Source organism: Gilliamella sp. B2772 (assembly GCF_026536985.1).
GTDB classification, from domain to species: Bacteria; Pseudomonadota; Gammaproteobacteria; order Enterobacterales; family Orbaceae; genus Gilliamella; species Gilliamella apicola_E.
This window is the reverse complement of the sequence record NZ_JAFNNB010000002.1, coordinates 288357-346027: the sequence shown is the minus strand read 5'-3', so window position 1 is coordinate 346027 and position 57671 is coordinate 288357. Positions and strand designations below refer to the sequence as shown.

The window sequence follows — 57671 nt, the reverse complement described above, 5'->3', positions numbered from 1 at the left end:
TGAAACATTAGTTGCCACCTTACAAAAAGTCAAACAACTAAAAGGCCCACAATTACTGCATATTATCACCCAGAAAGGAAAAGGTTATGCTCCAGCCGAGCAAAACCCAACCTTATGGCACGGCGTTCCTAAATTTAATCCAAATGAAGGAATATTACCAAGCACAAATAAAATTACCCCAACTTATTCCAAAATCTTTGGTGACTGGCTATGTGAAATAGCAGAGCAAGACAAACGCCTAATGGCAATCACACCAGCCATGAGCGAAGGTTCTGGCATGACTGAATTTGCTAAACGATTTCCAGATCAGTTCTTTGATGTCGCCATTGCTGAACAACATGCAGTTACATTAGCTGCCGGCTTTGCTATTAGCGAATTAAAACCAGTGGTTGCTATCTACTCAACCTTTTTGCAACGAGCTTACGATCAAGTCATTCATGATATTGCCATCCAAAACTTACCGGTTTTATTTGCGATAGACCGCGCGGGCATTGTGGGGGCTGACGGTGAAACCCACCAAGGTGCATTCGATCTAAGCTTTTTACGCTGTATTCCAAACTTAGTCATCATGACCCCAAGTGACGAAAACGAATGCCGACAAATGCTCTACACAGGCTATTTACATGATGGACCAGCATTAGTACGCTACCCTCGAGGCGAAGGCACTGGCGCACATTTAGAGCCACTAAAAACAATACCACTAGGACAATCAAAATGCTGTCGAGAGGGCAAAGAGATCGCTTTACTCAATTTTGGCACACTATTACCTGAAGTTTTACAAGTAGCCGAACAAATAAATGCTACAGTGATAGATATGCGTTTTGTAAAACCACTTGATGAAAAAGTCCTTTTGCACATTAGCCAAAGCCATAATATACTGGTCACCATCGAAGAAAACAGCATCAAAGGTGGAGCAGGAAGCGCTGTTAATGAATTTTTGTTATCGAAAAAAATAAAATGTGATATTTTAAATATCGGATTGCCTGATATTTTTATCCCGCAAGGCTCACAGCAAGAAATGCGCGATGAAGTCGGATTAAACGCTAAACATATAATCGACAAAATTAATAAATTTATCAAACTATAGGTTAAATATGGAAAATCAAGCTGTCACCGTTCAGATTTTTGGGCGAACGTTAAAATTTAATTGTCCAGTCGATGAAGTTGACGCACTTACAAATGCAGCTAAAGATTTAGATGCGCGATTAACAAATTTACGAGAAAAATCCCCCCAAGTTGGAAGCGATCAACTTATCATGACTGCTGCATTGAATATCTCTTACGAACTAACGAAAGAAAAAGAAAAAAGCGATGAATTTGCCAATCGACTAAAAATGCTACAGCAATTACTTGATTCCGCATTAAATACTAACAATTAGTTAGATGAAATGTAAATAAACCACAAAGACTATTGTATGATTTTCTAAATTTTGTATCATAGTAAACATCTCTGAGATGTTCGCGATATGGGTTAGTCCCCTGAGCCGATAATCTTTAATTTAGAATGGTGTGATTTTTAATTGGTGTGTATGCCTAATTAACTTAGGAAACCTAAAAATTAAAACATGCTATTCACCTTGAACCTCGGGTTCAAGGGTTACGCCCCTAACGGCATCTTGGAGTCTTTATTCCTTCTCTCTTTCAAATAAAAACTTATGGACATTCGGCAAACTATACGTCAAAAAAGACGTGAATTATCTCAGGCACAACGCGACAGCGCACAGGCCATAATCTACCAACAAATAAAAAACCATCCTGCCGTCAGCCAAGCACAACATATTGCAATATTCTTATCATTTGATGGAGAAGTCGACACTAAACCGATTATTGAATATCTATGGCAACAAAATAAATCGGTCTATTTACCTGTCCCAGTTGCTGAGCATAAACTAATCTTCTTAAATTACACCCCAAATACACCACTAGTAAAAAATAGCTTTGGTATCTTAGAACCAGTAATCGATAAAACTAAAATCATAGATATTGAACAACTTGATATCATCTTTACGCCACTTGTGGCTTTTGATGACCGAGGATTTCGTATCGGTATGGGCGGTGGCTATTATGATCGCTTGCTTGAAAACTACCAACAACAGCAAATTTATCCTATTGGGCTAGCATTTGCCTGCCAAAAAGTTGATCATGTTGATAATCAGCATTGGGATGTTAAATTACCCGAAATCATTTATGCTTAATCGGGTTAAGGACCCATTTTTATATTCACTATCGCTCATTACTAGATTAAAAAATAATTAATTTGTTTTTCTACAATTAACAGTCAATTTAGTTATATAATAAATCGAGCAATATCTTTTTTTACACGCATCACCGTCTTTATCTTATTCCTTAGTAAATTAGTTTTTCAATAAAATCAATCACAACTCTTTAACTATAAAGTTACAATCTAATAAGGAGTATTGCAATGTCAGAAAAAAAAGAACTCACCACCAATAATGGTGCCCCTATTGCCGACAATCAAAACTCTCGCACTGCTGGCCCTCGTGGACCGGTATTGATTGACGACTATCAATTAATCGAAAAACTCGCTCAGTTTAACCGTGAAAATATTCCGGAAAGACGAGTCCATGCCAAAGGCTCTGGCGCACACGGAACATTTACCGTCACCAATGACATTACTCAATATAGCTATGCCAGCATTTTTGCCGAAGTTGGCAAACAAACTCCCGTTTTTGCTCGATTTTCAACTGTTGGCGGTGAACGTGGTTCATCTGACACGGCACGTGATCCACGTGGATTTTCAGTAAAATTTTACACAGATCAAGGTAACTGGGATATCGTCGGTAATAACACGCCAGTATTTTTTATTCGTGATGCACTCAAATTCCCAGACTTTATTCACACCCAAAAACGCGATCCTAAGACCAACTTAAAAGATCCGCAAATGATGTGGGACTTTTTCTCTTTATCGCCAGAATCACTTCATCAAGTAACAATTCTTTTTTCTGACCGGGGCATTCCAGACGGATTTCGACATATGCATGGTTTTGGTAGCCATACTTATAGTTTAATCAACAAAGATAATGTACGAACTTGGGTAAAATGGCATTTTAGAACGGAACAAGGCATTAAAAATATTCATCCTAAAAAAGCCGCAGAACTCGACGGTAGCAACCCTGATTCAGCGCAAGAAGATCTCTTTAATGCCATTGAACAAGGTAACTACCCTAAATGGCGACTTTATATACAAGTGATGAGTGAAGAACAAGCCAATAACCATCCAGAAAACCCGTTTGATGTCACTAAAGTTTGGTCGCAAAAACAGTTTCCGCTTATTGAAGTCGGTGTTATGGAGCTTTACCGTAATCCGGAAAACTATTTTGCTGAAGTCGAACAATCCGCATTTGAACCAAGTAATATTGTACCTGGTATTGGCTTATCACCGGATAAAATGTTACAAGGGCGAATTTTTGCGTATGCTGATGCGCACCGTTATCGTATCGGTACAAACTACCAACAATTACCAATCAATGCACCTAAATGCCCGGTACACAATTATCAACGTGACGGAGCTATGCGCTTTTATACGCCAGATAATGCACCAAACTATGAGCCAAATAGTGTTGATAGTGCACCTAAACAACAACCCCAGTATGCTGAGCCACCGATGCATGTCCCTGCCGGCACAATGGATAAATACGATCATCGTGTTGATGGTGATTACTATTCGCACCCACGTGCATTATTTAATTTAATGCGTCCAGATCAAAAACAACTGCTGATTGATAATATTGTCACTTCGATGAAAAACGTCGATCGTGATATTCAAATTAAACAGCTTAAACACTTCTATAAAGTCCATCCCGATTATGGTTCAGGTGTAGCAAAAGGGTTAGGTGTTGAAGTTGATCTAATCAAAAGCTAAAAAGTAAAATAATCGTGCCGACACCATTGTGTCGGCATTGACCTTTGACTTGATAGAGATAAATGTTAATAGCTTTACTGTCTCTCATCACATGTTTCAAAGACCTTGTCAAACTTATCGGGCTGATTAGTCATTACTAAAGAAATTGAATTGTATAAATGCCAAATTAAGGTATTTTCATCCTTAACTTCATAACTTATGCTATCAGAGTAGCTACATTTTGATTCTAAATCGATAAATTATTTGCCGCCTTTAAAGTAGCTCGATTTTATCTCACATGAAATCATTTCTTGCCCGGTATAATCATCCAGTTTACCTTTTTGATAATTTATAAAACGATTACCGCAATAACAAGACTCATAAATCACATTTTTATTATTTAACTCGGTCAACATCTCCCACTTGCCATAATTTTCATGATCCAAATGAGGCTTAGCATTTACTACAAACATAAAAACAATAAAAATAAATAGCAGTCTTTTCATTGTTTAGCTCATTCAACTTGACTGATTAGAAATGGCTTATCATAATCTTTGATTGCTAAATTGAAAGAATTTTTTGTATTTAAAATGTTATTGAGAAGATAAACGAAGATATAAAACTAACCTATTTCACTATTGATCCATAACTGCATATTCCTACAATCAAATCTGATTTATTTGCTTATCACCCTAAATATAATGCCGATTAACGTTAATCGGCATTTATGATCTAATAAAATTACTATTTAACGATTTGTTTCAATTTTTCCAATAAACCCGAATAATCAACTTGATTAAAATGGGTAACATCCACTTCGAGCAATTGCCCCAAAGCAAACTCGTCGTACTTTCTAGTTTGACAGATTTGATAAAATTGTGATTTAGTGACTAAATCGTCGGCCAAACTACGATCTTCAAGTTTATCTCCATAGTGATAGTGCTGCATAATATGACTCAAATGCCGTTCCGGTGAGCGGTCTCGTTGATAACGACGTTGCCATAACACCTCAAAATCAGCAATTAAGCGAATTGTGATCACTTGATAATGATACTTTTGCGCCAACTCACTCAACCGGTGTTTCTGCTTATCACTAAAGGGATACTCAGAAATAATAACGTGTTTACCAGCATCCATATACAGTTGTAAAACACCATAATAAAAATGCCAAACTTTGTGCTCAAGCGCCTGCTTTTCAGCTTTCGAATTGAAACCGACAGAGTCAGCATATAAAACTTTAGCCTCATCGGGTGTTATCACAAAACTGTCTGTAAATTGTTGTTGCAATTTATTAACCAGATAAGTCTTTCCTGTACAGGGGCAGCCAGCGAGTAAAATTAGATATTTACGCATATCAACTCGCCTCCTTTTAGTTTAGACATTTATTACTGTTAAGAAATAAACGCATTTTATGCTTCACTATTTCTTTCACTGCCTCATTAGCTGGAATAATATTATGACGTAATGATCGATTAATTTCAGTTTGGGCAAATTTATCTTTTGCAACTTGTGTCCAGTTAACTAATAACTCCGTGCCAACATTAAATTTACGAATACCGTTATTAATCAGTTCCGGATAGTCCTCCTCTTTGACCCCTGTTCCACCGTGAATGACCAAAGGAATATCAACCGTAGCATGAATTTCTTTCAATAACGGTATATTTACCTCTGTTTTTGACTTAAATTGTCCATGATTAGTACCTATAGCAATGGCTAAAGCATCAATTCCCGTTGCTTTTACAAATGCCAGTGCATCTTCCGGTTTGGTATAAACTTTATCGTTAACATCAACATGAATTCCCTCTTCGGTCCCCCCGATTGTTCCTAATTCTCCTTCAACTGATACACCATGAGCATGAGCATATTCAACCACTGCACGGGTTTTTAATATATTTTCTTTAAATGGTAGTGAAGAGCCATCAAACATAACCGAAGTGAATCCACTATCAATTGCTTGTTTTATATCATCAAAATTTTTAGCATGATCGAGGTGTAATACCGCATCCACTATCTCTTCATCTACAATAGCTTTTACTGCATTAACTAAAACTTTAAAGCCAATATACCTTGCAGTATCAACGCTTGTTTGGATGATAATTGGTGCGCCAACCTCTTTTGCAGCCTGTAACATCGCAGGTAACATTTCTAAATTATGCGTATTAAACGCACCAACAGTGAAATTTAATTTTTGGGCTAATAAAGTTACATCTTTAAGTGTGGTGTACATAATTATTTCCTTTAATCTCGTTGAATAGTCATCTGTTTAGCAATATTACGCATAGCATCCATTTTGTTCATCCAAATATCGATATCAGCCAATGAGCCATGCTGAGCAGCTTGAGCTCGCTTAGAGTTATACAAATTCATTAATGTTTTATAACCGTCGCCAATTGATTTCTTATGCTGTTGGCTCTTTTCTAAATACTCAATAGCCAAATCAATATGATTTAATTGATGATAAAGCAGGCCGATTTGTTCACATGATGAGGCTAACATCAGTAAGTTTTCGGTCTTTTCGATCTGCTGTAATAATTGGTTAATTTTTTGCTCAATCTGTTCCATTTGCTGTGCTGTCAGACTGCTTTTAACCTCTGAGTCGGGGGCTAAATTTGTTTTAGGCGCCTTTTTTTTAAAAAAGTTAAACATGTCAAACTCCTCAACTAAAAGTGCTTCAACATTGGGCTTAATATCCACGCATAAAGCAGTGCCACTGTGACAGTATCAACATCAGTTGCTGTTGCATTGATAAACCCCATTTGATTAAAAATGGTAACAAGTAAAGCTGGCAACAGCGTAATGAATATCCCATGAGCAATACCGCCGATAAGCGCCCCACGGCGACCACCAACTGCATTACCAAAGATACCTGCCGTTCCACCAGCAAAAAAGTTGGTTAACATTCCCGGTAAAATCATCGCCAATCCAAATGCCGGTAAAGTCAACATTGCAATCACTGTACCTATAGATGTGGTAATAAAACCTAAGATAACTGCATTAGGGCTATATGGGAAAAATACTGGACAATCAAGCGCCGGAATTGCATTCGGAACAACTTTCATGGCAATTCCTCTAAATGCCGGCACAATTTCACCGAGTAATAACCTCACACCGGCAAGTAATACATAGATTCCGACGACAAAAATTATCGCTTGGGTAAAGGCGTAAATGACGTAATTTTGACTGCCGGATAAGGTTGAAGCATACGCTTCACCGGCGAAAAGAGCGGTAATAATATAAAGTGGGATCATAACCACCATGACGGATAAATAAGTATCTTGCAAAAATTCAAATGACTTAGGCAACTTCATATCTTCAATTGAGCGCTTGTTTTCACCTCGCTCCCCTACCAGATAAGCTACACCAGCCTCGAATAAATAACCGATTGTACAAAAGTGTCCTAATGCAATGTCATTTGATCCTGTCACTTTACGAATAATGGGTTGGGCAATGGCCGGCATAAATACAGCAAAAAGTGCACCAATAAAACCGCCAACCAAAATTAGTGTTACCCCAGACAATCCGGCAAAACTACCAAATACCGTTGTCATTGTTGCCATCCATAAAATGGCCTGCCCTGTTAGAAAAATATATTTCCAACGGGTAAAACGAGCAATAAGGATGTTAAAAATAAAGATCATCAAAAATGTTAGTGCAATATCACGGCCTAATCCTAACTGATTCATTGCTTGCCCGTTAATCGCTTCAATAGAAGGAATAATGCCTTGCATATCAAATCCAGCGGTAAAAATATGACCGAAATAGGTTAAACTTCCCACAATAATACTTGACCCGGCATTGAGCACTTGAAAACCCAATAAGGTTTTCAGTGAGCCTGAAATAATTTGTCCAACAGATTTACGTTGTAAAATCAACCCAAACATAGCAATTAAGCTAATGGTTATCGAAGCTTGAGTTAAAATATTGTCGATAATAAAGTTAATCACATTCATGGTATTCTCCTTCTAATGGATTTAAAGCAATCCCTTTTGTTGCAATATTGGACTTAACTTCTCATCAATTTCCGCTTTAGATACTATATTTTTAAGATAGACCACTGCGGTTTGTTCACTGATATTGAATTTAGCAAACTGAGGGCGGAAATTTTCGGCTGTAATGATGATATCGGCTTTAGTTGAGGCTGCTGATGAAATATCGGTATGATCTAGTTTAGCGTCAATACCTTTAGCTTTTAAAACATCTTCGGTTGCCATTTGTGCAGCAAAACTACTGCCTAACCCTGCACCACAAACAAATATAATGGTTAAATTACTCATGTTCTATTCTCCTTCAGATTTAGGTATTTAATCCGATTTTGCTTAATTAAATAAAATTGACTTAAATTGCGCTACACTATGACAGTTGGTTAAACGCTCCAGTTTTTGTTCATCATTAATTAATTCAATCAAACTGCGCATAATGTTGAGATGAGAAAACGAATCGATAGCGGCTAAACAAAATATAATTTTCACTGGCCCCATTTCATCATTACCAAAATCTACTGGGCGGCTCATCGTCACTACGCTCAAACCTAATTGATTTACTCCGTCTTCAGGTCGAGCATGCGCTAAAGCTAAATTTTTACCAATCACAATATAAGGACCATATTGTTCAACCGATGTGATCATGGCATCGACGTAAGAAGGTAAAATAAACTGTTTTTTTAATAATGGTTCAGCAGCAATTTGGATAGCCTTTCGCCAATCATGGCAGTCTTGATGTAATAAAATGTCATCATCAGTAAGAATATCTTTCAACATAGGCTGGATTTTCCTTTTATTGATTTTAAGATTATTGAGAGCTAAACACTTTTCAAGTTGGTTATAGATAGGCTCGGACACAATACCGCCACTTTCTTTAATTAAATTAACAAGTGAATAGAACAGATCCGTTGCATCCGTTAGGTAATTGATACGTTGATTAGCACGATGTTTAGTTAAAAAATCTTTAATGATAGGATGATTTTTTTCTTTTAATATGGGTTCTAAAACTAATACTGGATGAGCAAAATGTTGCAAAGGAAAGGTAGAAAATATTAAATCAAAATCAAGTTGCTCCAACAAATTTAAATCGTTACGCCCTAAGATTGCTAATACATCTATACTAAAAAACTCTTTAAGTGTCTGTGCCAGCAGATTAGAAGTTGCTATACCATGACAACACAACACCACTGCTTTAAAATAGTAACTACGATCTTGGTTAATGGCACTGGCAAAGGTTGAAAAATGAATTGTCAAAAAAGCAATTTCATCATCGGAAATCTTATGGCTAAGTTTTGTTTCAAGTTCATGCATAAAAGTGGTAATCGCAGCATGAATTTCACCGTAATTTTGTTTAATACTATCGAGCAATGGATTAATAATATGAATATTATTACTCACTCTGGCAATCAGCCCGGCTAAGTGCTTACAAAGGTTTTCATATAACTGTTCTTGTTTAGTTGAAAACGGGATTAGCGTTTTTTCTTCTACATAATTAACTAATTTAATGGCTAATAACTGCGCATTAAGCCATTCGACATAATTATTGATATCCTTAGTGTTAAATGCCTCTAGCATGTAAATGATATATTGGCGTTCTTGCCAATTTACCTGTAACGCAAAGTACTGGCACACCAACTGAATAAAGTTCGCTATTTGTCCTTGTTCATTATTATTAAAGTCAGTCCTGACCATTGTCAGATGATGTTGATGCTGATTACGAACAAGCCAAATAGCGGTAAAAATCACAATTTGTTGGACATAAATTTCATCATGTATCTGACTGATAGTTTGATGCGCTAACTGCAATAAGTTATCAATCAGTGATTGAGGAATATAATTAAACAAATGTTGCTGTATTGAGCTTAATTCAGGTAAAGGCTTATCTAGTTCTAAATTGCCGGCAAATTGGTTAATAGCTTCATACATCATTAAGCGAATCGAGCGCTCTAATCCAACAAATTGCATCCCTTGCTTCGGTTGGCTAATTAATTCAATATCATATTTTTTTAATCGTACTTTGATTTTACGAATATCTTCATCTAATACACTTTTTGAAACGAAATAGACCGCTTCTTTATGGCTTAAAATAACAGGCGTTTTAGCAAAAGCAATCGACAATAACAAATCAAACTGTCGCTCATCTTTGCTTAAAACGGTAGAGGATGGCACACCCAATAACGCATCGTGAATCAGCTGTTTCTGCTCTTGATCAGCATTGATGATAAACCCTTTATTACGCACAGTAGTAATTAAAGTGAAATGTCTTTTAGATAAAAACTCATTAATTTCTTGAATTTCATTACGAATAGTTCGAGCACTAATTTGAAACTCTTCTGTAAGCATTTCAATGGTTAATGGATAGTCGATTGAAATGAATTTTTTACATAATTCAATGGTTCTACTTCGCATAAACTTCTCACCTATTTACTTCTTAATTTAAGTATAAGTGAGATGAATTTGCTTACCTAGTGGGTATTTTTGCAAAGATAAATTGCAAAATTGTTGGTAATAAATAGTGCTATTTAAGGAAGGAAGTAAATTAAGTTAACAAAATTGATTGAGTGAATCGATATTACAGCTTCAACTCAATCAATCGTTAAAGTTAGCGCTTTTTGCGACGGTCAATTGCAGCCATTAAAGGACGATGACACTTATAAATCATATCCGGTGGCAGCATAATTAATTCCGCTAATGGTACTGTCCAATCAGGGATTTGCGTATTTTCTGGGTGTTTAGGATCGATGGGAGTATCAACATTATAAAGCTCAGTGTTAGCAAATAACGCTTCTTTTTTAGCGACATCAACATCATCACTATCGCCTAGCATTTTGCAATTATCTAATAACTCATTCGCAAATTGTTCCGGCCAATCTTCGGCAAAATGCCTAAATTTAGCTAAACCTGAAATATGTCTTAACATATCACGAAACAGCAATAAATAAACCATCTGAACGTTCCGTCCGGACAAATTAGCCAACTGCTCATCTGATAAAGTATTATTGATAACTGCAGGACCCCATTTAAAAAACAGCGTGTCTCTATACACCTTAATTACACGTTTAAGAGGACGGTATTTCAATTTAACTAAATTATCAATCTCACGCGATAATTGCATTGTCGGATATCCGACACGATTACGACCATTCAAATCTCGCTCAGACAGCGACGGAGCATTTTTTTCTTTATTCCCTGATAAAAGCTTTTTCAAAAATCCTAACATACTATAACTCTAACTATTTATTTTTTTGTCTAACAAGCTCAAATAAGCAAACGCCGGTAGCAACAGACACATTAAGCGAAGAAACAATACCAGCCATCGGTATACTGACTAACTCATCACAATGCTCTTTGGTTAATCGACGCATCCCCTCACCTTCTGCCCCCATCACTAAGGCCAATGCTGTTGAATTTTTATAAAAGTCAGTTTGGTAAAGTGTGCTGGTTGCTTCACCGGCAGTGCCCACAATCCAAACTTGATATTCATCTTGTAACATACGCATAGTACGCGCCAGATTGGTGACTCTAACCACTGGCACGCTTTCAGCCGCGCCACATGCAACTTTCTGAGCGGTTGAATTAAGTGGTGCAGAACGATCTTTAGGAACAACAATAAAGCTCACACCAGCGGCATCGGCAGTACGAATACAAGCGCCTAAATTATGTGGATCAGTCACACCATCTAAAATTAAAATAATTGGATTGGAATTTTGCTCCATTAATAATGGAATATCATTTTCCTGATAACCACGGCTTGGTTTAACCATCGCCAAAATACCTTGATGAACGCCATTTTTCGTTTTTTCATCTAAATACTGCCTATTGGTCACTTTTACTGCTAAACCCAACTGCTCCAACTCACGAACAAGGGCATTAAGGCGCTTATCTTCTCGGCCTTTAACGATAAAAACTTCAATAATTCTTTCTGGTGCACGCGCTAACAAAGCTTCAATCGCGTGGATACCGTAAACTGTTTCACTCATCTATTTTTTACTCTTTTTTCTCTGATTGCTTGAGGTCGATGCTGATTTAGACGTTTTTTTAGCAGCTGTTTTTGGCTTACTGCGTTTTTTACTCTTTACGACAACCTTTGCGCCCGTTTTTTTACTATTAGCTTGGCTTTTATTTTTGCGCTTAACTGGCAGTTCAGCATCACTATCGACTTTCTTCGCCTTATCTTTGGCTGTCTTACCTTGGCGTTGTGACTTATTATTACTGCCAACCAATGAAAAATCAATTTTACGCTCGTCAGGGTTAACATTTACGACTATTACTTGAACTTTATCACCTAAACGATAAATAAAACGGGTATTTTCACCAATTAAACGATTACGTGATGCATCAAAAATATAATAATCATTTTCGAGTGATGAAACGTGCACTAAACCATCAATAAATAGATCATCTAATCGCACAAAAAAGCCGAAATTAACAACACTCGAAATAGTGCCATTGAATACCTCGCCGACATGATCTTGCATATAATCACATTTCAACCAATCAACGACATCACGAATCGCTTCGTCCGCTCGGCGCTCAGTCATTGAACAGTGTTCACCAAAATAGAGCATCTCGCTAGTCGTATAACGGTGTCCACCGGTTTTATCATGTTGTTTACTATGTTGCTGATCAGCAATAACCCATTTAATCGCACGATGCAATAACAGATCAGGATAACGACGAATTGGCGAAGTAAAGTGCGCATACTCCTCAAGTGCTAACCCAAAGTGCCCACGATTTTCAGGATCGTAAATTGCTTGCTTCATTGAGCGCAAAATGACCGTTTGCAACATCTCATGATCAGGTCTTGCTTCAACCTCAACCATCAACTTAGCGATATCTTTTGGACTGGTACCCTTGCCGAGAGACAAACCAAGTTCACTTAAAATACTGCGTAAATTATTTATGCGATCTTCATCCGGTTTATCATGCACACGAAATAGCGACGGAATCTCAGCATCAATCACCAATTTTGCTGCGGCAACATTGGCCAAAATCATACACTCCTCAATGATCTTATGCGCTTCATTTCGCTGAACTAACTCAATGCTCTCAATACGTTTATCAGCATTGAAGATGAATTTAGGCTCTTCCGACTCAAACCCGATTGCGCCACGGGCAATTCGAGCACTATTAAGCACCTTATAAAGACCATAAAGATTCTCAAGGTGAGGAACCAACTCACGATAATGCTCACGCAAATCCTTATCACCTTCCAAAATCTTAGCTACCTTGGTATAAGTTAAACGCGCGTGTGAATTCATCACCGCTTCATAAAATTGATAACCGGTCAAACGCCCTTTATTCGACACGGTCATTTCGCACACTAAACACAAGCGATCAACTTGTGGGTTGAGCGAACAAAGGCCATTGGATAAAACTTCCGGCAACATCGGAACCACGCGCGACGGAAAATAGACTGAAGTCCCACGCAAACAAGCTTCTTTATCAAGCGCCTTACCGGTTCGTACATAATAGCTCACATCAGCAATCGCTACCCACAAACGATAACCACCACCACGATTCTTTTGACAATAGACCGCATCATCAAAATCTCGTGCATCTTCACCATCAATGGTTACTAACGGCAAATCACGTAGATCCTTACGGCCTTTCTTAGCGCTTTCAGGCACTTGCTCACTAAACTTGTTAGCCGCGTTTTCAACCGCTTTTGGAAATTCATAAGGGATCTCATGATTACGTAATGAAATATCGATGGCTAAATTCGTGCCCATTATTTCGCCAAGCACTTCCTTAATCACTCCGACCGCTTTTTGGCGTCGTTCAGGCCTTTGCTGCAATTCAACCACAACAACTGAGCCCATTCTAACCGTACGATTTGGCTTGCCAGCGATTAAAATATCAAAATTCAAACGGCTATCATCCGGCACCACAAAACCAACACCTTGCTCAATAAAATAACGACCAACAATCAGATTAGTACGTGGCTCTAAAATCCGCACCACTCGCGCTTCAGTCTTACCACGGTATTGACTACCGATTGGCTGAGCCAAAATAACATCGCCTTGTAAAACCTTTTTCATCTGCTCGTGTGACAAAAAATAGTCTTCCGGCTTACCTTCAACCCGTAAAAAGCCATAACCATCACGATGTGCAATAACACTGCCCTTAACCATATCGAATTTTTCAGGTAAGGCATAACATTTACGACGCGTGTAAACCACCTGACCATCACGTTCCATCGCTCGCAATCGGCGATGTAAAGCCTCTTTTTGCTCGTCAGATTTGATTGATACGGCTTTAGCTATTTTTTCTAAACTTGCTGGTTTTGCTTCTTTGGTAAGATAATCCAAAATCAGTTCACGACTGGCGATCGGCGATTCATACTTTTTCGCCTCACGATCATAAAATGGATCTTTTATCATATAGAACGTCCTGTGATCGAATGTTGCGTTAAGGATAACATAGAGTTGTATAACTTAAAATGGAGATTGCTTTTTGGAACTTTAAAAAAAGGGTTACTTAATGTTTTAGGGGATGAAAAGTGGGGTATTCGGCTTTGTATCGTTACAAAAACCCCGTTCCTCAACTTTTTTTGCGATAAAATCGCCTCAAAAATAAACCCGCCGAGGCGGGTAATTCAAACGCCGCTTAGCCGCAAAATCACTTTTTATGGCTAAACGACGTTGACTCCTTGAGTCAGCTTACTTTTAATCACCTAATACTATTTTTTATCACTCCCCCCCCAGCCTAAGGATTAAGGACGAAGAAATAAAAACTAAGGATGGGAGCAAAGGCCGTAGCTGTAGTCGTAGTCGTTGTCGTAGGCCCAACCCACGATACCGTTGTATGTGTACACGATAAACTGGTTACTACCATTCCGGTCACTAGTCCAGAGCCGATTGTTGGTGAGGCCAATGGTTGTATAATCAAACATACGACCCCACTCAGTGAAAAAACCAGAACCTATATGACGCATATAATGATTATCCCGTGAGGAAGGGGTGGCGCCAGAGATAGCAGGAGATTCTGTACGAACCGCGTTGGTTAAATCCCTTACGCTAGGCATTCGATAACCAATACGATTACACCAAGATAATGTATTAGAATAAGTGTCAGATATAGTACCTCGGTTGACGAACCACTGCTTCAAAGTAAAACCATATTTAACAACAGGAGTACCATTAGTATCACGACCGACCAACTCGAAGGTCTGAGGCAAAGTAGGTTTAGAAATAGGACCAGGATTGTTTGACCAATGCTGGGATATGGTAGCATAAGGACCAGTTAAAGTAACGCGAACGCTTGTAGCAGTAGAATTTGACATTGTGACTGTGATACCACCCAGAGAAACAGGAGACCAAGACAATGGCTGACTACTACCACTAATATCTAAATCAAAGTACAATCCATTAAGACCTGTAGTAGGAAAGTTTTGACCGTAATAGAGAGGGTCTGTTTTTTGAGTGAGAAACCCCCTATCAGGGTCCCACATCGAAGCTGGGCCAGCAAAATCCCAAGATGGGTCATAAGGATCATCACCAAGCTTACCATACATTAAATTAGGTCTGACGAAACAAACCACAGGCGAAGCCTTTGGATTGACGTAATAAGTCTCACTACGGGCACTGAAATCACTACGATTAGGAACGCCATAACGAGTTGATAATGTACCGTTAGTACTGGATAACTTAATCCTATAAGGTGCGTTACAAATTGTTAACACGGAATTACGTGATACCGTTTGACCGTTTTTATCGACGATAGATAAACTTAAAGAACCTGTAGCAGTAACGTCTGAATCACCATCATCATCCCCCCAATAATTATTAGGAGGACCGATAAGAGTACTTAAATCGACTGAATTAGTATCAGTAGGAACGAACATACGAATATCAGCAAAACTCTGACCCTCAACCGGCAAGACGATTGGGGTTGTAGATGATAAATTGGTAGAAGGCGTGTAATTAGTTCCGTTAGATAGTGTAATCCCAAGCAGACCGTTAGCATCAACTGCACGAGTACGACCACCGTCGAAAGTCAGATAAGGTACACTACCCTGTATCGCATTCCTAGTTGTCTGTGATGTCAATGCATGACTGGAAAAAGAAAGGAAAATAGCCACGAAAAAAACAATCTGACGGGATAATTGGGAAAAAGATCGAAAACAGGATCTGAAAGAGGATCCGGAAAACGATCGGAAAAAGGATCGAGAAGAGGATCGCGGAAGCGACCGCGCGAAAATTCGCTGAATTTCACTTGATTGAGTAGAAAAATAAGCTTCAGTGAAAAATTTAAACTGGGTGCTGGACTTAGACGAATTTAAAACATAGGTTGACCAAGTTGCCTGTTGCCTGTTGCCTGTTGAAAATTATAGAACATATGCGACAATCCTGTCAAGTAATTTTTTGATTAATTTACAATTTTATTTCTGCTAAATTTTAGCCTAGTAGCTAAAACCGTGTAAAAAGTATAGTGATTGGAAAAACACGATGCAACACTTTTTTTCGCTCATTTACGTTAACTTTTGTAAATAAGATCTAAAAAGGATCTAAGTTACAACCGATTAATCATTGTTTTAATTAAATATATCGTAATTACAAATCTTTAAAATTAGAGCAATTGATCCTTAAAAATTTTATTTTTGGGCTCTGGATTAGAAATTCAGTGATTTGGATCATTTAATAATTTTTAGATGAGATTTAAAACCTCAAAAACCCCGTTCCTCAACTTTTTTTGATGAAAAAAGGATTTCTAAAAAGTGCCACAGTTTGAGCGCAATTATTTATTTGAGGCAATATTGCAAAGCAGAATTTTGAACCCCAAAAACCCCGCTCCTCAACTTTTTTTGCGATAAAAAACTCAAAAAAACCGCCCCAATTGAGGCGGATGGTTTAAGTTTCGACACCATAACTTATTAGAAAAATATAAGCTATTTTACTATCTCTCCCTCAAAAAATAAGAATTAAGGGTTGAGATCTGAAACACAAACCCCGTTGTAGAAGGTTGCAGGATCTACCCAATGAATAAGTCCGTGGTCGGCGTGTGCGTAAAAGTAATACGTGTAACCACCATCATGGGAGTACGAGTCATTAGTCCAATAATACAAATTAAAGTTAGTATTCGCGTAATATAACAGAAAGCCCCACTCGGTAATAAGACCTGCCCCAATGGTACGTTGGTAATGATTACCCGGTGATGGAGGTGTAGCGGTAATCAATTGGTCATTTGATGGATAAACCGCATTGGTTAAATCCCTTACATTAGGAAGGTGATAACCTATATTTGTACACCAAGATAATTGGTTGTCGTGATTTCCTATAACGTTTCCACGATTGACAAACCACTGCTTTAGTTCAAATCCATATTTAACGACAGCCTTACCACTACTGTCACGACCGACTAACTCGAATGTCTGGGGTAAAGATGGTTTAGCTACTTTTTCCGGATTACTAGAATTCCATTGTTCTAAGGTTGCAGCAGGGCCCGTTAATGTAACGCGGACACTAGTATTTGTTGAATTGGTCATCGTCGCAGTAATTCCACTATGAGAAACCGGATCCCACGTTAATGCCTGATCATTATTGCTAATATCTAAATCAAAGTACAAACCATTAGCGCCAGTAGTCGGGAAATTTAAACCATAAGATGATGGCGTCGCGGTTTGAGTTAGAAAGCCTTTACCATAATTCCAGATAGTTTCGGGACCTACATAGGGAGGTGCGGTATACGCTAGATTATTTGGTTTAGCAAAACAAATCGCAGGTGATTCTTTAGGTTTAAAATAATAGGTAACACTACCTGCTCCGAACTTAATGCTATTAGGAACGCCATAACGAGTGGTCAATGTGCCTTCAGTATTAGTTAATGTCGCTTTATAAGGCGCTTTACAAAACATAGGTACGGTATTTCGTGATACAGTTTGATTGTTTTTATCAACAATAGACAAGCTTATACTGCCAGTAGCAGTGACTTCACTATCTCCATCATCATCCCCCCAATAATTATAAGGTGCAGCAACAATGGTGTTTAAATCAACGGTATTACTATCAACTGGCACCAACATGCTAATATCAGCAAAACTTTCATCAATAGTTGGTAATTCGATAGGATTAGTTGCACTAGAATTATTATTTGATGGCGAGTATTGTTGACCATTAGAAAGATGGATCCCGAGCAAACCTTCGATATCCGTTACTCGTGTATTACCACCGTCGAACGTAAAATAAGGCACATCACCGTGAATAAAATTGGATGTTGTGGATGTTAACGCTGTACTAGTAAATGAAAACGCTAACAATATGCTAAGTACTAAAGGTAATAGGATCTGTCGGGATGATATTGATCTATGTGAGGATCGCGCAAAATTTTGCGTAATTTTATAGATCTTGGTGAAAAAATAGACTTTAGTGAAAAATGAAAAATAAGAGCTTAACTTTGACGAATTTAACTTATAGGTTGGCCATGTTGCCTGTTGCCTGTTGCCTGTTGAAAATTATAGTGCATATTACATAATCCTGTCAACTAAATTTATTATTTATTTACTATTTATGTTTTTACTTAAATTTGGAACGCTTATATAAAACGATGTAAAAGTATAGTGACTGAAAAAATACGATGCAACAATTTTTCACTTTAGATCGTTAATCTTTGTAAAGAAAAACATCTAAAAAAACAAAAATAACCGAGCAGATGCGGTTTAATTAAAAAACAGTTCATTTACAATTCTTTAAGTATCACATTTTTAAGATAAATCGTTTGGTGTTAGAAATTAGACGTTTTAGTAAATTTAAGATTTTCAGACAAAATTTTAGGGTTAAAAAACCCCGCTCCTCAACTTTTTTTGAGGAATCGGGGTTTTAAAGATGTAAAATAGTGATTTTAGGTTAAACCTTTTACAGTCCGTTTCCTTGTCTAAAAAATAACTTTTCCATGCCTTTCACGACATTTTTGGAGAGTTTTTCGGACAGTTTTTGTTTGCGTTGATAGTTTACGGCAATGATTTTATGCGTTTCTAGGTGCGATAAGATAAAATCATCACTGGTGCTAATTTCGTCAACCAGTCCCATTTCTTTGGCTTGAGTAGCAAACCAGTGTTCGCCTGTTGCAACCTGATCTATATCGATATTTGGTCGATATTCTTTTACAAAGTCTTTAAATAATAGATGCGTTTGTTCAAGTTCTTGTTTGAATTTTTGGCGACCTTCGTCCGTGTTTTCACCAAACATGGTTAGGGTTCGTTTGTATTCTCCTGCCGTTTGTAATTCAATATCGACATCATGTTTTTTTAGCAATCGGTTGAAGTTAGGAATTTGGGCAACAACACCAATTGAACCAACAATTGCAAATGGCGCTGCGACAATTTTGCTAGCAGTACAAGCCATCATATAACCGCCACTGGCTGCAACTTTGTCAACTACAGCAGTAAATGGAATGTTACGCGTTCTAAAGCGTAATAGTTGGGAGGCAGCAAGGCCATATCCATGCACTACTCCACCAGGGCTTTCAAGTTTTACGACCACTTGATCTTCAGGTTTGATGACAGCTAGGACTGCGGTAATTTCTTGACGCAGTTCTTCAACTTCATGTGCATCCATACTGCCGTTAAACGATAAGACAAATAATTTAGGCTTTGCATCTGATGATTTAGCATTATCATCTTTCTTTTTAGCCGCTTGTTTAGCTTGTTTCTTTTCAAGTTTTTTTTGTTTTTTGAGATCTTTTGTAAACTGTTTAGCTTCGATTTCATCCATGCTCGACGTTAACATGTCATCTTTGACTTGTTCATATTCTTCGCTAATATCTTTGACAGATAAACGTCCAGCAATTGTTGATGATTTTCGGCGTTGACTTAAAATAAAAATTAATACCGCTAAAATAGCAATAACCACCGTTGTTGTTTCAGCCAAGAAGAGAGAATACTGCGAAAACCAGTTCATTTAATCATTATCCTTTAGTTGAAAATTTTCGCTATTATAACAAGATAATTAGAGATTGTGCCGAAAATCAATAAAGATTAAATTGTTGCTTTATTCGGCATTTTAAATTCTTTATACTGACAGCCTAATTTATTGTTATACGAGAATGAAAATGCCACTACGCCCAATAACTGAAATCGCTAAACAATGTCAGATCCCTGAACAATACGTGCTTCCTTACGGTAAATATGTTGCCAAAATTGATTTATCAATCCTTAATGCGAAGGAAAATCGCGCTAATGGTAAATTAGTTTTAGTTACCGCTATTACACCAACACCATTAGGTGAGGGTAAAACCGTCAATACCATTGGTCTAAGTGAAGGCCTTAATTATTTAGGTAAATCAGCTATCGCTTGTATTCGTCAACCAAGCTTAGGACCTGTTTTTGGCGTAAAAGGCGGTGCAGCCGGTGGTGGGCAAGCAGAAGTTTTGCCGATGGAGACGCTAAATCTTCATCTTACTGGTGATATTCATGCAATAACTGCAGCACATGATTTAGCATCTGCCGCGTTGGATTCTCGTCTTTATCATGAAGATCGTCTTGGCGATGAGTTTACCGCACAAACCGGTTTACCTCGTTTAAATATTGATGTTAATCGCATTGTTTGGAAACGGGTTATTGATCACAATGATCGCGCTCTGCGTAATATCACTGTCGGTGTTGGTGGCGGTGTGAATGGTGTTGAACGCCGTGACGGATTTGAGATTACGGCAGCGTCTGAGCTAATGGCAATTTTGGCTTTGGCTTCTGATTTACATGATATGCGTGCGCGTATTGGTCGTATTATTTTGGCCTATAATACGCAAGGCGAGCCAATCACAGCTGAACAGCTCGAAGTTGCAGGCGCGATGACAGTACTTCTTAAAAATGCGATTAATCCTAACTTGATGCAAACCGTTGAGAATACGCCTGTACTAATCCATGCTGGACCATTTGCTAATATTGCTCATGGTAATTCATCAGTTATCGCTGATCGCATTGCAATGAATTTAGCCGATTATGTGATAACCGAAGCAGGTTTTGGTTCTGACATGGGTATGGAGAAATTCTTTAATATTAAATATCGTCAAGCTGGTATTAAGGCTTCTTGCGTGGTTTTAGTGGCAACGGTTCGTAGCTTAAAATCTAATAGTGGTAAATATAATATCAAACCAGGACAAGCTATCCCTAAAGAGATTTCAGAATCAAATGTGGAGTTACTTGAAATTGGTGCGGCCAATTTAGCTTGGCATATTAAGAATGCCAAGAGCTATGGTTTACAAGTAATTGTTGCGATCAATCGATTCCCACATGATAGTGAAGAAGAGTTGGCGTTTTTACAAAAATATGCCGTTGAACATGGTGCTTTTGCTTGCGAAGTGAGCGAAGTGTTCACTCAAGGTGGTAAAGGTGCTGAAAAACTTGCTAAACATGTTATTGAGGCATGTGATATGCCAAGTGAAATCAAATTACCTTATCCTGACAGTATGCCATTGATGGATAAAATCCAAACTATGGTTAAAAAGTACGGTGCCAATAAAGCGAACTTGTCAGAAACCGCGCTTAAGAACATTAAAGAGATTGAAGCGTTAAAACTTGATCACTTACCACTTTGTATTGCCAAGACGCCGATGTCGATTAGCGCTGATGCTAATTTAAAGAATGTACCAACTGACTTTGATGTTGATATCAGCCATTTAGCCATTTCAGCCGGTGCTGGTTTTATTCGAGTTTATGCTGGTAATGTGATGACAATGCCAGGGCTTGGCACTAACCCAGCTTATCGACACATTGATATTGACAAAGATGGTAATATTGTTGGTTTAAGTTAATTTAAATTTTATTATGCAATATAAAGCCTTTATTGATGAAGAAAATTGTATTGGTTGTGGTAAATGTATCCGTGTTTGCCCTACTGATGCTATTGTTGGTAGTAAACAGGTGTTACATACGGTATTACCGCAATTTTGCACTGCGTGTAGTAATTGTATTAATACCTGTCCAACTGATTGTATTACCTTAAGCACTCTTGGCGTTGAATTAAGTGAGCAAGAAGAGTTGCTGTTAACTGAGAAGAAACAACAACGCTTAAATCGTAATCAATTGGTTCCGCCGACTATTTTATTTCCTAAGTCGATGCCAGCAAGCAGTGCGACTACTCAGAAAGATCGTAAACAATCGATTGCCGATGCTATTGCTCGCGTTAGAGCTAAAAAAAACCTCGCTAATTAGCGAGGTTTTGTTGTTTGATTATTTAAATCATAATTCACATTATTCTTTATTACTTCTAAATGCACGCTTACGATCGTTTTCAGTTAGATGACGTTTACGTAGACGAACAGATAATGGTGTTACTTCAACTAATTCATCATCATCAATAAATTCTAACGCTTGTTCTAACGACATTTTTACTGGTGGTGATAAGGTAGTCGCTTCATCAGTACCTGATGCTCGCATGTTAGTTAATTTTTTACCCGTTAAGCAGTTAACGGTTAAATCATTTGAGCGAGTATGGATACCAATAATTTGCCCTTCATAAACTTCAGCACCATGACCAAGGAATAATTTACCACGATCTTGCAAGCTATAAAGCGCATAAGCCAAAGCTTTACCAGTACCGTTTGAAATCATTACCCCATTATTACGTTGGCCGATTTCACCCGGACGCACATCATCGTAATGGCTAAATGTTGAGTAAAGTAAACCAGTACCTGATGTCATGGTCATAAATTCAGTTCTAAATCCAATAAGACCACGGCTAGGAATCACATAATCTAGACGTACACGTCCTTTACCATCAGGTAACATATTGGTCAAATCACCTTTACGTAAACCTAAGGCTTCCATCACTGAACCTTGGTGTTGCTCTTCGATATCTAAAGTAACTTGTTCGAAAGGCTCTTGTTTTTTGCCATCGATTTCTCTGTAGATAACTTTAGGACGAGATACCCCAAGTTCATAACCTTCACGACGCATATTTTCAATAAGAACAGATAAGTGCAATTCACCACGACCAGAAACTTTAAATGCATCCGGATCTGGGGTTTCTTCAACACGAAGAGCCACGTTATGTACAAGTTCTTTATTTAGACGTTCAAGAATTTGACGAGAAGTTACATATTTACCTTCTTTACCTGCAAATGGTGAACTATTTACATTAAAGAACATGGTAACTGTTGGTTCATCAACGCTTAGTGCTGGCAGAGCTTCAACACAGCTGTTATCACAAATTGTGTCAGAAATACCAAGTTCACCTAATCCAGTGATAGCAATGATATCCCCTGCTTCTGCAACTTCAGCTTCATAACGTTGTAAGCCTAGGTGACCTAATACTTGTCCAACTTTGCCAGTACGTTTGTTACCTTCGCTATCGACAATAGTAACTTGTTGATTTGGTTTAACGCGACCGCGTTTAATACGACCAATCCCAATAACACCAACATAATTGTTGTAATCAAGTTGAGAAATTTGCATTTGGAATGGACCATCTAAATCAACTTTAGGTGGTTCTACATGTTCAACAATTGCTTCAAATAGTGGTGTCATGTCTTGTGCCATATCTTCATGATCAAGACCTGCAATCCCCATTAAAGCTGATGCATAAACGATTGGGAAATCAAGTTGTTCATCAGTTGCACCAAGGTTAACGAATAAGTCGAATACTTGATCCACAACCCAATCTGGGCGCGCACCCGGACGGTCAACTTTATTAATAACCACAATTGGTTTTAAACCATGAGCGAATGCTTTTTGAGTCACAAAACGTGTTTGTGGCATTGGTCCGTCCATTGCATCAACAAGCAGTAGTACAGAGTCAACCATTGACATTACACGCTCAACTTCACCACCAAAATCGGCATGGCCTGGAGTATCAACGATATTAATTCGGTAACCATTCCAATCGATAGCCGTATTTTTAGCTAAAATAGTAATACCACGCTCTTTTTCAAGCGCATTTGAGTCCATTATTCTTTCATTGTCATCACCACGCAAATTATCAAGCGTGCCTGATTGTTTTAATAGTTTATCAACCAAGGTTGTTTTACCATGGTCAACGTGAGCAATAATGGCTATATTTCTTAAATTTTCAATCACAATTAAAATCCCAGTTAGGAGACAGATTCTTTAGGCGCAATATTGTACACCTTTTTAGTAAAAAAGTTGATCTATATCACAAAGTTTCTTCAAAACAACTTTAAGACTTGATATTTAACGAAAATAGTGACTTATTTTATCAAGATAACTAAGACTAATTATCAATAAGTTCCACAAATTGCTCGGCAAATTCATCCACTTTTGTCCAATTTGTGTACTCTATTACTTCTTTTGTCACATCTGTATCACCCTTACCTAACCACATAATAAATCGAATCATATTACGATCAAACCAGTTATATTTAGGATAATAAAGCGCACCAGCAAATACCGCTTTGATAGTCGGTTGCCAGGCAATTTTGGCAAGGAATTTTTTAGTATATAGGTTTGTTTCAGGTGTATTTTTATTTGGTTTTCTAGCCACCACATTTACCCCAAAAAAACCTGATTTTAACGCATTTAATTGCTGATAATTGGCATCAATAAACTTCTTCATGGTTTTACTGTAAAAACCATATCGAATTGAACAACCAATTAATACGGCTTTGTAGTTACCAAGATCAATCTTGGTATCGGGCAATAACTCAATCAAATCACAATCACATTTACCCTCAAGATGTGTTTTTATTCGTTGCATAATTTTAAGGGTTTGCTTTTCGTGAGTGGTGTAAAGCAATAAGACCTTGGTAATGCTATTCATAACAATGCTTCCTTTTATTAAAACACTTGGTAAATTTCAATAATTCTTTTTTTAGGATAAAAATTAACAATTACGGGATGATTTCGTGGAAAACTTTGATTATAGTATTAGCCTTATTTAACCAGACCGGAACTGATTATGGCAATTTCACCTCCAAAACGTAGTGCAATTATTTTGGCGGCAGGAAAAGGCACACGGATGTATTCTAACCTACCTAAAGTTTTACATAAAATCGGCGGTAAGCCGATGTTACAACATGTTATTGATACAGTTCAACAACTTAATACTGATCGCATCAATATTGTTTATGGTCATGGCAAAAGCGAGTTAGAAAAATCGTTACAAGATCAACCTGTGCAACTTGTTTATCAAGAAGAGCAGTTGGGTACAGGACATGCTGTTCAACAAGCTATTCCCTTTATTGAAGATGATGAAGATATCTTGATTTTATATGGTGATACACCTCTTATCTCAATTGAAACCTTACAGAATCTAATTGCCAGTAAACCACAAGAAGGCATTGCCTTATTGACAGTGATTTTAGATGATCCTACTGGCTATGGGCGAATCGAACGCAAAGATGGTAAAGTGGTAGCGATCGTTGAACAAAAAGATGCCAATGTTGAACAACAAAAAATCAACGAAATTAATACCGGTATTATGCTGGTTACCGGCAAGTTACTTAAAAAGTGGCTATCTCGTTTAACCAATAATAATGCGCAAAAAGAGTATTATTTGACCGATATTATCGCCTTTGCCCACCAAGATGGTTACGACATTTTAACGTCTCACCCAGTTAAAAAATTCGAAGTTGAAGGTGTCAATAATCGCTTGCAACTTGCAACTTTAGAACGGCATTATCAACAGCATCAAGCTGAGCAACTTTTACTTGCCGGTGTCACGTTGCTTGACCCTGCGCGTTTTGATTTACATGGTAAATTGACTCATGGCAAGGATGTCACTATTGATACAAATGTGATTATTCAAGGTGATGTTACATTGGGTAACAATGTCGTTATCGGTTCAGGTTGTATTTTAAAAAACTGCACCATCGCTGATGATAGCGTAATTAGCCCTTTCTCAGTAATTGAAGATTCAATCATTGCCAAACACTGTACTATCGGACCTTTTGCTCGAATAAGACCTGGTAGCCAACTGGATGATCATGCCCATGTTGGTAACTTTGTCGAATTGAAAAAAGCTCATCTTGGTCATGCTACCAAAGCAGGACATTTAAGTTATTTAGGTGATAGCGAAATTGGCTGTAACGTCAACATTGGCGCAGGCACAATTACTTGTAACTATGATGGTGCGAACAAATTTAAAACCGTGATCGAAGATGATGTATTTGTGGGTTCCGATACTCAACTAATTGCACCAGTCAAAATTGGCAAAGGTGCAACCATTGCAGCGGGAACAACGGTAACCAATGATGTCAATGACAATGAGCTTGTGGTTAGCCGGGTAAAACAGAAACAACTTGCAGGTTGGAAAAGACCAACTAAATTGAAAGAGGAATAAACAATGTGTGGTATTGTGGGCGCGATCGCCAAACGTGATGTGGCAGAAATATTATTAGAAGGTTTAAAACGATTAGAATATCGTGGTTATGATTCTGCTGGGCTTGCTATTATCTCTCCAACAGGTGAATTACAGCGAGTAAGACGTGTCGGAAAAGTAAAAGCGCTTAAAGATGCGGTAGATGAGCATCCAATCAAAGGGTCAACTGGGATTGCTCACACTCGTTGGGCGACGCACGGCGAACCGGTCGAACACAATGCACACCCTCATATATCGGGTTTTATTGCCGTTGTGCACAATGGTATTATTGAAAATTTTGAGCCTCTGCGTGAAACACTCATCGCGAAAGGATATCAATTCCGTTCAGAAACCGATACCGAAGTTATTGCCCACTTAATTCACGATATTATCTCAACCGAAGATTGCTCACTTTTTGAAGCAGTACAAAAAGCAATCCCACAATTACGAGGTGCTTATGGCACCGTTGTAATGGATACGCGTAATCCCGATATTCTCGTCGCGGCACGCTCAGGTAGTCCACTAGTGATTGGTTGTGGCGTTGGTGAAAACTTTATTGCTTCAGATCAATTAGCTTTATTACCGGTTACTCGTCAATTTATCTTCTTAGAAGAGGGTGATATTGCACTAATCACCCACCGCACTGTTAATATTTTTGATAAAAACCATCAAGAAGTTAACCGTCCATGCATCGAATCTGATGCGAAATATGACGCAGGCAGTAAAGCTGGCTTTAATCACTACATGCAAAAAGAGATTTACGAACAACCTAATGCTATAAAAAATACCCTTGAAGGGCGAATGGCTCATGGCAAAGTGGATTTATCTGAACTTGGCGATGATGCGGAAAATATTCTTAAGCAAGTTGAACATGTGCAAATTGTTGCTTGTGGTACCGCCTATAATGCCGGAATGGTTGCTCGTTATTGGTTTGAGGCATTAGCTGGTATTCCTTGTGATGTGGAGATCGCTTCGGAATTTCGCTATCGAAAACCCGCTCGCCGTAAAAACAGTTTATTCATCACCCTATCACAATCAGGTGAAACGGCAGATACGCTTGCAGCATTACGCTTAGCAAAAGAGAATAATTACTTAAGCACTCTTGCCGTTTGTAATGTGGCTGCCTCTACCTTAGTTCGTGAAGCTGATTTGGTATTACTAACCAAAGCTGGCGTTGAAATTGGCGTTGCTTCAACTAAAGCCTTTACCACGCAATTAACCGTATTATTGCTTTTAGTTGCCAAATTAGGCCGACTTAATGACATGGCTGAAATCACTGAACAAGCGATCGTCCATGCCTTACAAACTTTGCCAAATCGCATTGAGCAAGTGTTAATGGCCGAGCCAGAAATCAAAAAACTTGCTGGACACTTTGTCGATAAACATCACGCCCTATTTTTAGGCCGTGGCGATGAATATCCAATCGCAATGGAAGCGTCATTAAAACTAAAAGAGATCTCCTACATTCATGCAGAAGCGTATGCCGCAGGTGAATTAAAACATGGTCCTTTAGCGCTTATTGATGCAGATATGCCAGTTATTGTTATGGCTCCGACCAATGACCTACTCGAAAAACTTAAAGCTAATATCGAAGAAGTTCGTGCCCGTGGTGGACAACTTTATGTATTTGCAGAGCAAGATGCAGGCTTTGTGAGTGATGACACAATGCATATCATCAACTTACCTCATATTGAAGAACTTACAGCGCCAATCTACTACACGGTACCAACCCAATTGCTTGCTTACCATGTAGCTTTAATCAAAGGCACAGACGTCGATCAGCCTCGTAATTTGGCAAAATCTGTGACTGTGGAGTAAAGTTCGTTGTATTAAATGTGAGAAGTTAGTGTATGTTTTTGATATCATAATCAAAACCAACGCTCTCACATTAAATCAATTACATATAAATAAAAATCACCATTTCAAGTTGTTAAAAAAGATTTTAACTCTAGTTAATAATGGATAGTATTCAAGTAAATTAGCAAATCATCTGAATTTATTTAGAATGGCTATACACCGAATATTTTCTCAACATCAGCCCGAATTTATTTTATCGGTGTAATAAAACTCAATGTATTTCAATAAAAAATATATCTGATTTTATTGTAAGTTATTTTGCAAATTTGTATGTAATATTACTTATTAATAGAATATTTAAAGGATGTTTTACTAAATAATAAATACAAAAATACTAATAAAAATATATTTTAAAAGCAAATGAAGATTTGTTTTTGTAATAATATTGATAACGCCTAGGTAATTATAATCTATTTAAAAAGGCATCATTTAGGATGCCTTCACATTTAACTAAAATTACTTAGGCTTAAACCTTACTGAGTTTCACCCTTCTTTTTATAATCTTCATAAATAAATACTATGTTATTTTTTAAAAGAAAATCAACGGAAACATTTGATAATCGAAATATATTATTTCCTTTTTGAAGTACATATTGGTTAAGAAGAATAGGATTTTCATCAATATATACTGCATTTGCAGAAATATTTCGTTCATTACCAGAATCATTATTAAGATTTATTTTAATATCGAAGTCTAACTTTCCTGCTGGCGATTTTTTCATATTACTCATTTTATTACTCAGTTCTTTTGAAACAAGTACAATCATTCCATCACCCCAGTTACCATTAGTGATCTGAATATCACCAGCTGGTTGTCTACCACCAACAACAACAGGAATTTTGAATAATGCTTTTGAATCAAATTTTTCTTTGTAACATTCGACATATTCTGCATTTGGAAATATTTGTGTAATTTTTTGTTTTGCTTCAATTAAAGAAGAAGATTCTTTTCTAGAATCTTTATAATCACCACAAGCAGTAACTTCTATAGTAAGATCTGATTTAACTGTTTTAGGTGTTTCACTACCCAGATCACTTAAATTAACACTTGGTGATAACTCTACTTTACAAGCGGATAACAAAACACAACAAGACAATAATACTAATAATTTTTTCATTATTTTCCTCTCATAATTATTGCTTTATCGGTTCAATATCAAATATTGAATCTTTTACAATAATCGAATAAATTGACATTTACGATCATAATAACGTATTCTTAATCGCATACAAACGATTTAATTTCATTTTTGCAATAAACAATATAGCGTTTTTAGACGTTCCTTTGAATATTTCTAAAATAATTTTCCTGCTGTAACTGGATAATATTTGTTTCTTTACATTTAATACGTTCATCCTCAACATCATTTAAATAAATAGAAAAATACTTTGCTTATATTTTTTTAGAGATAAAAAGCGTTATAAAATATGATAAACCCTAACACAATATGTCCCTCATATGAAACAGATACATGCTGACTCCATTTTCTCCTGTGCTATGCATTTCAGATGCAATGAGTGCTAATATTAATGAAAGAAATTCAGTACTGATTAAATTACTATCAAATCCCTCTATCTTTATTCTAACTGATAATAAAATGTGATCCAAATCACAAAATCAAAAAATACCCTACTTTTAACAGTGTGATATATGTCACATTTTTTGATTATTTTGGATGAATCGAGTAACTAAATGCTTCTACAATAACAGCATAATGATTATATCAATCAATAAGGAAAGATTTGTATGACTACATCAAACATTAAACTTAAAGTCCAAAATTTTGGGCGATTTCTGAGTAATATGGTGATGCCCAATATCGGCGCATTTATTGCTTGGGGCTTTATTACTGCAATTTTTTTATATAACGCTAACGACCCATCTGCTGGAGGATGGTTTCCAAATGAAGGCGTATCAACTGCTTTTATTGGACCAATGATCACTTATCTACTTCCATTATTAATTGGTTATACTGGTGGTAAATTAGTTTACGGTGATCGTGGTGGCGTAGTTGGTGCGGTCACCACAATTGGGGTAATTGTTGGCGTAACGATTCCAATGTTTTTAGGTGCAATGATATCTGGACCTTTAGGTGGATGGTGCATTAAACAGTTCGATAAATTCATTGATGGTAAAATCAAAAGTGGCTTTGAAATGTTAGTTAATAACTTTTCAGCTGGCATTATTGGTATGATTCTTGCGCTTATCGCTTATTTTGGAATCGGTCCAGCTGTTGCTTCGTTAACTAATGTACTTATTGTTGCAGTACAATTCATGGTTGATCATGGTTTATTACCACTTACTTCTATTCTGGTTGAACCTGCAAAAATACTATTTCTTAATAATGCTATCAATCATGGTGTATTTACTTCACTAGGTGTAACACAAGTAGCAGAAACAGGTAAGTCAATCTTCTTCTTGATTGAAGCAAACCCAGGTCCAGGTTTAGGTTTATTACTTGCTTATATGTTCTTTGGTAAAGGTGCGGCAAAAGGATCTGCTAGCGGTGCGGCAATTATTCACTTCTTTGGTGGTATCCATGAAATTTATTTCCCTTATGTTTTAATGAATCCTCGATTAATTATTGCGGTGATTTTAGGTGGTATGACAGGTGTATTTACTTTAACTTTATTTAATGCAGGTTTAACTGCACCCGCATCACCAGGATCTATTTTTGCGGTAATGAGTATGGCAAAAGGTTCATATTTAGGTGTAACGTTATCTGTGCTTGCAGCAACTACAGTTTCATTTATTGTGTCGGCTATTTTATTAAAAACAACAAAAGATAATGGCAAAAGTTTAGACGAAGCCATGTCTGATGTCACTGCAATGAAAAGCGAAGCCAAAGGAGTAAGCGAAAATAGTAAACTTGATCTTGCTAAAGTGAAAAAAATCATCGTTGCTTGTGATGCAGGTATGGGCTCAAGTGCTATGGGTGCGGGTGTTTTACGTAAAAAAGCAGAAGATGCTCATTTAGATATCAGTGTTACCAATTTAGCAATTAATAACTTGCCAACTGATGCTGATATCATCATCACACATAAAGATTTAACCGCACGAGCAAAACAATATGCACCAAACGCTTATCATATTTCATTAACTAACTTTTTAGATAGTGATTTATATACTCAGTTAGTGAATGATTTAGTCAAAGCAAAAGGTAGTCAACAAGTTGTACAACCAACACCTACCCACCAACCGCTGTTTAAGTTGAATGCAAATAATGTCTTCTTAGGTTTAACCGCGCAAACTAAAGAAGAAGCCATCCGTTTTGCTGGCCAAAAACTAGTCGAAAATGGTTACGTAAAAACAGCTTATATTGATGCCATGTTAGAACGTGAACGATTAACATCCACCTATTTAGGCGAATCGATTGCTGTACCTCACGGCACAATTGAATCTAAAGATGATGTGATTAATACAGGTATCGTATTTTGCCAATATCCAGCAGGTGTACAGTTTGGCGAAGAAGAGCAAGATAAAGCAAAAATCGTAATTGGAATTGCTGCTCGTAACAATGAACATCTTGATGTTATCGCCAAGTTAACCAATGCACTTGATGACGAAAAGATTATTGCAAAACTGACTACCACTAATGATATTGAAGAAGTCCTAGCAATATTAAGCTAACTTAACCACTTCCTACGAAGGTAGGAAGTGTTTTAACAGATTAAAAATGATTCAAAATTAAGGATTATTATTATGCAAGCATTACATTTTGGCGCCGGCAATATTGGCCGTGGTTTTATTGGTAAATTATTATCTGATGCCGGTGTCCACGTCACTTTTGCAGATGTTAATCAACAAGTTATTGATGAACTTGCTAGCCGTCATCAATATCCAGTCAATGTGGTTGGTGAGCAGTCGGTTACCGAAACGGTGAAGAATGTTGATGCCATCAACAGTACTTCACCTAAAGTCGCTGATTACATCGCGAAAGTTGATCTAGTTACCACTGCGGTCGGTCCTCAAATTTTAGCGCGCATTGCGCAAAGTGTGGCACAAGGCATTATTGCTCGACATGCTCAAGGTAATAACGCTCCACTCAATATTATTGCTTGTGAAAACATGGTACGTGGCACAAGCCAGTTCAAACAGGAAATAGTAAAGTATCTACCAGAAAATCTTCACCAATGGGTTAATGAGCATATTGGTTTTGTTGATTCTGCGGTTGACCGCATTGTGCCACCTGCAACTTCTAAAACAGGTGATATTTTAGAGGTGACGGTTGAAACATTCTCTGAATGGATTGTCGATAAAACTCAATTTATTGGCACAATCCCTCAAATCAAAGGTATGGAGCCCGTTGATAACTTAATGGCCTTTGTGGAGCGTAAACTATTTACCTTAAATACCGGACATGCTATTACAGCCTATCTCGGTTTTTATAACAATATTGCGACCATTCGGGATGCGATTTTAAACGATAAAATTCGTAAAATTGTACGTGGAGCCATGGAAGAAAGTGGACAAGTACTGATCAAACGCTATGATTTTGATCCAGCCAAACATCAAGCCTATATTGAAAAAATCCTAACTCGATTTGAGAATCCTTATCTACATGATGATACCGCACGAGTAGGACGTCAACCAATACGCAAACTAGGTCCTGGCGATCGTTTGATCAAACCATTACTTGGCACATTTGAATATAAACTTAGCAATCAAAATCTGCTTATCGGTATTGCAGCTGCGCTTAACTATCGTAATGATGACGACGAACAAGCAATCGAACTGGCAAATCAAATTGCTAACAAGGGTTTAAAACAAGCATTTTGCGATATTTCTGGTATTGAAAGTGATAATCCAGTTGTTAGCCAAATCGAACAACTTTATACTGCTATGCAAAATCATCAATTTTAAGTGACAATGCAAACATTAGCAGAAGACACCATCCTCGAAAAACTCAATCAGCAAGCTGATATACACAGCTTGCTAAAGGTTGCGATCAATTTGATTAATGACAGTGTCAATCAATTGATTTTAAAGGTTTTTCGTAAAGAGCCTCATGCTATCAAGTTTGTTATTCCATCATTGGTGGGCAAGAATGGCCCACTTAATGATACCTCTGTCTGTTTGAAATTACTTTATGCACTAGGCATCATCACGCGTGAAGATTATGAAGATATTGAATTGTTAATGGCAATTTTAGATGAGCTAGAACAAGACGATAAAAATTACACCTATCTGGATGACGAAATCCTAGGTCCAATCAGTTTATTGCACGATATGATACTTCCCCCTAACTCTCCATTAAATAACCCGCAAGAGAACGGCATTGTCGATACCTTAAAATCATCCATGTATCAAAACCGTTATCAACAAATGATTCGCTCAGCGTTGATCATCGCTATTACAGACTTAACCTTACGTATCGTAAATAAACAGAAAATTGATTATTTCCCTGAGTAATATTAATTTATAGAGATGAATTTTAAGTATTAATATAAAAAGGATGTTAAGTAGATAGTCAAAAATTGAGCAATTTTTAAGCTCAAAAACCCCGTTCCTCAACTTTTTTTTGATTACTTTTTAGTTAGATTGGCTATTGTTTAGGGCAATCATTTCCCACTCTGGTAATTAGTCGGTATAATGCCTGCAATTTTATTGTTAAGTGGATTATGCATGAAAACGCTATTTGCCAGCACATCACGCGGGCTTGAAGAGTTATTAAAAAAAGAGTTGGAAAATATTGGGGCGGATAATTGTAAGGTGGCGCAGGGGGGTGTCTATTTTGATGCTAATGAGTCAATTATTTACCAATCGTTATTGTGGTCTCGTTTAGCCTCTCGTATTTTATTGCCAATTGCCGAGTTTGACATCTATAGTGATTTAGATCTTTATTCATGTGTGATGAATATCAAATGGACCAATATCTTCGCGGTAGATAACTCATTTGTTATCAACTTTGTTGGTGTTAATGACTTTATTCGTAACAGCCAATATGGTGCGCTAAAGATCAAAGATGCCATTGTTGATCACTTTATGCGACAAACCAATCAGCGCCCAAATGTTGCAAAGCAAAATCCTGATGTTCGTTTACATGCTTATCTTAGCAAAAATCGAGTTACACTATCATTAGATCTTAGCGGTGAAAGCTTACATCAACGTGGTTATCGCCAACAAACAGGGCAAGCACCGTTAAAAGAGAGTCTAGCCGCGGCTATTATTCTCCGTTCTGACTGGCGGTTTGATGAACCACTTATCGATCCAATGTGTGGTTCAGGAACGTTACTGATTGAAGCTGCGATGATGGCGTCTCATATCCCGCCTGGACTGCTACGCAAACAATGGGGATTTTTTGCTTGGAAAGAATTTAACCCAACACTTTGGAATGACTTACTGTTCAGCGCTAAGCATAATGTAAAAAAAACTAACACCATTTTTATCGGTTATGATAATAACCCAACAGTACTGGAGCGAGCCAAACAAAATGCGATCCAAGCAGGGGTTGGTGATTTAATTACTTTTGCATTGCAGGATGTGACACAATTAACCAATCCTCTTGATCACCATATACATGGCATGATCATCAGTAACCCGCCTTACGGAGAACGATTAGAAAGTGAGCCAGCATTAGTTGCCTTACACTCAGCACTCGGTCGCCAAATTAAACAACAATTTGGTGGGTGGAGATTATCGTTATTTAGTGGCGCGCCACAACTTTTAGATTGTTTACAAATGCGTGCTGACAAACAATTTAAAGCCAAAAATGGCCCTTTAAATTGTCTACAAAAAAATTATTCGATTGCGGATCGTCAAGTGGATCAGGCGGTCATATCAACAAATTTACCAGCTGCCGACTTTGCCAATCGTTTACGTAAAAATTGTCAAAAATTGGAAAAATGGGCCAGCCAAGAACAACTTGAATGTTACCGTCTTTATGATGCTGATTTGCCGGAATATAATGTGGCTATCGATCGTTACAAAGATAAAATTGTGGTACAAGAATACGCTGCACCTAAAAATATTGATCCACAAAAAACGCGACAACGACTGTTTGATATTATTAATACTACTATGTCGGTATTGAAATTAACCGCCGATCAATTGGTACTAAAAACCCGTGAAAAGCAAAAGGGAAAACAACAATATCAAAAACTTGGGCAAAAACAGGATTATTTTTTAGTCCATGAATATCCAATTAATCACAAAAAAACGCAGTTTTGGGTTAATGTGGTGGATTATTTGGATACTGGTTTATTTTTAGATCACCGCTTAGCCAGAAAAATGATCGGACAAATGAGTGCAGGCAAAGACTTTCTAAATCTATTTGCCTACACGGGTAGTGCAACCGTCTACGCAGGTCTTGGTGGAGCAAAATCGACCACGACAGTTGATATGTCACGCACCTATTTAGAGTGGGCCGATCGTAATCTAAAACAAAATGGCTTAACCGGTAAAAATCATCGATTAATACAGGCTGACTGCTTGCTCTATTTATCTCAAGCTGATGAGCAGTTTGATTTAATTTTTATCGATCCTCCAACATTTTCCAACTCTAAACGGATGAACGATACTTTTGATGTTCAGCGCGATCATCTTAAATTAATGAGTGATTTAAAACGATTATTAAGACCAAACGGTGTAATTGTCTTTTCTAATAACAAACGAGGCTTCAAAATGGATGCCGACGGTATGCAAAAATTAAATCTGACGTTTCAAGACATCACCGACAAAACCTTATCGCTCGATTTCAGACGCAATAAACAGATCCACTGCTGTTTTCTTGTTAAACATCAATAATAAAATACCGCCGAAAGGCGGTATAATCTTAGCTTAGCTATGATGTTCAATTCTTTAGGAAAGCCCCACGAGAAATCATGTCGGCATACCCCCTACTCCATCATTCCATCTTCGCGTACACTAGATTATGCCATTAATTATCTCTAATTTATAAAAAGACAACCTTTTGCACAACAATCTTATTTGGAGTAAATAAATTCTTTATTATCGTTTCCAGCACTTACTTTTTGTGAATATATTGGAGCTTAAAATCTTTTTTAAAATCAAAAAAGGTTGAAGATTTTGAGCAAAAACTGATGTCCTTTTGGAGGACATCAGAAAAATAAAAATTAACGTACTACTAGCACTGATGTTTGTGCACCTCTCACTACACCAGAAGCATTTGATCCAAGTAGATGTGTTGAGATATTTGGGCGTCTAGATCCTATGATGATTAGATCGGGCTCGATCTCTTCTGCTAGATGTAAGATCTCATCTCGTGGATTACCAAACGCAATTGAAAAAGATAAATTTTCTCTTGGTAAATTAATTGAGTCAATCAAGCGATGTAGCCATTGCTCTGTTTGTACTGTTGCTTGATCTTTAAACTCATCAAAACCAAATGAGTAAGCATTTACAATAGCCGATGCAACCGGTAAGGTATGAAAAAAGATAACTTGCGCATTGGATAACTTCGCTAAACACTCAACATGGGGGATCACTTTTTGAGTGAGTTCATCTTCAAGGACATCAATCGGAACTAATATTTTTTTGTACATACCGCCTCCTCATTTAAACTTATCTTTTTTAATTAATTTAAGATGGTACTAATTTTAAATTAAATCTAATATTGTTATCCTAACGCTAATTTAAAATATTGAAATAACTTTTTTGCAAAATCATGATGGAGATCAACTATGGATAATATTATTTATCGCCATGATATCAAACCCAGTATAGAACAAGCGACATTATTATATTCTCGCTGCTCATTGGCGGAACGTCGACCAATAAGTGATAAACCTCGTTTTCAAGCAATGTTAGATAATGCTAATTTAGTCATTACCGCATGGCATGATCAGAAACTTGTCGGTATTGCCCGCTGTTTAACAGACTTTGTCTACATAACTTATTTAGCTGATTTAGCCGTTGATGAAGCTTATCAAAAATCAGGTATTGGTAAACAGTTGATAAAAGAGATTCAAATTCATACCGATAATCAATGTGCAATTACTTTGCTTGCAGCACCTCAAGCAGTCGATTATTATGGTCATATTGGTTTTAATGCTCATCCTTCCGCATGGATTTTACAAGAACAGTTAAAATGAAAATTATCCTAGCATCAACATCACTTTCACGTAAAAAAGTACTTGAAAAATTAGCTATTCCTTTCGATTGTGTGCCACCGATTTGTGATGAAACACCTCTACCAAATGAAAGTGCACAGCAGCTGGTGGTACGATTGGCTAATGCTAAAGCGCAGTCATTGGTGGCAAGCAATCCTGATAGTTTAATTATTGGTTCCGACCAAGTAGGTGTTTTAGATGGAAAGATTGTATGTAAACCCCTCACTATTGAAAACGCCCAGCAACAATTAAAAAATAGCAGTGGCAAAGCGTTTTACTTTTATACAGGAATGACGGTCATTAATACTCACACAGGCCAATCGCAAACGATTTGTGAACCGTTTAAAGTCACCTTTCGTCAGTTAACTGATGAAGAAATCGATGCTTATATCGCTAAAGAGATGCCACTACAATGTGCTGGCAGTTTTAAATGTGATGAGTTAGGGATTACTCTTTTCGATAAGCTTGAAGGCGATGATATTAATTCTTTAGTCGGATTACCGCTAATAAAGTTAAATAAAATTATGATTGATATGGGCTGTAATCCGCTGTTTTTATAATTGCTGATAATGACATGCCCTAATTTAATCGATTAACCGCCCTGCTGACATTTTCAGTGTTTTTTGGCTGTAACTTGCTACATCATTATCATGAGTAACAATCAATAGTCCTGTGCCTTGTTGATGAATATCGGCTAATAATGCCATAATTTGTGTTGAACTTTCATCGTCAAGATCGCTGGTGGGTTCGTCGGCAATGACTATTTGTGGCTGGCAAATTAGTGCACGTAAAATAGCTATTCGACGCATTTCACCACCTGACATGTTGGCTGGATAAGCATCTTTTAAATAGCTAATTTGGGCTTTTTCTAACAGTTCCATTGCAGAATTTAAGCTCGATTGGTTTTCACGTTTCGTTAAAGAAAACGGTAAGCGAATATTTTCCAGAGCAGTTAGATTAGGTAACAAACTACTGCCTTGTGGAATGTAACCAATATTTTGATTACGAAACGCCGATACTTGTTTGTCATCAAGATCGAATAAATTGGTGCCGTTAATCGTGATTTTACCTTGAGTTGGCGTTAGTAACCCAGCAATCATATTAAGCAACGTCGTTTTACCACTACCTGATTTACCCATAATGCTGATAAAGTCACTTTGTGCCATTGAAAAACTAACATTATTCACTGCTGAAAAGTGTTGAGATCCGCGTTTATAATCTTTACGAAGGTTCTTGACATCTAATAACATTATTCACCCTCTCTTAATGTTTGATAAGTATCAAACTTAGTTAATGATAATGCTGAATAAATACTAGACAGCGGACCAATAATTAATGTCAGCAAAAATACGATGAATGCATAAATTAATCCATCTGTAATTGAAATATTCATACATGGCAAACCTATCGTTTGGCATATCAATAAGCTGAAAGCATAAATTAATACGCCAGCAACCACTATACCAGCAAGACCACCTAAAGCACTAATGATAAGGGATTCTCGCAGTAACATTTTAACCAGATCACTGCGCGATGCACCTAGAATACGTAATAAGCTGATTTCGCGTTTTCGTTCATTAAGGGATGAGGAAAATATTACAAAGATCACAATAATCGCTAACACCCAAAATATCGCCGATAAACTATAGACAATAGTTGAAAAACTATTTAACCATTTGGATATATTACTTAACATGCCTTTGGTCATCACAAAATCAATATTGTAATCGATAGCATATTTGGGCATGATTTGATTAACAATATCTTTAGACTGATAGTCAGGGTCGACTTTAACAAAAATCGATGACACATAGTTAGCAAAGTGGTCAGTATCGCCTTCAATTAAATTGGTTTCTTTCATAAGCGATTGTGCAGCAGGAATGGTCATAAAAACTGAGGTGTCAAAACCCATTCCTGTGCTATCCATTTTAGCGGCAATTTTAAAGGGATGATTAAAAAATTTAATTTCATCACCGACATTTGAGGTAATTTTACTGCCTACCACTACCTGATTGTCTTGCAATGGTTGTTCTAATTGTGTTTGTAGCCAAGGTTTAATTACAAAATCACTTTGCTGATCAAAACCAATTAATTGAACTTTAGAAGTACAACAACCAGCACTTAACGAAGCAATAAATAGTTGTGGTGAGACCGCTTCGATTCCTTTGATTTCTTTGATTTTATCAATTAATTCAGCTTTTAGATAAAAGCTACTTGGTTCGCCTCGTAATAAGGCGACTTCAAGATTTTTTTCATAACCATAAGGTACTATAAGAATGTCCGCACCTAACCGATTAGCCATGCCTGAAATGCCTAAGCTTAGGTTTTTCATCAATACACTACCGCCAAATAGCGTAGCGGAAAAAAGCATAATGATGATAATCAAGCAACAACTTCGAAAAGGTCGTCGTTGGATATTTCGCCATGCTAAATTCGCTATAGTTATTTCTTGCATGTTGGATTTCTCTATAATTGGTGTTAAGGCTGACTAATGCTTTTTATCAGTTGCTAACCGTTACTAGCGATTAGCTTGTTTATTTAAATATATCACATTGATAATAGCAACAATTGCTAATACTATTGACAATAATATCAATGCTGGCTTAGCTCCCATATTGCATCGCATCATTTCATTACCACATACACCTATTAAAATAGTTGGAATCGCTGCTGCTAAGACCGCAGTACAAGCTATAGCCATACTTAATCCCATACGTACAAATAACGAACGGCTAAGTAATACTAAGGCACCGAGGACTATCACTAAACTACCAATACCTATTTCCGCCCTTGATGTCCAAAAACATTTCATGATTTTGCCACCAGCATTGTGCATGTGCCCATCCATTGGCGCAGAATGCATAGCATCGGCTGGCATAGATTGCACATCCGGTAGTGGGCAGACAGGTAAAATATAGAGCGGGAACAGAATAAGTAACGCTCCGATTAAGATAAATAGTACAGATGAAACAATGCGATTTTTCATAAATATAGACCTTTTAATCATTAATTATTGATAATACTTGCTACTTTACCATGTTCAAGAACTACCGTTGTTTGCGCATGTTTTGATACTTCGGGCGAATGCGTAACAACGATAATTGTGCTTCCTTCTTCGTGAAGTTGATGTAGTAAGTTCATGACCATTGCTTCATTGCTTTCATCTAAATTACCAGTTGGCTCGTCAGCTAAAATCAGTTTTGGGTAATTAATTAATGCCCTAGCAATACAAACGCGTTGCTGTTCCCCACCCGATAATTGACGAGGTAAATGTTTGGCCCGCGCTGCAAGCCCCACACGTTCTAATGCTTGTAAGGCTTCCTTTTCATCTACCATACTGTGATAATATTGCGCCACCATTACGTTTTCTAATGCGGTTAGATAAGAGACAAGATGGAACTGTTGAAAGATTAAACCAATTTTATCACGCCGAATTTCCGTTAGTTGGGGTAATGAAAGTTGGGTAATATCTTGTCCATCTAGAATTACTGAACCCAGCGACGGTTTATCCATACAACCAATAATATTCATTAACGTGGTTTTACCACTGCCTGAAGGTCCCATAATGGATAGCCATTTACCTTCTTCAACGGTTAAGTTAACTTCTGACAAGGCATGTAAAGAGCCATAGATCTTTGAAACATTATTAACTTCTAGCATATTCATACTTTACTATCCTATTCGCCACGTAAAACTAATGCTGGTTCAACTTCAAGTGCACGTTTTACCGGAATCAAACACGCAATGATGGTTACCACAGCCGAAATAACAATCGTTGTTGGTATCAAATAAAATTCAATGACAATTGAGCGCCCAAATACATTGGCGCTGATTACTTGAGCAAAAATTAAACCACAAATAACCCCAATCACCCCACCAATAATACCTAAAATCATCCCTTCGGCTAAAAATTCTTTGGCAATACTTTTATTGGTTGCACCAATAGCTTTTTTCAGCCCTATCTCTTTGCGACGCTCCATTACTACCGTCATCATGGTTGTGGCCACACAAATCATAGTCAAAATTAACACGACTAAGGTTACTAAGTAGAGTAAAGATGACAGTTTACCGAGCACTGATGCTTCGGACTGTGTCACCCATTTTATAAGATGCGGTTCGATTGTGGTTGAGTGATCTTTAATGGTTTGAATATAGTGTTGCAATTCATCTTTGGTTGCAGTGATACTAATTTCGACCACTTCGGCCTGATTGCTTTCTTCAAGTAGGTTTTCAAGATCGTTCAGATCGATAAATATAAAATTATCTTCTGCACGACCTGTCTTGACGATGCCAGTAACAGTTAAGTCCTCATCAAAGCGAGAATTTTCTTTAGATTTTCCTGAAATTGGCATGGTACTTCCAATACTAAGTTTAGCAAACTGGGCAATATCCGTACCAATTATAATTTCGTTCGGATTTTTTGGTAGTTCACCTTCTATCTTCCAATATGGACTAGTTTTAATAACCTGATCAAATTGGGTGCCAACGATGGTATAAGGCTGTTGGTTACTGCGGATAGAATTATAACGAAATGGTGTAACACCTAATACTTTGTCTTTCGGTAATACGCTAATAGCTTTTTCTACCTCAACCATTGATATAGTCGGTTGATTATTAGCTGGCATTAACAATAAGTTAGCTCCATAAGAACGAAACTCTTGTCCCATTTGTCTTGGAATATCATAACAAAGCGTCACCATACCTAGTAACACTGTCGCCCCAATCGCAACACCAAGTAAGGCAATTGCAATCCGAGAACGACGGCGAATTAATGAGCTAAATATCGTTTTTAAAATAAAGCGTTGGTTTTTATTTATCATCACTTAACCTCGCTTACCGACCATGTAATACATCCGTTGGACGTAAGAACATCATAATACGTAATGCCGGCAAGCTTCCTAATAAGGTAATGAGACTTACCATAATTAATACCATTGGGATAATAATCATTTTAGGCTCAACAAATGAACCAAATACCGTCTGTCCAATAATTTGGGCAAAGCCAAGACCAATAAAATAGCCGACCATACCACCGAATAAAGCAATGATTAGTATTTCACTAAGAATTAACATCGCTACCGAGGTATTAGTTGCCCCTAGTGCTTTTAATAAACCAATTTCAGTACTACGTTCAATCACGTTAGCAGTAACTAAGTTAGATATCGCCAAAGCCGAACAGATCAAAGATAACACTGTCAGTAATAACATCAATAATTGTGTTTTTTGTAAAATAGAGCCTTCTGAGTCGGCAACTTGCATTATCGCTTTAACCCGAACATCGGGCATTAATTCTTCCAACTGATAGGCAATCGAACTGATATAAGCGGTGCAGTACCATCGATCCCATTCGGCACGCGATAAACTATTGGGATCTTGCGCCGCTTTGCGAGCTAAATCGTTTTCAGGTGTGGTAAGAGCGCTCACTTCAACCCGTTCAACTAGACCTTGTTTATTCGCTAACATTTGAGCAACTGGTAGCGATACATAAAGCTCGTTATCTTCAAGACCACCACTATGAAAGATATTATTTACAATTAGCGTCATTTTTGGGGAAGTTAGCTCAATACTATCGCCTAATTTAAGATTTAATTGCTTGGCAAGTGTTTCACCCACCATGGCACCTTGCAAGTTATCATCTTTCATTGGCTTGCCTTCTATCGACCACCACGACTTCATGGCTAACATTCCTGTGTCAACTTCATCACCAGTTGGAATAGTCAGATGCTTATTAAACCATGTTCCCACTAGTGTAATAGGTCTATCATTAACGGTCACTTGGGTCGTTAAATAGGGGGCAAAATCAACAATGTTATATGCCCAGAAAATCATTTTAATCTTGACTAAATCATCTTGCTTAATATATTGAGTTGCGTTTTGTTTGTCATCGAGTTGATATAACTCATTTACCATCGCTGCACTTTTGGGCACAATATTTAAGTTAGCACCATAGGCTTTTAATTCTTGATTAACTTTATCACCAACATCAAACATCACATTTAACATGGCTGTCGCTAGCGAAACCCCTAAAGCAACGGTTAAGGCAATTAAAAATAGCTTCTTTTTTTGGCGAACTAACACACTAAGTAACATTCTTCGAAACATATTTTCTTCCTTTTCACACCTTTACTTAAAGCGACTTTTTTCAGCTTCAAGATGAGCTGGACGAATAATCATATTGCCATCTAAAATTTCATATTTAAGCGGTACTGGATTACAACCGCCTGAAAAACCAATTGTTGCAATATTCATTACCACATCACACAAAATACAGACAACTTGATTACCTCGTTGATAATAACCACTTGCACCACAGATATCACAAGCGTCAAAACCTACACCATATGCATTTTCGCTTTTCTTAATGACAATAAATCTAATTAAGGTGCCATCTACTGCTTGATAACCATAACGGTGTAAATTGCCGTCATTTATTTTATCTAATGGAATCACAATCAAACCATCCGCATTAGGTTTAACTGGCTCAGCGGGTGATAACTCCACACCTTTTTGGAGAATATAGCGTGCGCGAGTAACGGTATAAGCCGTTATGGCAATACCTGCCATTAATAATAATGAGGTACGGCGATCACGTCGTAAACTTGCTTTGAGTTTACGCACTTGAGCAGGATTACTACCTACTAATGAGGTAGTTTTGGATTTGGTGTATAATAAAATAGTAAGTAGTAACACCAATGCCATAAAGATGAAAGTAAATAAATTGACATGAGCTAAAACAAAAATAACTAATTCCATCATCCATTCTTGTGGTGAGATAAACCGCCGCACAATCAAAATTTGTAGAAAATTAATTATATTCTGTGTAGTAAAAATAATAATCGCTAATGAAGTAATAACAGTAATAAATCGAGTTGAAAACCTTTGGCAAAGCCGATAGATAAACAATCCAATTAAAATACAAACTAATAAAGCGAAACTGTAACCAATCCATTTAAACAGATAATCATTATTGAAAATTGACTCCATGCCAACATCAAATTCAAATGGATAAAGTAAAATATTCGGTAAACATTGTGCTGTAATAAGTCCAATTGCAATAGATACTATGATGAAAACTAGAAAATTTCTAAAAGATAAGCAGATCAGCAATGGAACAACAATAATGCACCAAGTAACAATCACACCAAGATCATAAAACTCACGAACAGCAAAACCCGTATTTCGTTTTAATATTGCATAAATAAGAGCCGACAACATCCCCAATACAAATCCCGTGATAAGGTATTTTTTACTTGATTGAACAAATACAGCACTAAGTAGTGCCAACATAATCACAGGTACAAAAGTATTATCAGTAACATTGATAAGGTATTGGAGCATAATGATTGCCTAAAAATTACAACGTATATAGGCGAGTTTTGACACTCGCCGATAGTACAACTAATTATTTAAAATTAAATTTAATTAAAAATAATAATTACCATGCACGTGGGATGAAGTTAAAGTCCCATGAAACTTCAATTGGTTTAGTCCAGAAACGACCTTCAACACCAGTTTCTTTATCAACATGTAATAAATAACCTTGTTTTTCAGGGTTTTCGATAGTAAAGGTTACTTTATATTTGCCTGCACCATCTAACTTAATATTGTTACCATAGTGAGGACCATCTGAAGCATTCATAGGCATAAAAGTACCTTCGATAGCTTTATCACTGCCTTCTTTTTGGATTTTATATTTTACAGTTAAGTAAGGCACGAAATCACCAGTACCAAAACCTAAGTTATTACCTTCAGCCGCTGAAATATCAGCTTCAATATGCATATCAGATTTTGAAGCAGGTAAACCACCCATACCAGCTGGTTCCATATCAACAGGTTGGAAATAAACTGCACCGATGTGTAAAGGACCAACAGTTACTTCATCACCAATTGGAAACTCTTCGAAGCCTTTTTCTTCACCTGGTGCAGGTGCAGCAGCATAAGCCATTGAAGAAAGTGCAAGTATTGATGAAATACCAGCAGAGACTAATAGTTTTTTCATTGAAAACTCCTTAATTTTGTTTTTCACTTTTGATCACTAATCAATAAAATCATGACTAGCTAATAACAATTTACTACCAATGTATTTACGATTTATCACTAATCATTAATCGTTTTTATTGTTTTATATTATTTATTTCTTTTATATTTTGTGGAATAGATAATCGACCCTATCACTGCCACTACCATGAACAACTGTGGTAATAATGTTTCAACTGTTGGGTAGATACCCAATATCTCAACCGAATGAACAAAATCGACCGGTGTAACCTGAATAATATCAGCTTCTTGTAACTCTTTTACACCGCCACCAGCAAACGCAATCGCCATCAAATACATCAAGGCACTGGTACAAATAAAGAAAGGTTTAAGTGGTAATTTGACCGTACCAAAGCGAATAATAACAAACACAAACGCTAATATAATCATTCCCACACCTAAACCATACCACACCATATCCATATGGTCATTAGCATCTGCTAACATGGCTTGATAGAAGATGATAGTTTCTGCGCCTTCACGAAACACTGCTAAAAAGGCAGCAAATCCTAAAGCAAAACTACTGCCGGTAGAAACCGCATTTTGCACCTTACCTTCCACATAGTTTTTCCAAGCTATGGATTCTGACTTAGACAGCATCCAATTACTAATAAAGAACAGCATTACCGTTGCCAATAACATGGCGCAACCTTCCATAATTTCTTGGTTGGCACCGCTTAATCCCACAATTGTATGTAACGCTATCGCCGCTAAAATACTAGCAAATACCGCAAACAAACTGCTAAGATAAACGACTTTAAGCATCGGTTTATTATTTGAGCGAACAAGATAGGCAGAGATAGCTGCGATAACCAATATCGCTTCCAACCCTTCACGGAAAATGATGATAAACGACGCCAAAAAGACACTCCAACCACTCTCTTTTTTACCATCTAACTCGTTAGCATCTTCATGGAGCATTTTTAAAATAACGTCAATTTCTGCGCGCACCGTTTTATTCGGCGCATTTTGTGTCATTAATCGTTTGATTTTTGCAAACTGGTATTCAGTGTCAGTACCCCGCTTACCTGAAATATAAGACATCACTGCACGCTCAACACCATGCTTTTCGTAAAATCCAAAGTAAGCATTATTAACACGGGCTTTAGCACCTTCGACATCTTTCATAAAATAGATGTTGTAGGCATCATTCAAAATGATATCCATCTCATCAATAATTGCATTCCAGCTTTCATATTTCTTTTCGGCTGCATAAGAAGGGGAACTAAAAACAGCTAAACTTGCAATTAGTAGAACAACTAAAGTTAAATACTTTTTCACTTCCAACTCCTTTATTTTCCTAACAACATAATCCCTATTGGTTTGCTGTTTTCGGGCAATTGTAATGATTGACTAATAAATTCAGGATTGATTGAATGGATATAACGTGTGCTGAGTTTTAATGCTGTCGCCGATAAATAAACATTTTGGCTCATTGCGCCAACAGCAATTTGACTAAAATCATTGGCTTGTTGGGTATCATAATCTTTAAGATTGTCACCATCAGACACAAAAATAAAAATATAAGGTGCACGTTTAGTAAAACTTTGTTTACCGATGTCGCCACGAATATCTTGATTATTGATCTCACGAAGATAGTGCCCTTCCCACTCGTATATAAAGGTTCCCTTTTCACTTGCAACATACAGGCGAACATAAGGCGCTTTACCACTTGCCATTGGTACTGTCCAACCGTTTTTACCTCGATTTAAGCCACTGGCTGCCCAAAGTACACTTGAAAGCTCCTCGTCAGACACCATGCCTGTTGGAAATCCTCCCCCCGGCGTTGACGCACGCTTTTTAAGACTATCAAATAATCCCATCCCCTCTTTATTTTGTGGGGCCGGTAAAGTGACATCAGCATAGCTATAGGAAAAACAAGATAACAGCAAAACAATGGCAAATCTACGTAACAACATAGCGTAAACCTTTCAGCTTTAGGAAATAAAATAATTGTTGCTATCTTATTGCTAATGCTTTCAATTATCAACAACAAACAATAATAATTATCATTAAGCTTGTTACATATAATAAAATCAAAGCATTAATATTACCTTGCAATCTGCGATTTTTATTTTTCTGATTAAAACGTATATACTGATGCAATAATCCCGTTTTAAGAAAATCTGAGTATCATTAACTATGCCGTTTTCGACTTTAATTGTATTACCACTTTTTATCTTAACTATTACCTTAGCTTCTTTTTTTAAACAAAAAAAATGGCAACTGCTCACCATTGTCTTAATGACCGTCATCATTGTTATGGAACTCACCTCTATCTATTTTAGTGGTGGATTTATTGATTATCAGTTTTACGTGAATTTAAATGTGAATGACATTATTGAAGGATTATTTATCTTCAAGTTACAGGCTGTATTAGTGATTGTAGTCTTTTTAGGATTAGTTTTGATAATCAGTAAATTAGCCAACTTATTTCGTAACAAATGCCGATTATTATGGCGCTTATCGTTTGCTGTCATCGCAATTGCTTCAATTAGTTATCATAATGGTCCAATTAGTCGCCTCTATGAAATCTATCAAGTCACCTGCGCGCCAAACGCAACCTTTGAGCAAGCATTACAAACGCTCAATATGAATGATTATGTTGCAAAATCACAGTTAAAAAGTCAAAAAGGCAAAAATATTATTGTGTTATCGTTAGAGTCTTTCGAGCAAGGATTTTTAGATTTTGCTGATATCACCCCAAATTTAAGACAGCTTAAGCAACAATATACCTTCTTTCCAAATATGCCAATGAGTGCAGGTAGTACCTGGACAACCGCCTCAATGTATACTTATATGACTGGTGTACCATTTTTAATTGGAGAGCACTCAACATCCCCTTTAAAAAATGCTAACTCAACTAAATTAGTCACTTTGGGCGATGTGTTAAAACAAGCAGGCTACCAAACTCGTTACGTTATGGCTGGTCCTGAATTTGCAAGCATTGGTCACACAGCAGAAGTAGTTGGAATGCAAGTGGTATCTGAAAAAAACTATCCAGACAAATACCCAAATGCGCCATTTGGGTTATATGATAAAGATATATTAGATATCGCCGAACAGCAAATACAAGAGATGAAAAATAATGACAAACCATTTGCGCTATTTGTTTCGACTGTTTCAACCCATGCACCAAATGGCTTTAACGATGAACGCATGACTTCTGTTATTAGCCCAAAGCATGACAACATGTCTTTTGTAGCCGCATCTCTCGATTACAATTTAGGGCAATTTATTAATCACCTAAAAGAGCAAGGTTTACTAGACAATACCGTATTTTATATCTTCCCTGACCATTTAATGATGGGTGCGGGTACCGAAACCGTTAAAAAATTGTCGGAAAAAGAACGCAAATTGTACTTATTAACCAATGCGAATAGTGATGATTTACAAAAATCATCCAACCAAACCATTTACCAAATCGACTTACCAAGAATGATTTTGAATGGTGCACAAATTAAAACGAATGCAAAATTCTTAACTGATTACTTAATTGATGAAAATTTCGATAAAAAGCAATTTATCGAACAACATAAATCAAACATCGCCACGTTAAACAATGCAGCACAAGAGCAAAAATGACAGTCGATACCTTAATTTTGGTCATAACCATTAGTTGTTTAGGCATGATATCACCCGGGCCAGATTTTTTTCTGGTCTTAAAAAATAGTTTAAGCTACAACCGAAAAATAGCATTAATGACCTGTTTAGGAGTAATTAGTGCTATCGCCATTCATATGAGTTACTGCGTGGCAGGCATTGCTGTATTAATCACCGCCACCCCTTGGCTCTATAATGCATTACGTTATGCCGGTGCCGCTTATTTGTTATGGATTGGCGTTAAAGCGTTACTAGCCAAAAGCCGTGGCACCGCCTATGTTTCCAAACAAACGCAGGAACTGGATGTCACAGCCAAATCTGCGTTTATGCAAGGGCTATTATGTAATTTACTTAATCCAAAAGCCACGCTGTTTTTTCTAGCTATCTTCACTCAACTACTTAATGCCAGCTCAACGATGGTAGATAAACTGGTAGTTGCTTTTATAATCTGGCTTGAAGCTGCAATTTGGTGGCCGATGGTAGTATTCGTCTTCCAAACCCAAATTGTCCAACGTCGTTATTTTAAGTTACAGTTGATTATTGATAAGTTGTTAGGCGTGATATTAATCGTGCTTGGAGTTAAAGTTGGATTGGGATTCTAAAGCTTTAAAAACCCCGTTCCTCAACTTTTTTTAATCTAAAAAGTGCGTTCCTCAATTATTTCTTATCTTTTTATTCTAAAAGGCTTTTGAATATTGAATAGTTAATTGCTAGACTATGAATAATTTAATCAATATATATTTTTTAGTTTTAATTTGATGAGTGGCTAAAAATGGACAAATTATTACAATATGGTCGAGAATTACTTGAACTTGAGCTTCATGAGGCACAGAAGCTACCAGCTCGGCTTGGTGAGAGTTTTGTTAAGGCCTGCCAGTTAATTTTGTCAACAAAAGGCAAAGTTGTAGTGTCAGGCATTGGTAAATCTGGTCATATTGGTAAAAAGATCGCAGCATCATTAGCCAGTACTGGTAGCCCAGCATTTTTTATGCATCCATCTGAAGCATTACACGGTGATTTAGGAATGGTGACCGAGAATGATGTCGTGATTTTGATTTCTTATTCAGGACGAGCTAAGGAATTTCAATTTATTTTACCCATTCTTGCAGCAATGAATATTCCAGTTATTGCCATAACGGGTGGGCTTGATTCCCCATTAGCATTAGCTGCGCAAGCAGTGCTGGATATTTCAATCGAAAAGGAAGCGTGTCCAATGGGATTAGCTCCAACCTCAAGCTCAACTAATACGTTAATGATGGGCGATGCGCTGGCAATTGCCGTTATGCGAGCTCGTGGATTTAAGGAAGAAGATTTTGCTCGTTCACATCCAGCTGGCAGTTTAGGCGCTAAACTATTAAATCATGTAAAAGATATTATGCGTAAGGGTGATTTAATTCCTAGAGTACCACAATCAGCAACAGTACTTGATGCCATGTTAGAATTAAGTCGTACTGGTGTGGGGTTAGTTGCAATATGCCAAGATGATAATAAAATAGTTGGCGTTTTTACAGATGGCGATTTACGCCGTTTGCTACTAAAACATGGTACATTACAAGATAATATTGTCGATGTAATGACAAGTCCAGGCCATCAAATACCTGAAACTTGGAAAGCGGTCGAAGCTTTAAAATCATTTAATGATCATAATATTACTGCTGCCCCTGTGGTAAATAATCACGGCGAATTGGTTGGTGCGCTGAATATTCATGATCTGCATCAAGCAGGTATTAGTTAATCGATTAATAAATACCTGTTGCAAAATGGGGCTATCTATTGAGATAATTACCGACCTAAATTTTTGTCGTTAGACGGAGATCCAAGTAAGTTACACAATTCAATACCGAAATGATGAGTTATTTAAGTCATTATAAATTGATATTGTGTTGTAAATTTTAACCAAAATTAATAGATGATGAAACTACAATGGCAGAAAAGCGAAATATCTTTCTAATTGGCCCTATGGGGGCAGGAAAAAGCACAATAGGCCGACAAATTGCACAACAGTTAGGTATGGAATTTTTTGATTCTGACCAAGAGATCGAGAAACGTACAGGTGCTGATATTGCATGGATTTTTGACTTAGAAGGTGAAGACGGATTCCGAGCCAGAGAAGAGAAAGTCATTAATGAGTTGACTGAAAAACAAGGTATAGTTCTTGCTACTGGTGGTGGTTCGATTTTATCTAAAGAGACACGTAACCGTTTATCAGCTCGCGGTATTGTAGTTTATTTAGAAACTACAATAGAAAAACAGATGGCAAGAACCCAGAAAGATAAGCGTCGTCCTTTATTACAAGGTGGCAATACTCCCCGTGAACTTTACGAAGAATTAGCCGAAGAGCGTGATCCACTTTACGAAGAGATCGCTGATATTACGATTAAAACTGATGAGCAAAGTGCCAAAGGTGTTGCTGGATATATTATTGAAAAAATAGAACAAATTTAAAATTTCAATTTTTTAAATTCGGCTGGCCATGAGGCAATAAACCATTTGAAAGGAGTTAATATGCGTGTAGATAAAGATGATCGTTATATACCAGAACAATCAAGTAAGTCTTCTACGCCTTCTTTTAGTATATCAACTTTTTTTCAGCATTATTCGAAGAAAAAATTGATTATTATGGGATTAGCTTTAGCTATTATTGTCTTGTTGGTTTGCTTTGTGATATCTCGTCCATCAAAAAAAACAACCATACTGACTCCTCCGGAAGTCAATGGTGTTTCGTCGACGCAAACGCCTGATTCAACAATCAGTGGCGATAGTGGGGCGTTAGCGCAAGGTCAACAAAATTCTGCACCTGTGCCACCAGCCCCAATTAATAGTAATGTTAATGAGCACGATAATGGGGTTAGTCAACCTCCAGCATCAACACAGTCAACATCGGGTTCTAGACCAGATCTGCAACCAACGGGTAACAGTACAACTCAAAATACTAATGGTTCATCAACTAATTTAAATAAACCAATAAATCCAGATAGAGGCAATCCTACTGTTTCTAACTCAAATAATAGTGTAATAACAGGTAATAATTCAACTTCGATTGCCAAAATTAAGAATGATCAGTTTTCAATTCAACTTAGTTCTTCTAGTTCAGTTGATGGTTTGAAAAGATTGGTTAAAGAACATAATCTTACTAATTACCAAATTTATGAAACCAAACGAAATAATGTTAAATGGTATATCTTAGTTAAAGGTACATATGATTCTGCTGACGAAGCCAGAAAAGCGATCAAATCTTTACCAAGTGCACTACAAAAAGATAAGCCTTGGATTAAATCTGGCGAAACAATTAATAAAGAAAAATCAGCAAAATAGGAGTTTCCGTTGAAGAAGCAACGAGCCTTTTTAAAATGGGCTGGAGGAAAATATGAGCTTGTGGACACAATTAAACAATATCTACCAGAAGGGGACCAACTCATTGAGCCCTTTGTAGGCGCTGGTTCTGTTTTTTTAAACACAAACTTTAAAAGTTATATTTTAGCTGATATCAATCATGATCTAATTGCGTTATTTAGGTTATTACAATCCAATCCTGATAAGTTTATTAATGATCTTAAGCTATTATTTAATCATCAGAATAATCAAGCTGAGGCTTTTTATCAGCTACGAGATGTCTTTAATTATAGTAAAGATCAATATCTACGATCGCTTTTGTTTGTCTATTTGAATCGCCACTGTTATAACGGTTTATGTCGCTATAATAATAGCGGGCTTTTTAATGTACCTTTTGGACGTTACAAAACTATCTATTTTCCTGAGAAGGAGCTCTATTATTTTGCTCAAAAAGCACAAAAAGCTGAGTTTATTTGTACTCCTTATCATGAAGCAATGAAAATGGCAAAACGCAATTCTGTCATTTATTGTGATCCGCCTTATCTTTCTCCAAATGAATCTATCGGTTTTACGGCTTATTATTCCAATAATTTTGGTTTTGAAGAACATAAGCGATTGTCACAATTAGCTGAAAAAATTGCTTATAAAAAAAATATTCCTGTACTACTATCAAATCACGATACAGAGTATACCAGAACGTTATATAGTAAAGCGCGCCATCTTTACCGTGCAGAAATGCGACGCTCAATTAGCTGTGCTGGCGAAGGACGCAAAAAAATTGATGAAATATTAGCCTTGTACCAAAAATAACCTATTTTATGTATAAGGTTTTATTAGTAGAGGTATGTTATGAAAGAGTTTATTATTGCACCATCAATATTATCCGCTGATTTTGCTCGACTTGGAGAAGATACGCAGAAAGTATTAGACGCTGGTGCCGATGTTGTCCATTTTGATGTAATGGATAACCATTTTGTACCAAATTTGACGATGGGTAGTATGTTTTGTAAGGCTCTTCGTGATTATGGTATTAAGGCTCCGATTGATGTTCATTTGATGGTTTCGCCTGTTGAAGATTTAATTACCTCATTTGCCAAAGCTGGCGCAACTAATATCTCTATTCACCCTGAAGCAACTATTCACCTTGACCGTTCTTTGCAATTAATTAAAGATCATGGTTGCAGTGCGGGAATTGTACTTAATCCTGCAACGCCGTTAGATTATTTAGATTATGTGATGGATAAAGTCGACATTATTTTATTAATGAGCGTTAATCCAGGTTTTGGTGGACAATCATTTATACCAAGTACACTAAAAAAATTACAACAAGTTAAACAGCGCATTATTGAGTCTGGTAGAAAGATTCGTTTAGAAATTGATGGTGGTGTTAAAGTTGATAATATCGCTGAAATTGCCAGAGCGGGTGCTGATATGTTTGTTGCTGGTTCAGCAATATTTGGTCAACCGGATTATAAAGCTGTAATTGATGCAATGCGTAAAGAATTAGAAGGTGTTAACCATGGCTAAGTTAAATGATATTCAAGCTATTGCTTTCGATTTAGATGGAACTTTAGTCGATAGTGTGCCTGGCCTTGCCTTAGCTGCACAAAAGATGTTAGCAGATTTGGAGTTACCCACCGTTACTAATGAACAAGTAAAAAACATGGTCGGTAATGGCATTGATGTCATGCTCGAGCGCGTGTTCAACGTGATTGGTCGCAATCCGTCTAAAGAGGATTTCAACAAAGCGAAACAGTTGTTTAATCATCATTATGATAAGGTTATGGATGAGCAAACAACGCTATTCCCGCATGTTAAAGAAACCTTAAAAACGCTTTATGAAAATCATTATCCCTTAGCTTTAGTTACCAATAAACCTGCGCAATTTTTACCTGCTTTATTGACGTCATTAGGTATTAAAGAATACTTTTCATTGGTACTTGGTGGTGGTGATGTGATTAAGTTGAAACCACACCCTGCCCCACTTTATCAAGTCATGGCAACCTTTGGATTGTTTAGTGATCAGTTGCTGTTTGTTGGTGATTCAAAGAATGATATTACTGCTGCTAAAAATGCTAATTGCCCGACTGTAGCATTAAGTTATGGTTATAATTATGGGGTGTCGATTGCATCTAGCAAGCCTGATTTTTTATTTGATGATTTTAAAGATATATTAACCTTATTACCTCAGCCAAAGGCTGATGCAAAAAAATAATGAGTATAAATTAGGAATAAATTATGAGTAAACCAATTGTATTTAGTGGCGCTCAGCCATCAGGAGAACTAACATTAGGCAACTATTTAGGGGCTTTGAAGAATTGGGTGTCTTTGCAAAATGAATATGATTGCGTTTATTGTATTGTCAATCAACATGCGATCACGGTCCGTCAAGATCCTAATAAGTTGCGAAAAGCAACACTTGATACGTTAGCGCTTTATTTGGCCTGTGGTATCGATCCACAAAAAAGTACTATTTTTGTTCAATCACAAGTACCAGCTCACGCTGAATTAGGTTGGGCGTTGAACTGTTATACTTATTTTGGTGAACTGAGCCGTATGACGCAGTTTAAAGATAAGTCATCTCGTCACTCTGAAAATATTAACGCCGGGCTATTTGATTATCCAGTATTAATGGCTGCTGATATTTTGTTATATCAAGCTAATTTAGTTCCTGTAGGTGATGATCAGAAACAACATCTCGAGTTATCACGTGATATCGCTATGCGTTTTAATGCACTTTATGGCGATATTTTTACTGTTCCTGAGCCGTTTATTTCTAAAGTAGGTGCTCGTGTGATGTCTTTACAAGATCCAACCAAAAAGATGTCTAAATCAGATGATAATCGTAACAATGTTATTGGTTTACTTGAGAATCCGAAAGATGTCGAGAAGAAGATTAAACGGGCAATGACCGATTCAGACGAACCACCTGTTGTACGTTATGATTCAAAAAACAAAGCCGGTGTTTCAAATCTGTTAGATATTTTGACAGGTATTACAGGTAAGCCGATTGCTGAACTTGAAAAAGAGTTTGAAGGCAAAATGTATGGTCATCTAAAAACCGAGGTGGCAAATCAAGTTATCGAGATGTTAACCGGTTTACAAGCAAAATATCATCAATATCGAGATGATGAAAATTATCTTCTTTCAATTATGCAAGAAGGAGCACAAAAAGCTGGCGCTAAAGCAGAGCCTACGTTGAAGAAGGTTTATGATGCAATCGGTTTTGTATAATCTAAAATAAGATTGCGATTATTACTAAACAATATCAAACGGCTTTAATTGATATGAGCTCTATTGTTCTAATAATGAGTTAGGTTGAGGCCTTTTGATTATAATAGGTTTATTATGAAAATTATCATTCTTGGTGCAGGCCAAACTGGTAGTGCACTTGCTGAATATCTAGTAACTGAAAAGCAGAACGATGTGACTGTCGTTGATGAAGATCATGATAAATTGCAATCTTTGCAAGAGCGTTTTGATTTACAAGTCATTTGCGGTAAATCCTCTTACCCACAAGTATTAGAGAGTGCTGGCGCGGAATCAGCCGATATGTTAGTTGCCGTTACCAATTCTGATGAAGTAAATATGATGGCTTGTCAGATTGGGCATGTGATGTTTAATATTCCACAAAAAGTTGCTAGAATCCGTGCTCCTGAATATAACGATGAAAGATACCCATTCTTCAATAAAGATTGTATCAACATCGATCATATTATTGCTCCTGAAAACTTAATTACAAATCATATTAGCCAATTAGTTCAATATCCTGGTGCTCTACAGTTTGCTTCGTTTTATGATAATCGTGTCTGTTTGGTTGCTGTAACCGCTTATTACGGTGGTGCGTTAGTGGGGAGCGAACTGTCCGAACTTAAAGAGCATTTACCACATGTCGAAGCGCGTGTTGTTGCTATTTATCGTCAAAATCGTTTTATTCGCCCAATAGGTTCGACTTTAATTGAAGCTGGAGACATGGTTTATTTTATTACCCCTCCCCTCAATATTAAAGCAGTAACCAGTGAACTACAAAGGCTAGAAAAACCTTATAAACGTATTATTATTAGCGGTGGCGGTGGCGTTGCCATTGCTTTAGCTAAACGTTTAGAGAATGATTATCAAGTTAAGTTGATTGAACGTAATGCAGAAAAAGCTGAATTAATAGCTGAGCAGTTAGTTAATACCACCGTGTTACATGGAGAATCATCAGACCAAGAATTATTATCACAAGAGCAAGTTGAGTTAACCGATCTGTTTGTGGCGGTCACTAGCGATGATGAAGCCAATATTATGTCATCTATGCTGGCAAAAAGAATGGGGGCAAAAAAAGTCATCGTTCTTATCCAGCGACAAGCCTACTTAGAATTGATTAACGATAGTGTTATTGATATCGCGATTTCACCACAACATGCCACTATTTCAGAACTACTAAGCCATGTTAGGCAAACGGGTGTAGTTAAAGTTGTCTCATTACGCCAAGGTGAATCAGAAATTGTCGAAGTAGTTGCTCGTGGTGAAGCGGAAAATTCAAAATTAGTCGGTAAAAATATTAACAGTTTAAAATTACCTTCAGGTGCTACGATTGGTGCCGTGGTTCGTGGTGAAGATGTAATTATAGTAAATACGGATTTAATGATTGAAGATGGCGATCATTTAATAATTTTCTTGCCGGATAGACGAGCCATTAGTGATATAGAAAGATTATTACAATAACTTGTTTAATTTTTAAACTCAGTTCATAATAGATTCAATTTTATCCAAATTTGTTATTTAGACTCGGGGTGTTTTTTGTTAGAGCAAAAAACTGAGAATTTACCCGTTGAACCTGATCTGGATCATGCCAGCGTAGGGAAGTCTCTGTCTTAATTAACGCTTTTGACACATTCTTCCCTTAATATTATTTATTAGATAAGGAAAGAATATGTCGGTAATTAAATTATTTTCAAATCAAGATGCCATTCCTTTTATTGAGCAAGTTCATCAGAAGCGACCTTTAATCCATTGTATTACCAATGATGTGGTACAAAATTACACCGCTAACGTTCTTTTGGCGATTGGGGCTTCACCAGCGATGGTGGTAGCTGAGCAAGAAGTTGAGGACTTTGTTGCCATTGCAAATGGTTTGTTAATTAATATTGGCACGATCAATAGTCATAGCGCTAAAAGCATGTTACTAGCCGCCGCAAAAGCTAATCAAACTCCTTGGGTATTAGATCCTGTCGCAGTTGGAGCAGCATTGAAATATCGTACTGAAATTGCTAAGCAATTATTAACATTTAAACCGACAGTTATTCGAGGAAATGCTTCAGAAATTCTAGCTTTAAGTGGTCAACAATCATCATCAAAAGGGCCTGATGGGCTGGATTCTACTGATTCTGCATTAAATGCGGCAATGCTATTAGCCAAGAAATATCAAACCATTGTTGCAATAACAGGTGAGACCGATTATGTCACAGATGGTGAGCAGGTTTATAGCATTGTTGGGGGTGATATCGCGCTAACACAAGTAACTGGTACTGGTTGTTCATTATCTGCGATTGTGGCAGCATTGATTGCAAGTTCTGAAGATCATTTAAAGGCTACTGCTTCAGCCTGCTTTATGATGAAAAAAGCGGGTGAACTCGCTAATAAACAGCAAGGCCTAGGTACTTTTGCTATGTCAATTATTGACCAACTTTC

General features: G+C 37.1%; 52 protein-coding genes, 1 other RNA gene and 1 riboswitch (2 of these 54 cut by a window edge). Of the genes, 26 read left to right on the top strand and 27 right to left on the bottom strand.

Annotated elements, in window-relative coordinates; genetic code table 11:
- The 5 genes from dxs to J3T98_RS06785 form a co-directional block, all read left to right on the top strand.
- Window positions 1–1087, top strand: partial view of a 1-deoxy-D-xylulose-5-phosphate synthase gene (gene dxs / locus J3T98_RS06805; RefSeq protein WP_416380629.1) — the 3' portion only. Its footprint begins 776 nt before the window's first position; 1087 of the gene's 1863 nt are visible here — the last part of the coding sequence; its start codon lies beyond the left edge, outside the window; its stop codon occupies window positions 1085–1087.
- 7 nt (window positions 1088–1094) lie between these two features.
- Window positions 1095–1379, top strand: coding sequence for a cell division protein ZapA (gene zapA, locus J3T98_RS06800; RefSeq protein ID WP_065563351.1), 285 nt, complete (start codon window positions 1095–1097; stop codon window positions 1377–1379).
- Window positions 1380–1444: 65 nt separating this feature from the next.
- A non-coding RNA gene (gene ssrS / locus J3T98_RS06795) (6S RNA) lies at window positions 1445–1627 on the top strand.
- Between the two features lie 28 nt (window positions 1628–1655).
- Window positions 1656–2195 (top strand): 5-formyltetrahydrofolate cyclo-ligase, encoded by a 540-nt coding sequence (locus tag J3T98_RS06790; protein WP_220225751.1) that lies wholly within the window; start codon window positions 1656–1658, stop codon window positions 2193–2195.
- A gap of 227 nt (window positions 2196–2422) precedes the next feature.
- Window positions 2423–3883: a catalase gene (locus J3T98_RS06785; protein ID WP_267362455.1), complete on the top strand. Its 1461-nt coding sequence runs from the start codon at window positions 2423–2425 to the stop codon at window positions 3881–3883.
- Window positions 3884–4122: 239 nt separating this feature from the next.
- Here J3T98_RS06785 and J3T98_RS06780 read toward each other — a convergent pair whose 3' ends face one another.
- The 13 genes from J3T98_RS06780 to sohB form a co-directional block, all read right to left on the bottom strand.
- Window positions 4123–4368: a hypothetical protein gene (locus tag J3T98_RS06780; RefSeq protein ID WP_065563348.1), complete on the bottom strand. Its 246-nt coding sequence runs from the start codon at window positions 4366–4368 to the stop codon at window positions 4123–4125.
- A 238-nt stretch (window positions 4369–4606) separates the two neighbouring features.
- Window positions 4607–5215, bottom strand: coding sequence for an AAA family ATPase (locus tag J3T98_RS06775; RefSeq protein ID WP_065563347.1), 609 nt, complete (start codon window positions 5213–5215; stop codon window positions 4607–4609).
- Between the two features lie 16 nt (window positions 5216–5231).
- Window positions 5232–6089, bottom strand: a complete 858-nt coding sequence (locus J3T98_RS06770) for a class II fructose-bisphosphate aldolase (protein WP_267331750.1) — start codon at window positions 6087–6089, stop codon at window positions 5232–5234.
- 11 nt (window positions 6090–6100) lie between these two features.
- Window positions 6101–6508 (bottom strand): hypothetical protein, encoded by a 408-nt coding sequence (locus tag J3T98_RS06765; protein ID WP_267362453.1) that lies wholly within the window; start codon window positions 6506–6508, stop codon window positions 6101–6103.
- Between the two features lie 14 nt (window positions 6509–6522).
- Window positions 6523–7812: a PTS sugar transporter subunit IIC gene (locus J3T98_RS06760; protein ID WP_267362452.1), complete on the bottom strand. Its 1290-nt coding sequence runs from the start codon at window positions 7810–7812 to the stop codon at window positions 6523–6525.
- A 21-nt stretch (window positions 7813–7833) separates the two neighbouring features.
- Window positions 7834–8136, bottom strand: coding sequence for a PTS sugar transporter subunit IIB (locus J3T98_RS06755; RefSeq protein WP_065563343.1), 303 nt, complete (start codon window positions 8134–8136; stop codon window positions 7834–7836).
- Window positions 8137–8178: 42 nt separating this feature from the next.
- Window positions 8179–10251 carry a BglG family transcription antiterminator gene (locus tag J3T98_RS06750; RefSeq protein WP_267362451.1) on the bottom strand — a complete coding sequence of 691 codons (2073 nt, stop codon included), beginning with the start codon at window positions 10249–10251 and terminating at the stop codon, window positions 8179–8181.
- 193 nt (window positions 10252–10444) lie between these two features.
- Window positions 10445–11062 (bottom strand): hypothetical protein, encoded by a 618-nt coding sequence (locus J3T98_RS06745; RefSeq protein ID WP_065563341.1) that lies wholly within the window; start codon window positions 11060–11062, stop codon window positions 10445–10447.
- Between the two features lie 13 nt (window positions 11063–11075).
- Window positions 11076–11822 carry a 23S rRNA (guanosine(2251)-2'-O)-methyltransferase RlmB gene (gene rlmB, locus J3T98_RS06740; RefSeq protein WP_065563340.1) on the bottom strand — a complete coding sequence of 249 codons (747 nt, stop codon included), beginning with the start codon at window positions 11820–11822 and terminating at the stop codon, window positions 11076–11078.
- Window positions 11823–14225, bottom strand: a complete 2403-nt coding sequence (gene rnr / locus J3T98_RS06735; RefSeq protein WP_065563339.1) for a ribonuclease R — start codon at window positions 14223–14225, stop codon at window positions 11823–11825.
- Between the two features lie 353 nt (window positions 14226–14578).
- Window positions 14579–15925, bottom strand: a complete 1347-nt coding sequence (locus tag J3T98_RS06730; RefSeq protein WP_267362450.1) for a hypothetical protein — start codon at window positions 15923–15925, stop codon at window positions 14579–14581.
- An 840-nt stretch (window positions 15926–16765) separates the two neighbouring features.
- Window positions 16766–18100, bottom strand: a complete 1335-nt coding sequence (locus J3T98_RS06725) for a hypothetical protein (protein WP_267362449.1) — start codon at window positions 18098–18100, stop codon at window positions 16766–16768.
- A 595-nt stretch (window positions 18101–18695) separates the two neighbouring features.
- Window positions 18696–19739, bottom strand: coding sequence for a protease SohB (gene sohB, locus J3T98_RS06720; protein WP_220225743.1), 1044 nt, complete (start codon window positions 19737–19739; stop codon window positions 18696–18698).
- A gap of 145 nt (window positions 19740–19884) precedes the next feature.
- Between sohB and J3T98_RS06715 the strand changes: the two genes are divergently transcribed.
- Both J3T98_RS06715 and J3T98_RS06710 read left to right on the top strand, forming a co-directional pair.
- Window positions 19885–21591: a formate--tetrahydrofolate ligase gene (locus J3T98_RS06715; protein ID WP_065563546.1), complete on the top strand. Its 1707-nt coding sequence runs from the start codon at window positions 19885–19887 to the stop codon at window positions 21589–21591.
- Between the two features lie 13 nt (window positions 21592–21604).
- The gene (locus tag J3T98_RS06710; RefSeq protein ID WP_267338874.1) at window positions 21605–21991 is read left to right on the top strand and encodes an RnfABCDGE type electron transport complex subunit B; all 387 of its coding nucleotides are present in this window, start codon (window positions 21605–21607) and stop codon (window positions 21989–21991) included.
- Window positions 21992–22030: 39 nt separating this feature from the next.
- Here the strand turns inward: J3T98_RS06710 and typA are convergent, their stop codons facing one another.
- Both typA and hemG read right to left on the bottom strand, forming a co-directional pair.
- Window positions 22031–23854 (bottom strand): ribosome-dependent GTPase TypA, encoded by a 1824-nt coding sequence (typA, locus tag J3T98_RS06705; RefSeq protein WP_065563548.1) that lies wholly within the window; start codon window positions 23852–23854, stop codon window positions 22031–22033.
- Window positions 23855–24008: 154 nt separating this feature from the next.
- A complete protein-coding gene (gene hemG / locus J3T98_RS06700) occupies window positions 24009–24545 on the bottom strand; it encodes a menaquinone-dependent protoporphyrinogen IX dehydrogenase (protein ID WP_416380531.1) in 537 nt (178 codons plus the stop codon).
- Window positions 24546–24698: 153 nt separating this feature from the next.
- Between hemG and glmU the strand changes: the two genes are divergently transcribed.
- Entirely contained in the window at window positions 24699–26075 is a 1377-nt protein-coding gene (gene glmU, locus J3T98_RS06695) for a bifunctional UDP-N-acetylglucosamine diphosphorylase/glucosamine-1-phosphate N-acetyltransferase GlmU (protein WP_416380628.1), read from the top strand.
- Window positions 26076–26078: 3 nt separating this feature from the next.
- A complete protein-coding gene (gene glmS / locus J3T98_RS06690) occupies window positions 26079–27911 on the top strand; it encodes a glutamine--fructose-6-phosphate transaminase (isomerizing) (protein WP_267342498.1) in 1833 nt (610 codons plus the stop codon).
- Window positions 27912–28423: 512 nt separating this feature from the next.
- On the opposite strand, the gene J3T98_RS06685 is transcribed toward glmS, so the two are convergent.
- Window positions 28424–29068 (bottom strand): DUF7424 family protein, encoded by a 645-nt coding sequence (locus J3T98_RS06685; RefSeq protein ID WP_267362446.1) that lies wholly within the window; start codon window positions 29066–29068, stop codon window positions 28424–28426.
- Window positions 29069–29697: 629 nt separating this feature from the next.
- Here J3T98_RS06685 and J3T98_RS06680 point away from each other — a divergent pair.
- From J3T98_RS06680 to rlmKL, 4 genes are all read left to right on the top strand, one after another.
- On the top strand, window positions 29698–31581 hold the full coding sequence (locus J3T98_RS06680; protein WP_267362445.1) for a PTS mannitol transporter subunit IICBA: 1884 nt from the start codon (window positions 29698–29700) through the stop codon (window positions 31579–31581).
- A gap of 72 nt (window positions 31582–31653) precedes the next feature.
- On the top strand, window positions 31654–32814 hold the full coding sequence (locus J3T98_RS06675) for a mannitol-1-phosphate 5-dehydrogenase (protein WP_065734634.1): 1161 nt from the start codon (window positions 31654–31656) through the stop codon (window positions 32812–32814).
- Between the two features lie 6 nt (window positions 32815–32820).
- The gene (locus tag J3T98_RS06670; RefSeq protein ID WP_065563556.1) at window positions 32821–33363 is read left to right on the top strand and encodes an MltR family transcriptional regulator; all 543 of its coding nucleotides are present in this window, start codon (window positions 32821–32823) and stop codon (window positions 33361–33363) included.
- 213 nt (window positions 33364–33576) lie between these two features.
- A complete protein-coding gene (rlmKL, locus tag J3T98_RS06665; RefSeq protein ID WP_267362443.1) occupies window positions 33577–35697 on the top strand; it encodes a bifunctional 23S rRNA (guanine(2069)-N(7))-methyltransferase RlmK/23S rRNA (guanine(2445)-N(2))-methyltransferase RlmL in 2121 nt (706 codons plus the stop codon).
- A gap of 329 nt (window positions 35698–36026) precedes the next feature.
- Here the strand turns inward: rlmKL and J3T98_RS06660 are convergent, their stop codons facing one another.
- Window positions 36027–36455, bottom strand: a complete 429-nt coding sequence (locus tag J3T98_RS06660; RefSeq protein WP_065563558.1) for a universal stress protein — start codon at window positions 36453–36455, stop codon at window positions 36027–36029.
- 138 nt (window positions 36456–36593) lie between these two features.
- On the opposite strand from J3T98_RS06660, the gene J3T98_RS06655 reads away from it, so the two are divergent.
- Both J3T98_RS06655 and J3T98_RS06650 read left to right on the top strand, forming a co-directional pair.
- The gene (locus tag J3T98_RS06655) at window positions 36594–37004 is read left to right on the top strand and encodes a GNAT family N-acetyltransferase (RefSeq protein ID WP_065563559.1); all 411 of its coding nucleotides are present in this window, start codon (window positions 36594–36596) and stop codon (window positions 37002–37004) included.
- On the top strand, window positions 37001–37582 hold the full coding sequence (locus tag J3T98_RS06650; RefSeq protein ID WP_220225733.1) for a Maf family protein: 582 nt from the start codon (window positions 37001–37003) through the stop codon (window positions 37580–37582). Before J3T98_RS06655 ends, J3T98_RS06650 begins: the two co-directional genes overlap by 4 nt.
- A 24-nt stretch (window positions 37583–37606) precedes the next feature.
- On the opposite strand, the gene J3T98_RS06645 is transcribed toward J3T98_RS06650, so the two are convergent.
- The 10 genes from J3T98_RS06645 to J3T98_RS06600 all read right to left on the bottom strand — a co-directional run bounded on the left by J3T98_RS06645 (window position 37607) and on the right by J3T98_RS06600 (window position 46978).
- Window positions 37607–38272 carry an ABC transporter ATP-binding protein gene (locus J3T98_RS06645; protein ID WP_220225732.1) on the bottom strand — a complete coding sequence of 222 codons (666 nt, stop codon included), beginning with the start codon at window positions 38270–38272 and terminating at the stop codon, window positions 37607–37609.
- The gene (locus J3T98_RS06640; protein ID WP_220225731.1) at window positions 38272–39477 is read right to left on the bottom strand and encodes an ABC transporter permease; all 1206 of its coding nucleotides are present in this window, start codon (window positions 39475–39477) and stop codon (window positions 38272–38274) included. The genes J3T98_RS06645 and J3T98_RS06640 overlap by 1 nt, the downstream gene beginning before the upstream one ends.
- Window positions 39478–39540: 63 nt before the next feature.
- The gene (locus tag J3T98_RS06635) at window positions 39541–40008 is read right to left on the bottom strand and encodes a DUF4418 family protein (protein WP_220225730.1); all 468 of its coding nucleotides are present in this window, start codon (window positions 40006–40008) and stop codon (window positions 39541–39543) included.
- Window positions 40009–40028: 20 nt separating this feature from the next.
- Complete coding sequence (locus J3T98_RS06630) at window positions 40029–40688, bottom strand: ABC transporter ATP-binding protein (protein WP_065563564.1); 660 nt, start codon at window positions 40686–40688, stop codon at window positions 40029–40031.
- Between the two features lie 11 nt (window positions 40689–40699).
- Complete coding sequence (locus tag J3T98_RS06625) at window positions 40700–41842, bottom strand: ABC transporter permease (protein ID WP_220225729.1); 1143 nt, start codon at window positions 41840–41842, stop codon at window positions 40700–40702.
- Between the two features lie 13 nt (window positions 41843–41855).
- Complete coding sequence (locus J3T98_RS06620) at window positions 41856–43124, bottom strand: ABC transporter permease (RefSeq protein ID WP_065563566.1); 1269 nt, start codon at window positions 43122–43124, stop codon at window positions 41856–41858.
- Window positions 43125–43145: 21 nt separating this feature from the next.
- Window positions 43146–44360: a Fe-S-containing protein gene (locus J3T98_RS06615; protein WP_065563567.1), complete on the bottom strand. Its 1215-nt coding sequence runs from the start codon at window positions 44358–44360 to the stop codon at window positions 43146–43148.
- Between the two features lie 97 nt (window positions 44361–44457).
- Window positions 44458–45021, bottom strand: coding sequence for an iron transporter (locus tag J3T98_RS06610; RefSeq protein ID WP_065563568.1), 564 nt, complete (start codon window positions 45019–45021; stop codon window positions 44458–44460).
- Between the two features lie 128 nt (window positions 45022–45149).
- Entirely contained in the window at window positions 45150–46340 is a 1191-nt protein-coding gene (locus J3T98_RS06605) for an FTR1 family iron permease (protein ID WP_267362442.1), read from the bottom strand.
- A gap of 11 nt (window positions 46341–46351) precedes the next feature.
- Entirely contained in the window at window positions 46352–46978 is a 627-nt protein-coding gene (locus J3T98_RS06600) for a nitroreductase family protein (RefSeq protein ID WP_267362441.1), read from the bottom strand.
- 223 nt (window positions 46979–47201) lie between these two features.
- On the opposite strand from J3T98_RS06600, the gene J3T98_RS06595 reads away from it, so the two are divergent.
- From J3T98_RS06595 to thiM, 11 genes are all read left to right on the top strand, one after another.
- Entirely contained in the window at window positions 47202–48644 is a 1443-nt protein-coding gene (locus J3T98_RS06595; protein ID WP_267362439.1) for an LTA synthase family protein, read from the top strand.
- Window positions 48641–49264: a LysE family transporter gene (locus tag J3T98_RS06590; RefSeq protein WP_267362438.1), complete on the top strand. Its 624-nt coding sequence runs from the start codon at window positions 48641–48643 to the stop codon at window positions 49262–49264. Before J3T98_RS06595 ends, J3T98_RS06590 begins: the two co-directional genes overlap by 4 nt.
- 170 nt (window positions 49265–49434) lie before the next feature.
- A complete protein-coding gene (gene gutQ / locus J3T98_RS06585) occupies window positions 49435–50397 on the top strand; it encodes an arabinose-5-phosphate isomerase GutQ (protein WP_065563573.1) in 963 nt (320 codons plus the stop codon).
- A gap of 188 nt (window positions 50398–50585) precedes the next feature.
- Window positions 50586–51107, top strand: coding sequence for a shikimate kinase AroK (aroK, locus tag J3T98_RS06580; RefSeq protein WP_065563574.1), 522 nt, complete (start codon window positions 50586–50588; stop codon window positions 51105–51107).
- A gap of 60 nt (window positions 51108–51167) precedes the next feature.
- On the top strand, window positions 51168–51977 hold the full coding sequence (locus tag J3T98_RS06575; RefSeq protein WP_267362437.1) for an SPOR domain-containing protein: 810 nt from the start codon (window positions 51168–51170) through the stop codon (window positions 51975–51977).
- Between the two features lie 9 nt (window positions 51978–51986).
- Window positions 51987–52805, top strand: coding sequence for a Dam family site-specific DNA-(adenine-N6)-methyltransferase (locus J3T98_RS06570; RefSeq protein WP_065563576.1), 819 nt, complete (start codon window positions 51987–51989; stop codon window positions 52803–52805).
- Window positions 52806–52844: 39 nt separating this feature from the next.
- Window positions 52845–53522 carry a ribulose-phosphate 3-epimerase gene (rpe, locus tag J3T98_RS06565; protein WP_065734647.1) on the top strand — a complete coding sequence of 226 codons (678 nt, stop codon included), beginning with the start codon at window positions 52845–52847 and terminating at the stop codon, window positions 53520–53522.
- Window positions 53515–54210 (top strand): phosphoglycolate phosphatase, encoded by a 696-nt coding sequence (locus J3T98_RS06560; protein WP_065563578.1) that lies wholly within the window; start codon window positions 53515–53517, stop codon window positions 54208–54210. Before rpe ends, J3T98_RS06560 begins: the two co-directional genes overlap by 8 nt.
- A gap of 23 nt (window positions 54211–54233) precedes the next feature.
- Window positions 54234–55229 (top strand): tryptophan--tRNA ligase, encoded by a 996-nt coding sequence (trpS, locus tag J3T98_RS06555; protein ID WP_267362436.1) that lies wholly within the window; start codon window positions 54234–54236, stop codon window positions 55227–55229.
- 114 nt (window positions 55230–55343) lie between these two features.
- Window positions 55344–56705 (top strand): Trk system potassium transporter TrkA, encoded by a 1362-nt coding sequence (gene trkA, locus J3T98_RS06550; RefSeq protein WP_065563580.1) that lies wholly within the window; start codon window positions 55344–55346, stop codon window positions 56703–56705.
- Between the two features lie 54 nt (window positions 56706–56759).
- A riboswitch (TPP riboswitch) is annotated at window positions 56760–56861 on the top strand.
- Between the two features lie 52 nt (window positions 56862–56913).
- Window positions 56914–57671 carry the 5' portion of a hydroxyethylthiazole kinase gene (gene thiM / locus J3T98_RS06545; RefSeq protein WP_220225722.1) on the top strand. It continues 28 nt past the right edge of the window, so only the first 758 of its 786 coding nucleotides appear in the window; the start codon lies at window positions 56914–56916; its stop codon lies off the right edge, out of view.

Bases quoted from the DNA above. Each gene is read 5' to 3' on its own strand.
- zapA (WP_065563351.1), top strand. From the start codon at position 1,095: ATGGAAAATCAAGCTGTCACCGTTCAGATTTTTGGGCGAACGTTAAAA.
- J3T98_RS06790 (WP_220225751.1), top strand. From the start codon at position 1,656: ATGGACATTCGGCAAACTATACGTCAAAAAAGACGTGAATTATCTCAG.
- J3T98_RS06785 (WP_267362455.1), top strand. From the start codon at position 2,423: ATGTCAGAAAAAAAAGAACTCACCACCAATAATGGTGCCCCTATTGCC.
- J3T98_RS06780 (WP_065563348.1), bottom strand. From the start codon at position 4,368: ATGAAAAGACTGCTATTTATTTTTATTGTTTTTATGTTTGTAGTAAAT.
- J3T98_RS06775 (WP_065563347.1), bottom strand. From the start codon at position 5,215: ATGCGTAAATATCTAATTTTACTCGCTGGCTGCCCCTGTACAGGAAAG.
- J3T98_RS06770 (WP_267331750.1), bottom strand. From the start codon at position 6,089: ATGTACACCACACTTAAAGATGTAACTTTATTAGCCCAAAAATTAAAT.
- J3T98_RS06765 (WP_267362453.1), bottom strand. From the start codon at position 6,508: ATGTTTAACTTTTTTAAAAAAAAGGCGCCTAAAACAAATTTAGCCCCC.
- J3T98_RS06760 (WP_267362452.1), bottom strand. From the start codon at position 7,812: ATGAATGTGATTAACTTTATTATCGACAATATTTTAACTCAAGCTTCG.
- J3T98_RS06755 (WP_065563343.1), bottom strand. From the start codon at position 8,136: ATGAGTAATTTAACCATTATATTTGTTTGTGGTGCAGGGTTAGGCAGT.
- J3T98_RS06750 (WP_267362451.1), bottom strand. From the start codon at position 10,251: ATGCGAAGTAGAACCATTGAATTATGTAAAAAATTCATTTCAATCGAC.
- J3T98_RS06745 (WP_065563341.1), bottom strand. From the start codon at position 11,062: ATGTTAGGATTTTTGAAAAAGCTTTTATCAGGGAATAAAGAAAAAAAT.
- rlmB (WP_065563340.1), bottom strand. From the start codon at position 11,822: ATGAGTGAAACAGTTTACGGTATCCACGCGATTGAAGCTTTGTTAGCG.
- rnr (WP_065563339.1), bottom strand. From the start codon at position 14,225: ATGATAAAAGATCCATTTTATGATCGTGAGGCGAAAAAGTATGAATCG.
- sohB (WP_220225743.1), bottom strand. From the start codon at position 19,739: ATGAACTGGTTTTCGCAGTATTCTCTCTTCTTGGCTGAAACAACAACG.
- J3T98_RS06715 (WP_065563546.1), top strand. From the start codon at position 19,885: ATGAAAATGCCACTACGCCCAATAACTGAAATCGCTAAACAATGTCAG.
- J3T98_RS06710 (WP_267338874.1), top strand. From the start codon at position 21,605: ATGCAATATAAAGCCTTTATTGATGAAGAAAATTGTATTGGTTGTGGT.
- glmS (WP_267342498.1), top strand. From the start codon at position 26,079: ATGTGTGGTATTGTGGGCGCGATCGCCAAACGTGATGTGGCAGAAATA.
- J3T98_RS06685 (WP_267362446.1), bottom strand. From the start codon at position 29,068: ATGAAAAAATTATTAGTATTATTGTCTTGTTGTGTTTTGTTATCCGCT.
- J3T98_RS06680 (WP_267362445.1), top strand. From the start codon at position 29,698: ATGACTACATCAAACATTAAACTTAAAGTCCAAAATTTTGGGCGATTT.
- J3T98_RS06675 (WP_065734634.1), top strand. From the start codon at position 31,654: ATGCAAGCATTACATTTTGGCGCCGGCAATATTGGCCGTGGTTTTATT.
- J3T98_RS06670 (WP_065563556.1), top strand. From the start codon at position 32,821: ATGCAAACATTAGCAGAAGACACCATCCTCGAAAAACTCAATCAGCAA.
- rlmKL (WP_267362443.1), top strand. From the start codon at position 33,577: ATGAAAACGCTATTTGCCAGCACATCACGCGGGCTTGAAGAGTTATTA.
- J3T98_RS06660 (WP_065563558.1), bottom strand. From the start codon at position 36,455: ATGTACAAAAAAATATTAGTTCCGATTGATGTCCTTGAAGATGAACTC.
- J3T98_RS06655 (WP_065563559.1), top strand. From the start codon at position 36,594: ATGGATAATATTATTTATCGCCATGATATCAAACCCAGTATAGAACAA.
- J3T98_RS06650 (WP_220225733.1), top strand. From the start codon at position 37,001: ATGAAAATTATCCTAGCATCAACATCACTTTCACGTAAAAAAGTACTT.
- J3T98_RS06645 (WP_220225732.1), bottom strand. From the start codon at position 38,272: ATGTTATTAGATGTCAAGAACCTTCGTAAAGATTATAAACGCGGATCT.
- J3T98_RS06640 (WP_220225731.1), bottom strand. From the start codon at position 39,477: ATGCAAGAAATAACTATAGCGAATTTAGCATGGCGAAATATCCAACGA.
- J3T98_RS06635 (WP_220225730.1), bottom strand. From the start codon at position 40,008: ATGAAAAATCGCATTGTTTCATCTGTACTATTTATCTTAATCGGAGCG.
- J3T98_RS06630 (WP_065563564.1), bottom strand. From the start codon at position 40,688: ATGAATATGCTAGAAGTTAATAATGTTTCAAAGATCTATGGCTCTTTA.
- J3T98_RS06625 (WP_220225729.1), bottom strand. From the start codon at position 41,842: ATGATAAATAAAAACCAACGCTTTATTTTAAAAACGATATTTAGCTCA.
- J3T98_RS06620 (WP_065563566.1), bottom strand. From the start codon at position 43,124: ATGTTTCGAAGAATGTTACTTAGTGTGTTAGTTCGCCAAAAAAAGAAG.
- J3T98_RS06615 (WP_065563567.1), bottom strand. From the start codon at position 44,360: ATGCTCCAATACCTTATCAATGTTACTGATAATACTTTTGTACCTGTG.
- J3T98_RS06610 (WP_065563568.1), bottom strand. From the start codon at position 45,021: ATGAAAAAACTATTAGTCTCTGCTGGTATTTCATCAATACTTGCACTT.
- J3T98_RS06600 (WP_267362441.1), bottom strand. From the start codon at position 46,978: ATGTTGTTACGTAGATTTGCCATTGTTTTGCTGTTATCTTGTTTTTCC.
- J3T98_RS06595 (WP_267362439.1), top strand. From the start codon at position 47,202: ATGCCGTTTTCGACTTTAATTGTATTACCACTTTTTATCTTAACTATT.
- J3T98_RS06590 (WP_267362438.1), top strand. From the start codon at position 48,641: ATGACAGTCGATACCTTAATTTTGGTCATAACCATTAGTTGTTTAGGC.
- gutQ (WP_065563573.1), top strand. From the start codon at position 49,435: ATGGACAAATTATTACAATATGGTCGAGAATTACTTGAACTTGAGCTT.
- aroK (WP_065563574.1), top strand. From the start codon at position 50,586: ATGGCAGAAAAGCGAAATATCTTTCTAATTGGCCCTATGGGGGCAGGA.
- J3T98_RS06575 (WP_267362437.1), top strand. From the start codon at position 51,168: ATGCGTGTAGATAAAGATGATCGTTATATACCAGAACAATCAAGTAAG.
- rpe (WP_065734647.1), top strand. From the start codon at position 52,845: ATGAAAGAGTTTATTATTGCACCATCAATATTATCCGCTGATTTTGCT.
- J3T98_RS06560 (WP_065563578.1), top strand. From the start codon at position 53,515: ATGGCTAAGTTAAATGATATTCAAGCTATTGCTTTCGATTTAGATGGA.
- trpS (WP_267362436.1), top strand. From the start codon at position 54,234: ATGAGTAAACCAATTGTATTTAGTGGCGCTCAGCCATCAGGAGAACTA.
- trkA (WP_065563580.1), top strand. From the start codon at position 55,344: ATGAAAATTATCATTCTTGGTGCAGGCCAAACTGGTAGTGCACTTGCT.